Origin of the sequence: Mobiluncus porci (genome assembly GCF_009695935.1) — a bacterium.
GTDB classification, from domain to species: Bacteria; Actinomycetota; Actinomycetes; order Actinomycetales; family Actinomycetaceae; genus Mobiluncus; species Mobiluncus porci.
Genome location: NZ_VUMY01000005.1, coordinates 55,943 through 113,613 on the forward strand (window position 1 = coordinate 55,943; position 57,671 = coordinate 113,613).

At 57.8% G+C, this 57,671-nt stretch carries 52 protein-coding genes (2 of these 52 running past the window's edge); 15 read left to right on the forward strand and 37 right to left on the reverse strand.

Annotated features, from left to right (window positions below):
- The 6 genes from FYJ63_RS03670 to sucC all read right to left on the reverse strand — a co-directional run.
- Positions 1–1,386 carry the 5' portion of a bifunctional phosphoribosylaminoimidazolecarboxamide formyltransferase/inosine monophosphate cyclohydrolase gene (locus FYJ63_RS03670; RefSeq protein WP_338106811.1) on the reverse strand. 456 nt of this gene lie to the left of the window's left edge, so only the first 1,386 of its 1,842 coding nucleotides appear in the window; it begins with the start codon at positions 1,384–1,386; its stop codon lies off the left edge, out of view.
- 62 nt (positions 1,387–1,448) lie between these two features.
- The gene (gene purN, locus FYJ63_RS03675; RefSeq protein ID WP_154543879.1) at positions 1,449–2,084 is read right to left on the reverse strand and encodes a phosphoribosylglycinamide formyltransferase; all 636 of its coding nucleotides are present in this window, start codon (positions 2,082–2,084) and stop codon (positions 1,449–1,451) included.
- A gap of 57 nt (positions 2,085–2,141) precedes the next feature.
- The gene (locus FYJ63_RS03680; protein ID WP_154543881.1) at positions 2,142–3,536 is read right to left on the reverse strand and encodes a cell division protein PerM; all 1,395 of its coding nucleotides are present in this window, start codon (positions 3,534–3,536) and stop codon (positions 2,142–2,144) included.
- 134 nt (positions 3,537–3,670) lie between these two features.
- Positions 3,671–4,357, reverse strand: coding sequence for a CDGSH iron-sulfur domain-containing protein (locus FYJ63_RS03685; RefSeq protein WP_154543883.1), 687 nt, complete (start codon positions 4,355–4,357; stop codon positions 3,671–3,673).
- Between the two features lie 214 nt (positions 4,358–4,571).
- Entirely contained in the window at positions 4,572–5,495 is a 924-nt protein-coding gene (gene sucD / locus FYJ63_RS03690) for a succinate--CoA ligase subunit alpha (protein ID WP_154543885.1), read from the reverse strand.
- A gap of 12 nt (positions 5,496–5,507) precedes the next feature.
- Positions 5,508–6,668: an ADP-forming succinate--CoA ligase subunit beta gene (gene sucC, locus FYJ63_RS03695; RefSeq protein ID WP_277025946.1), complete on the reverse strand. Its 1,161-nt coding sequence runs from the start codon at positions 6,666–6,668 to the stop codon at positions 5,508–5,510.
- Between the two features lie 159 nt (positions 6,669–6,827).
- Here sucC and ppk2 point away from each other — a divergent pair, with 159 nt between their 5' ends.
- Complete coding sequence (gene ppk2, locus FYJ63_RS03700) at positions 6,828–7,892, forward strand: polyphosphate kinase 2 (RefSeq protein ID WP_229769929.1); 1,065 nt, start codon at positions 6,828–6,830, stop codon at positions 7,890–7,892.
- A gap of 25 nt (positions 7,893–7,917) precedes the next feature.
- On the opposite strand, the gene FYJ63_RS03705 is transcribed toward ppk2, so the two are convergent.
- Together FYJ63_RS03705 and FYJ63_RS11150 are read right to left on the reverse strand one after the other, a co-directional pair.
- A complete protein-coding gene (locus FYJ63_RS03705) occupies positions 7,918–8,319 on the reverse strand; it encodes a HepT-like ribonuclease domain-containing protein (protein ID WP_338106812.1) in 402 nt (133 codons plus the stop codon).
- 17 nt (positions 8,320–8,336) lie between these two features.
- The gene (locus FYJ63_RS11150) at positions 8,337–8,855 is read right to left on the reverse strand and encodes a helix-turn-helix domain-containing protein (RefSeq protein WP_229769930.1); all 519 of its coding nucleotides are present in this window, start codon (positions 8,853–8,855) and stop codon (positions 8,337–8,339) included.
- Positions 8,856–9,083: 228 nt separating this feature from the next.
- Between FYJ63_RS11150 and FYJ63_RS03715 the strand changes: the two genes are divergently transcribed.
- The 3 genes from FYJ63_RS03715 to FYJ63_RS03725 all read left to right on the forward strand — a co-directional run bounded on the left by FYJ63_RS03715 (position 9,084) and on the right by FYJ63_RS03725 (position 10,094).
- On the forward strand, positions 9,084–9,332 hold the full coding sequence (locus FYJ63_RS03715) for a hypothetical protein (RefSeq protein WP_154543889.1): 249 nt from the start codon (positions 9,084–9,086) through the stop codon (positions 9,330–9,332).
- Positions 9,329–9,721 carry a PIN domain-containing protein gene (locus tag FYJ63_RS03720; RefSeq protein ID WP_154543891.1) on the forward strand — a complete coding sequence of 131 codons (393 nt, stop codon included), beginning with the start codon at positions 9,329–9,331 and terminating at the stop codon, positions 9,719–9,721. The genes FYJ63_RS03715 and FYJ63_RS03720 overlap by 4 nt, the downstream gene beginning before the upstream one ends.
- A 118-nt stretch (positions 9,722–9,839) precedes the next feature.
- Positions 9,840–10,094 (forward strand): type II toxin-antitoxin system RelB/DinJ family antitoxin, encoded by a 255-nt coding sequence (locus FYJ63_RS03725; protein WP_154543893.1) that lies wholly within the window; start codon positions 9,840–9,842, stop codon positions 10,092–10,094.
- A gap of 144 nt (positions 10,095–10,238) precedes the next feature.
- Here the strand turns inward: FYJ63_RS03725 and FYJ63_RS03730 are convergent, their stop codons facing one another.
- From FYJ63_RS03730 to FYJ63_RS03745, 4 genes are all read right to left on the reverse strand, one after another.
- Positions 10,239–12,983 (reverse strand): ATP-dependent helicase, encoded by a 2,745-nt coding sequence (locus FYJ63_RS03730; protein WP_154543895.1) that lies wholly within the window; start codon positions 12,981–12,983, stop codon positions 10,239–10,241.
- Positions 12,980–14,131 carry a sialidase family protein gene (locus FYJ63_RS03735; protein ID WP_154543897.1) on the reverse strand — a complete coding sequence of 384 codons (1,152 nt, stop codon included), beginning with the start codon at positions 14,129–14,131 and terminating at the stop codon, positions 12,980–12,982. The genes FYJ63_RS03730 and FYJ63_RS03735 overlap by 4 nt, the downstream gene beginning before the upstream one ends.
- Positions 14,132–14,331: 200 nt before the next feature.
- Positions 14,332–15,033, reverse strand: a complete 702-nt coding sequence (locus tag FYJ63_RS03740) for a LuxR C-terminal-related transcriptional regulator (protein WP_154543899.1) — start codon at positions 15,031–15,033, stop codon at positions 14,332–14,334.
- On the reverse strand, positions 15,030–16,319 hold the full coding sequence (locus FYJ63_RS03745) for an ATP-binding protein (protein WP_154543901.1): 1,290 nt from the start codon (positions 16,317–16,319) through the stop codon (positions 15,030–15,032). The genes FYJ63_RS03740 and FYJ63_RS03745 overlap by 4 nt, the downstream gene beginning before the upstream one ends.
- Before the next feature lie 345 nt (positions 16,320–16,664).
- Here FYJ63_RS03745 and FYJ63_RS03750 point away from each other — a divergent pair, with 345 nt between their 5' ends.
- Complete coding sequence (locus FYJ63_RS03750; protein ID WP_154543903.1) at positions 16,665–19,079, forward strand: PspC domain-containing protein; 2,415 nt, start codon at positions 16,665–16,667, stop codon at positions 19,077–19,079.
- A 35-nt stretch (positions 19,080–19,114) separates the two neighbouring features.
- Positions 19,115–19,375 (forward strand): MFS transporter, encoded by a 261-nt coding sequence (locus tag FYJ63_RS03755; protein ID WP_154543905.1) that lies wholly within the window; start codon positions 19,115–19,117, stop codon positions 19,373–19,375.
- Here the strand turns inward: FYJ63_RS03755 and FYJ63_RS03760 are convergent.
- The 4 genes from FYJ63_RS03760 to FYJ63_RS03775 all read right to left on the reverse strand — a co-directional run bounded on the left by FYJ63_RS03760 (position 19,359) and on the right by FYJ63_RS03775 (position 25,114).
- Entirely contained in the window at positions 19,359–20,696 is a 1,338-nt protein-coding gene (locus FYJ63_RS03760; RefSeq protein ID WP_154543907.1) for a carboxylate--amine ligase, read from the reverse strand. The two genes, FYJ63_RS03755 and FYJ63_RS03760, sit on opposite strands and share 17 nt — an antisense overlap.
- A gap of 288 nt (positions 20,697–20,984) precedes the next feature.
- On the reverse strand, positions 20,985–23,384 hold the full coding sequence (locus tag FYJ63_RS03765; protein ID WP_154543909.1) for a polyribonucleotide nucleotidyltransferase: 2,400 nt from the start codon (positions 23,382–23,384) through the stop codon (positions 20,985–20,987).
- Between the two features lie 195 nt (positions 23,385–23,579).
- Positions 23,580–23,849 carry a 30S ribosomal protein S15 gene (gene rpsO, locus FYJ63_RS03770; RefSeq protein WP_277025968.1) on the reverse strand — a complete coding sequence of 90 codons (270 nt, stop codon included), beginning with the start codon at positions 23,847–23,849 and terminating at the stop codon, positions 23,580–23,582.
- 143 nt (positions 23,850–23,992) lie between these two features.
- Complete coding sequence (locus FYJ63_RS03775) at positions 23,993–25,114, reverse strand: zinc-binding dehydrogenase (protein WP_154543911.1); 1,122 nt, start codon at positions 25,112–25,114, stop codon at positions 23,993–23,995.
- Between the two features lie 94 nt (positions 25,115–25,208).
- Between FYJ63_RS03775 and FYJ63_RS03780 the strand changes: the two genes are divergently transcribed.
- Positions 25,209–26,204, forward strand: a complete 996-nt coding sequence (locus FYJ63_RS03780) for a bifunctional riboflavin kinase/FAD synthetase (protein ID WP_338106813.1) — start codon at positions 25,209–25,211, stop codon at positions 26,202–26,204.
- Between the two features lie 68 nt (positions 26,205–26,272).
- Here FYJ63_RS03780 and FYJ63_RS03785 read toward each other — a convergent pair whose 3' ends face one another.
- Together FYJ63_RS03785 and FYJ63_RS03790 are read right to left on the reverse strand one after the other, a co-directional pair.
- Positions 26,273–27,523: a CapA family protein gene (locus tag FYJ63_RS03785; RefSeq protein ID WP_338106814.1), complete on the reverse strand. Its 1,251-nt coding sequence runs from the start codon at positions 27,521–27,523 to the stop codon at positions 26,273–26,275.
- Between the two features lie 133 nt (positions 27,524–27,656).
- Positions 27,657–27,875, reverse strand: coding sequence for a GNAT family N-acetyltransferase (locus FYJ63_RS03790; protein WP_154543915.1), 219 nt, complete (start codon positions 27,873–27,875; stop codon positions 27,657–27,659).
- A gap of 173 nt (positions 27,876–28,048) precedes the next feature.
- On the opposite strand from FYJ63_RS03790, the gene FYJ63_RS03795 reads away from it, so the two are divergent.
- Positions 28,049–29,116, forward strand: coding sequence for a hypothetical protein (locus tag FYJ63_RS03795; protein WP_229769932.1), 1,068 nt, complete (start codon positions 28,049–28,051; stop codon positions 29,114–29,116).
- Between the two features lie 249 nt (positions 29,117–29,365).
- Here the strand turns inward: FYJ63_RS03795 and FYJ63_RS03800 are convergent, their stop codons facing one another.
- The 10 genes from FYJ63_RS03800 to FYJ63_RS03845 form a co-directional block, all read right to left on the reverse strand.
- Positions 29,366–29,791, reverse strand: a complete 426-nt coding sequence (locus tag FYJ63_RS03800) for a GNAT family N-acetyltransferase (protein ID WP_154543919.1) — start codon at positions 29,789–29,791, stop codon at positions 29,366–29,368.
- Positions 29,788–30,891 carry a pirin family protein gene (locus tag FYJ63_RS03805; RefSeq protein ID WP_154543921.1) on the reverse strand — a complete coding sequence of 368 codons (1,104 nt, stop codon included), beginning with the start codon at positions 30,889–30,891 and terminating at the stop codon, positions 29,788–29,790. The genes FYJ63_RS03800 and FYJ63_RS03805 overlap by 4 nt, the downstream gene beginning before the upstream one ends.
- A 79-nt stretch (positions 30,892–30,970) precedes the next feature.
- Positions 30,971–32,869: a cation:proton antiporter gene (locus tag FYJ63_RS03810; protein WP_154543923.1), complete on the reverse strand. Its 1,899-nt coding sequence runs from the start codon at positions 32,867–32,869 to the stop codon at positions 30,971–30,973.
- A gap of 49 nt (positions 32,870–32,918) precedes the next feature.
- Positions 32,919–34,784: a cell wall-binding repeat-containing protein gene (locus tag FYJ63_RS03815; protein ID WP_154543925.1), complete on the reverse strand. Its 1,866-nt coding sequence runs from the start codon at positions 34,782–34,784 to the stop codon at positions 32,919–32,921.
- Positions 34,785–34,840: 56 nt separating this feature from the next.
- Positions 34,841–35,950, reverse strand: coding sequence for a tRNA pseudouridine(55) synthase TruB (truB, locus tag FYJ63_RS03820; RefSeq protein ID WP_338106815.1), 1,110 nt, complete (start codon positions 35,948–35,950; stop codon positions 34,841–34,843).
- A gap of 24 nt (positions 35,951–35,974) precedes the next feature.
- Positions 35,975–36,400, reverse strand: a complete 426-nt coding sequence (rbfA, locus tag FYJ63_RS03825) for a 30S ribosome-binding factor RbfA (protein ID WP_154543927.1) — start codon at positions 36,398–36,400, stop codon at positions 35,975–35,977.
- 60 nt (positions 36,401–36,460) lie between these two features.
- A complete protein-coding gene (gene infB, locus FYJ63_RS03830) occupies positions 36,461–39,295 on the reverse strand; it encodes a translation initiation factor IF-2 (protein ID WP_154544017.1) in 2,835 nt (944 codons plus the stop codon).
- Positions 39,296–39,627: 332 nt separating this feature from the next.
- Positions 39,628–40,878 (reverse strand): cell wall-binding repeat-containing protein, encoded by a 1,251-nt coding sequence (locus tag FYJ63_RS03835; RefSeq protein ID WP_229769933.1) that lies wholly within the window; start codon positions 40,876–40,878, stop codon positions 39,628–39,630.
- A gap of 481 nt (positions 40,879–41,359) precedes the next feature.
- On the reverse strand, positions 41,360–42,343 hold the full coding sequence (nusA, locus tag FYJ63_RS03840; RefSeq protein ID WP_154543931.1) for a transcription termination factor NusA: 984 nt from the start codon (positions 42,341–42,343) through the stop codon (positions 41,360–41,362).
- 30 nt (positions 42,344–42,373) lie between these two features.
- Complete coding sequence (locus FYJ63_RS03845; protein WP_154543933.1) at positions 42,374–42,871, reverse strand: ribosome maturation factor RimP; 498 nt, start codon at positions 42,869–42,871, stop codon at positions 42,374–42,376.
- 160 nt (positions 42,872–43,031) lie between these two features.
- On the opposite strand from FYJ63_RS03845, the gene FYJ63_RS03850 reads away from it, so the two are divergent.
- The 3 genes from FYJ63_RS03850 to FYJ63_RS03860 all read left to right on the forward strand — a co-directional run bounded on the left by FYJ63_RS03850 (position 43,032) and on the right by FYJ63_RS03860 (position 45,871).
- Positions 43,032–44,000: a hypothetical protein gene (locus FYJ63_RS03850; RefSeq protein WP_338106816.1), complete on the forward strand. Its 969-nt coding sequence runs from the start codon at positions 43,032–43,034 to the stop codon at positions 43,998–44,000.
- A gap of 87 nt (positions 44,001–44,087) precedes the next feature.
- Entirely contained in the window at positions 44,088–45,200 is a 1,113-nt protein-coding gene (locus FYJ63_RS03855) for a CE1758 family FMN-dependent luciferase-like monooxygenase (protein WP_154543935.1), read from the forward strand.
- Between the two features lie 8 nt (positions 45,201–45,208).
- Entirely contained in the window at positions 45,209–45,871 is a 663-nt protein-coding gene (locus tag FYJ63_RS03860) for a CE1759 family FMN reductase (protein WP_154543937.1), read from the forward strand.
- A 154-nt stretch (positions 45,872–46,025) separates the two neighbouring features.
- Here FYJ63_RS03860 and FYJ63_RS03865 read toward each other — a convergent pair whose 3' ends face one another.
- On the reverse strand, positions 46,026–46,526 hold the full coding sequence (locus tag FYJ63_RS03865) for a ferric reductase-like transmembrane domain-containing protein (protein ID WP_229769934.1): 501 nt from the start codon (positions 46,524–46,526) through the stop codon (positions 46,026–46,028).
- A 162-nt stretch (positions 46,527–46,688) separates the two neighbouring features.
- Here FYJ63_RS03865 and FYJ63_RS03870 point away from each other — a divergent pair, with 162 nt between their 5' ends.
- Both FYJ63_RS03870 and FYJ63_RS03875 read left to right on the forward strand, forming a co-directional pair.
- Entirely contained in the window at positions 46,689–47,408 is a 720-nt protein-coding gene (locus tag FYJ63_RS03870) for an ABC transporter ATP-binding protein (protein WP_154543941.1), read from the forward strand.
- 11 nt (positions 47,409–47,419) lie between these two features.
- Positions 47,420–50,002: an ABC transporter permease gene (locus tag FYJ63_RS03875; protein WP_229769935.1), complete on the forward strand. Its 2,583-nt coding sequence runs from the start codon at positions 47,420–47,422 to the stop codon at positions 50,000–50,002.
- Between the two features lie 80 nt (positions 50,003–50,082).
- On the opposite strand, the gene FYJ63_RS03880 is transcribed toward FYJ63_RS03875, so the two are convergent.
- From FYJ63_RS03880 to FYJ63_RS03915, 8 genes are all read right to left on the reverse strand, one after another.
- Positions 50,083–50,709: an NUDIX hydrolase gene (locus FYJ63_RS03880; RefSeq protein ID WP_277026008.1), complete on the reverse strand. Its 627-nt coding sequence runs from the start codon at positions 50,707–50,709 to the stop codon at positions 50,083–50,085.
- A 107-nt stretch (positions 50,710–50,816) separates the two neighbouring features.
- A complete protein-coding gene (locus FYJ63_RS03885) occupies positions 50,817–51,290 on the reverse strand; it encodes a pilus assembly protein TadG-related protein (protein ID WP_277026011.1) in 474 nt (157 codons plus the stop codon).
- Complete coding sequence (locus FYJ63_RS03890; RefSeq protein WP_154543945.1) at positions 51,283–51,699, reverse strand: pilus assembly protein TadE; 417 nt, start codon at positions 51,697–51,699, stop codon at positions 51,283–51,285. The genes FYJ63_RS03885 and FYJ63_RS03890 overlap by 8 nt, the downstream gene beginning before the upstream one ends.
- Positions 51,700–51,866: 167 nt before the next feature.
- Positions 51,867–52,292 carry a TadE family protein gene (locus FYJ63_RS03895; protein WP_277026014.1) on the reverse strand — a complete coding sequence of 142 codons (426 nt, stop codon included), beginning with the start codon at positions 52,290–52,292 and terminating at the stop codon, positions 51,867–51,869.
- Complete coding sequence (locus FYJ63_RS03900) at positions 52,264–52,461, reverse strand: hypothetical protein (RefSeq protein WP_154543947.1); 198 nt, start codon at positions 52,459–52,461, stop codon at positions 52,264–52,266. Before FYJ63_RS03900 ends, FYJ63_RS03895 begins: the two co-directional genes overlap by 29 nt.
- Before the next feature lie 54 nt (positions 52,462–52,515).
- Positions 52,516–53,403 carry a type II secretion system F family protein gene (locus FYJ63_RS03905; RefSeq protein WP_154543949.1) on the reverse strand — a complete coding sequence of 296 codons (888 nt, stop codon included), beginning with the start codon at positions 53,401–53,403 and terminating at the stop codon, positions 52,516–52,518.
- A gap of 8 nt (positions 53,404–53,411) precedes the next feature.
- On the reverse strand, positions 53,412–54,308 hold the full coding sequence (locus tag FYJ63_RS03910) for a type II secretion system F family protein (RefSeq protein ID WP_229769936.1): 897 nt from the start codon (positions 54,306–54,308) through the stop codon (positions 53,412–53,414).
- Positions 54,301–55,362, reverse strand: coding sequence for a TadA family conjugal transfer-associated ATPase (locus tag FYJ63_RS03915; RefSeq protein ID WP_154543951.1), 1,062 nt, complete (start codon positions 55,360–55,362; stop codon positions 54,301–54,303). Before FYJ63_RS03915 ends, FYJ63_RS03910 begins: the two co-directional genes overlap by 8 nt.
- Before the next feature lie 293 nt (positions 55,363–55,655).
- Here FYJ63_RS03915 and FYJ63_RS03920 point away from each other — a divergent pair, with 293 nt between their 5' ends.
- Positions 55,656–56,780, forward strand: a complete 1,125-nt coding sequence (locus tag FYJ63_RS03920) for a phosphotransferase (RefSeq protein ID WP_154543953.1) — start codon at positions 55,656–55,658, stop codon at positions 56,778–56,780.
- Positions 56,781–56,872: 92 nt separating this feature from the next.
- Positions 56,873–57,671 carry the 5' portion of a TrpB-like pyridoxal phosphate-dependent enzyme gene (locus FYJ63_RS03925; protein WP_154543955.1) on the forward strand. The gene runs 509 nt beyond the window's last position, so only the first 799 of its 1,308 coding nucleotides appear in the window; its start codon is at positions 56,873–56,875; the stop codon falls past the right edge of the window.

Genomic DNA, 57,671 nt, shown 5'->3' on the forward strand with positions numbered 1-57,671 from the left:
GTCCGGACCGCAAACCTTGGTCCAACCCTCACGAGTGTCGCCTTTTTCGGCAACGTCATCGCGCTGTTGCGCCAAGTAGCCACCGGAAATTTGGCGAACCTCCAGGGCGCCGCGGTCTGGCGGGGTGACGCGCAAAACGCGCACATTCTTCTTGGCGGCAAGCGCTTTTACTGCGCCCGGCTCATAGGCGGGAGCCAAGACCACCTCGGTAAAGATGGGTGCGATTTGCTCAGCCAACTCGACTGTTACCGGACGGTTTACCGCAATCACACCACCAAACGCGGAGACCGGATCACAGGCGTGGGCTTTCCGGTGCGCCTCCGCTACATCGTCCGCCACCGCGATACCGCAAGGATTCGCGTGCTTGATAATCGCCACGCACGGCTCCTGGTGGTCATAGGCTGCGCGAATCGCTGCGTCGCCGTCGGTGTAGTTGTTGTAAGACATTTCCTTGCCGTGGAGCTGAATCGCGTTGGCGATGCCAGGGGCCGGAGCCGCTTCCGGATCGGAGCCGGCCGCGTCACAGGCCTCCAAGTCGTCCAGATCCGGATGCGGGGCACACTCGGGACAGAAACAGTCCTCGCCCTCATCGGCTCGAGCTACGAGGTCATCCATGTCAACATAAAGCGCCGCAGCTTGGTGAGGATTCTCCCCGTAGCGCAGGCTCATAACGCGGTCTCCGGAGAGCTCCACCCACTCTGGCAGCGGGGAATCCTCGGATTCGGCCAGTTCAGAGGGGTCCACACCCATAGACTCCATGGCGAACCGAGTCAATTGGTCATCAAACCAGGTGGCGACCGCCGCATCGTATTCAGCAGTATGCGCAAATGCCGCCGCGGCGAGAATCCGGCGTTCACGAAGATCGAAACCGCCGTCTTGGACGGCTTCGAGGACGTGTGAATACAGCTCCGGAGAGGTGACTACCGCCACGGAAGGGTGGTTTTTCGCTGCGGCGCGAACCATGGAGGGGCCGCCGATGTCAATCTGTTCGACGCAGTCATCAAAGTCCGCTCCGGAAGCCACGGTTTCTTCAAAAGGATAGAGATTGCAAACCACGAGGTCAATCGGCTCAATCTCGAGTTCTTTCATCTGAGCCACGTGTTCGGGCTTCCGCCGATCGGCCAGAATCCCCCCGTGAATGCGCGGATGCAGGGTCTTCACACGCCCCTCGAAGCACTCGGGAAAACCGGTCACGTCCTCAACCGGAGTTACGGGAAGTCCTGCAGCGGCGATTTTCTTGGCGGTGGAACCGGTCGAGACAATCATCACTCCCGCGTCTACCAGTCCTTTCGCGAAATCTTCCAGTCCGGTTTTATCCCAAACGCTGACTAGGGCGCGCCGAATCGGAATCTGGGTTGTCTTGTCGCGTGCAATCTCATCGCTCACTATTGTTGCCTTCTTTCTTTTGCTGTTTTAGTGGGATACGTCTCAATAGTTACATTCTATGGCTAGAAGCCGGCGTGGACTCCGTCAATCCACCAGCCGTTCGCAATCATCTTTCCGACCGATTCCACCAGTTGGGCGCGTTCGGCGGTTTTTATGCGTTCAGTAAGGGTCTCTACCGTGTCGTCGTCCTCGACTGGAACCGCGGTTTGGGCCAAAATCGGGCCGGTGTCCATTCCCGGATCCACCACAAACAGCGTCGCCCCCGCGAGCTTCACTCCGGCGCGGAGCGCGTCGCGCGGGCCGTGAATTCCGACGAAGCTCGGGAGGAGGGAATTGTGGGTATTGACAATATGGTTGGGGAAGGCCGCGAGGAACCGTGGTCCGAGAATCTTCAAGAATCCGGCGGAAACCACGAGGTCGGGCTGCCATTTGTTGACAGTTTCAGTCATTGCCGCGTCCCAGCTTTCTCGATCCGAGAAATCCCCGAGGGAAACGACTGCAGTGTCAAGGCCTTCATTCTGGGACCAAGTGATACCTTCGGCTGTGTCTCGGTCCGAGAGCACCCCCACGATTTCACCGCGAAAATCCGAGTTTCTGGTGGCTTGGGCGAGTGCTTGGAGATTGGAACCGGTTCCGGAGATGAGAACCACGATGCGAGTGGGTCGATTGGACGGAAGTGTGAAGGTTTGCTTCGTCATGTTCTGAGTCTACCAGTTGGGACGATGGGGGCGTGCTTTGTCGTCCCATCGAAACAATTAGAGATCCAGTTTGGCTGTCGGAAGGGCGTCGATGTCCTTGCCGGCAATCCGCGCTGCGAAACGGGCGGCTTCTTGACCCACTCGCTGATGACCTAATACGAGCGTGACCGCGAACGGCACTCCACAGGCAATCACTCCGGCATAGACTACCGCCGGCAAGGGTCCAACCTCGCCAAGCCGTCCCGGTCCGAGATCGCCGCTGGCCCCGAGGGTGAGAATGAATCCTCCCCCCAACATGACTGCCAAGAGAAAAGCAAGAGACAAGAGCGTGTCCGGTAGGGTCAGGTCGTGTTTTCGGCTCAGCAAAATGCCCGTCAAAATCGCGGACACCACCGGAATCGCGAGCGGCCACCAACCGGTTGGCGCCTCCGGCAGCCACGCCAGGAACGGAATCGGCGGAAGATCGCCACTCACAACTTGTCCCGGAGTAAACACGGTTCCAGAACCCACCGTTATCCCCGGCCCCACGAGCCACGACAGAGCCCATACGAGGATAGTCGGAAGGTACGCAAGCAGGCCAAGAACCAAAATGATTCCGCCTAAGATCCCGGGATGGAGTCCATTCCAGATATTCAACATGTCTGTCCATCCCAGTACGGCTCCCCCGAGGAGCGTCAGCACACCCATTCCCAGAGCCGAAAGGGTGAGGATTTTCAAAAGCCGTCCCGAAAGACTGAGCCATTCCCACGGCTCACCGCCGGGAAAAATCACGGCAAAGTTACTCCAGGGAAGTCTCCTGCCGACAAGGTCAAAGACCGTTACCGCCAAGATGAGACTCACGAGAACAGCCGGCCAGACTGTGAGGCGAAGCGCCGCGAAACCAAGACACACCCAAGTCGGGAGGAGGAAAGCAAGCAAGCCCCAAGCCAGCGCCCAGGGTGATTGCGGCCTCGCCACTTTGAGGGACAGTCCGAGAAGAAAACCGATGAAGAGAGTGATTCCCCACGGGGTCAACGAGAAATGCATGGTGGCATTTGAAAGCGATGCTCCGAGGGCCGCGGCATAGATTCCGTTGCCGATTTCGAGGGCATTTTGCCAGGTAGTGTGGCTCATCGCCGGCAAACTGGAGTATTGGGTCCACGTGGCAACGGCGAGTAGCACTATGGCTGCCCAGGAGACGAGCCAGGTTTGAAATCCGAGCCAGATGGCGCGAACAGTTCCCGGCGGGAGGAGGGTTTCACGGGTCGGGCGAGGTAGGCTGAGACGCCACAAGGCGCGCCTCAGCTCAGGCTTTGAGCCTTGCGGGCTCGAAGAGTCGCCGGTTCCAGGATTCTCCGCGGCTCCCGTAGCCGAGGGACGACCGAATCCGCGAGGCCGTTTGGGAGCCGCGGCAGGGTACGTCGGAAAATCGCGGGTGTCTTTCCCGCGCCGGTTTCCCCCGTTGATGCTCATCTTTTCTAGTATATGAGGACTCTTGGTTCATCTCCGTAAGGCGCGCGCGACGGCTGGCGCGAAGCCGCTGGGTCAGACCCTGTTGGCTACATTTCGTTATGCCAACGAGGTCTGACCCACCCGGCGTAGTCGCACTACCCGTCTATGTGGCCGTCGTCGAAACCGAGGTTGACGTGCATGGCGTTGCAGAAAGGCTGGTTTCGGGTCGCCCCACACCGGCACAAATCGTAGCGATCGCGCAGTTCATAGAGGGTTCCATCGGAAGATTCCAGCGGGATACTGCCGTGGACGTAGATTCCGCCGGAGCAACCCTTTTCGGGATCCTCAATGAGGGTAATCCCGACCTCGGTTTCGTTGGAGAGAATCTCGGTTCGCTCGGGGTTGGTTCGCGACAGACGTCCCGAAGGGCAGTGGTCAATAACTTGCGCCGCGGATTTGGCCTCGTCATCCGTCTTGGCGTACATGGCTTGGCTCCAGGCGTCGCCGCCTTCTCCGTGGCAGAACCTTGCAAATGCACAGCGATCGTCATCCGCTAGGGTGACTTTTTCGCCACTGTAGTACTGGGAGCGTTCCAAATAGGGCTTGCGGTCAGCGTTTTCTTCACCTTTGAAGCCCGCAGCAACGTGGGAGCCGTCGCAAAACGGTTTGTTTTGAGACTTTCCGCAACGGCACAAAGCGTAGGTTTCCTCATGCGGAATATCCTGGGCATTATCCCATTTGTAGCCGTGACCTTCGGGAGTGATTTGGGCCCGACGCAGCGGCACATTACCGGTAACGACTGCCGGTCCTCCGGCGTGGATGCTGACTTTTTGTTCGCTCATATTTTTCCCTTCGAGTTGTGTTTGAATAAAGAATATCGTGAAGCGGAGCAATTTGACGTAGCAATCGGGGACGGTTTCGTCTCTGCGTAAACGAAGTTGGAGCAGAGTGGAACCGTCCCCGATTTTGCTTAACTGCTACGCGGCCATAGGGACGGTTCTTCTTCACTCCGTCTTTGACTAAGCAAAGTAAAAACCGTCCCGTACCGCTCCGCTACTACTTGCCCTGCATGAGTTCGCGGGCGATGCGCGCGGTTTCCGAAGGGGTCTTGCCGACGCGAACGCCGACCGCCTCAAGGGCTTCCTTCTTGGCCTGGGCGGTGCCGGACGAACCGGAGACGATAGCGCCAGCGTGGCCCATGGTCTTTCCTTCCGGCGCGGTGAAGCCCGCGACATAGCCAACAACCGGCTTGGTGATGTTCTCTTTGATGTAGGCCGCGGCGCGTTCTTCCGCGTCGCCACCAATCTCACCAATCATGACAATGAGCTCAGTCTCGGGGTCCTTTTCGAAGGCCTCCAAAGCATCAATGTGGGTCGTCCCGATAATTGGGTCGCCGCCGATGCCGATGCAGGTCGTGAACCCAAGATCGCGCAGCTCATACATCATCTGGTAGGTGAGCGTGCCTGACTTCGAGACGAGCCCGAGCTTGCCGCGCGGGGTGATGTCGCCCGGGGTGATGCCCACATTGGATTTTCCGGGGCTGATGATGCCCGGGCAGTTCGGGCCAATCATGCGCACGCCGTGTTCTTTGGCGTAAGCGAAGGCGGCGTTGGTGTCTTGAACCGGGATGTGTTCGGTTATGACGACCACGAGGTCCATTCCCGCATCGACGGCTTCAATAATCGCGCCCTTGGCTCCGGCCGGCGGCACAAAGATGACGGAGGTGTTGGCACCGGTGGCAGCCTTAGCCTCGGCAACCGTGCCGTAAACCGGCACGCTCACGGTTCCCCCTGGCACAGAATCAGCCAGCGGCCCGTAAGGGGTCACGTCGAATTCGACCGTGGTGCCGGCCTTCTTCGGGTTGGTTCCAGCGACAATCTGGGTACCGTAAGCGAGCATCCGTGTCGTGTGTTTGCGGCCCTCGGAACCAGTCATTCCCTGGACAACGATTTTGGAATTCTCATCTAGAAAAATCGACATGTTTGTTCTCCCTTACTTCGCGGCCAGCTCAGCAGCCTTATCGGCGGCTTCGTCCATTGTTTCCATCATTGTCACCAGCGGGTGGTTCGCGGCCTTCAGAATTGCGCGCCCCTCTTCGACCTTGTTGCCGTCCAGACGCACCACCAAAGGCTTTGTTGCCTGGTCACCGAGGATTTCCAACGCTCCAATGATGCCGTTCGCAACCTCGTCACAGGCGGTGATGCCTCCGAAGACATTGACGAAGCAGGACTTCACCTGGGGGTCGGTGAGAATCACATCGAGACCTTTGGCCATCACCTCAGCCGAGGCGCCGCCGCCGATATCGAGGAAGTTCGCGGGCTTAGTGCCGTATTTCTCGCCGGCGTAGGCCACCACATCAAGGGTGGACATTACGAGCCCCGCGCCGTTGCCGATGATGCCTACCTGACCTTCGAGTCGCACGTAGTTCAAACCGGCCTCTTGTGCCTTCAACTCGCGCTCATCAGCGGCCTTGTGGTCTACCAACTCGTTGTGTTCGGGATGGCGGTAGCGGGCGTTGTCATCAAGTGTGATCTTGCCATCGAGGGCGATAATGTCACCAGAGGCGGTCTGGACCAGCGGGTTTACCTCCACCAGGGTCGCGTCTTCGCCGGTATATACCTCCCAGAGCTTCAACATCACCGGGACTACCTTCGCGGCGGTTTCGGCATCGAAGCCAGCCTTCTCGGCAATGTCTTTCGCTACAGCTTCATCCATGCCGGAGGCGGGAATCGGCACTTTCGCTAGAGCTTCGGGCTTTTCCTTGGCAAGCTGCTCAATCTCCATTCCGCCCTCAACCGAGCACATCGCGAGGTTTTGACGGTTAGCGCGATCAAGCAAGATAGAGAAGTAGAACTCGCGGGCAATGTCCGCCCCCGCGGCGACCATCACGCGATAAACCGTGTGGCCTTTAATGTCCATCCCCAAAATCGCCTGGGCATTAGCCTCGGCTTCTTCGGCGCTCTTGGCGAGCTTCACGCCGCCAGCCTTACCGCGTCCACCGGTTTTCACCTGGGCTTTCACCACGGCGACCGCGCCGCCGAGCGTATTGTATGCGTCCTTCGCCTCCTGGGGTGTGGTCGCGACTATTCCCTTCAAAACGGGGACTCCGTGTTTTTCAAACAGATCCCTGGCCTGGTACTCGTAGAGGTCCACGCTGTTCCTTCCGTTAGCAAAATTTATCTCGACATCGAGAGATTACTTCAAGTCTAACCTATGTCTGGCATTTTTCAACCCCAAAAATTGACGTTTTTTCGAGCATTTTCGCTCTATCCTGGTATTAGGCTAGAAATCTAGTACGCAAAGGAGCGTCTGATGAGCGAAATTAATGCCAATCCGGAAACAGATCCGGAAGCCATTGTCACGAAAGTGCCGTTGAAAATTTATGAAACCGAGATATACCGGCTCCAAACCGAGCTGGCGAAACTGCAGCGCTGGGTGAAATCGACCGGCGCCCGTATCGTGGTGATTTTTGAGGGTCGTGATGCGGCCGGAAAAGGCGGGACGATTAAGCGGCTGACTGAATACCTCTCCCCTCGCGTCGCCCGCGTCGTCGCGCTTCCGACCCCGACCGAGCGCGAGAAAACCCAGTGGTATTTCCAGCGCTATATTGCGCATTTGCCGGCTGCCGGAGAGATCGTTATTTTCGACCGGTCTTGGTATAACCGCGCCGGAGTCGAGAAAGTCATGGGCTTCGCTACCGCCAAACAGGTCCAAAAATTCATGCAACAATGCCCCACTTTCGAGCGGATGCTTGTTGAAGACGGAATTATGCTGCGCAAATACTGGTTCAGCGTCTCCGACCAGGTGCAATACGAACGGTTCGCGCGCCGCCTCCACGACCCGCTGCGCCAGTGGAAACTCTCCCCGATGGATTTGGAGTCGATTTCCCGCTGGGAGGATTACTCGCGGGCGAAAGACGAGATGCTCGTCCATACGGACACGACGGAATGCCCGTGGTACCAGGTGCCGTCGGACTCGAAGAAGGCAGCTCGCTTGAACATGATTTCGCACTTCTTGTCGACCATCCCCTACACGGATGTTGATGACGGAGCGGCGCCGATTGTCCTACCGGTGCGTCCTCCCTCCAAGGGTTATATCCGCCCGCCGATGGACACGGTGCGCTACGTTCCTAATCACGCCGCCGAGGTCGTGGCTCGCGCCAAAGCTGGCCAGATTCCCTTCGTGGCGCCGGTCGGGTATTCCGGGGCATATTCAGGGTCGGGGGCTTCAGGGAGCCCTAACCCCGCAGAGCCCCGCGGAGAAGACGGCTCCGCAGCCTCCAATGATGAGAATTCCCACCATGTGCGCCCCGCAGGTAATGGCGACTCCAATGCCAAGAAACCCAAGAAAGACAAGAAAAAGAAACACAAAGACTAGCGGAGGGGAGCTCCGGACTGCCAGGCTAATAGTCCTCTGGGTGAATCGCCTCGGGAATCGACACCTCACGCAAGAATGCGGCTAACTCCGGAAAATCCAGAGTCACTGTCTCCCACAGTTCCTTCACGTCGATATCACCGTATTCGTGACTGATGGCGTTACGCATGGCATAAATGTCCCGCCAAGCAATCTCGGGATGAAGCCGCTTGAAACCGGAGTGAAAATGTCCGGTCGCTTCGGCTGTAATCTCAACCATGCGCTCCGCTTCCCGGCGCAGCCTTCGCCCCTCTCCAGTATCGGCGCAAAAATCCGCAAAACTCTCGAACCTTTCGGCGGCATCATCAGTCTCCCTCAACACGTCATTGACGAGTTTGCGCAGCACCTCCTGCCGGTATGGGTTTACGCTCTTAGGAAACCTGTGTTGCACCCGATATTCTTCCCTATTCACGCAATCCTTCCGAGTTCCACAGCCTCGGAGCGTGCTTGATCAAGCGCCCCTGCAGTAAAAGGCGTGTCGGAAACCACATCAACCGGCACCCCCAAAATGTCCTCGAGCCCTTCACGGATCCGGTTTTTTCCCATCAACCCAATCCCTTCGGGCAGCACTACCAGGAAATCTATGTCAGAATCGACGCGGTCCTCACCTTGCGCCACCGAGCCAAACACCCGCGGATGCGTCACGTGGGCACAGTCCAAGAATGCCCGCACTTTATCAAGATTTCGTTTCAGGGTTTCCCGTGGTTTTTCCTGCAACGGTCTCAGAAGCCTCTCTTGCATCGTTGGCGAGGCGTGTCGCTTCCCACTTTCAAGAGCGGCGATATTGGATTGAGAAACCCCCGTAAGGGAGGCCAGTTCTCGCTGGCTAAAACCCCGCGCTTGGCGTTTTACCTTGAGTTCCCACGCGAAGTCCGCCCCATCCAGACCCCTGGTCTGGGGGACATCAAGGTCAACGCGAATCCCCATATCTAAATGATATCAAATTTATGCAATCATACGGCGCACTCCGCCAGGTAAACGCGTCGGAGTTGGGTTTGTCCCGTCCCGAAAACCATCAAGTTGTATGACAAGAACTTTGCGAGACCCTTAAAAGTTAACGGGTTGATTCAAACCAGAAAGAAGGGTTGGAAAGGAAACACGCAATGCATCCGGAAAACTGTTGAAAAAACGCGAGATAGCGGGGATAATTGAGACATGGCCCTCACGATTGATCTTCCGCCCGAAGTCGCCAGGCGTGTCAGCGAGCTTGCCAAAGCCCGCGGCGTCGACGACGCGACTGTTGTCACCGACTTCATGTCCCGCAGTTTCACTGAAAACGCATCTCCCGATGCCAACACCAGCGAGCCTCACATCGTGTTTCATCCCGTGTCCGGGCTACCGGCACTTACCGGCGGGGTCGTGCACACTCGCGAGGAAATTCAACAGTTTTTGGATGAAGAATGACACGCTATCTTCTTGATGCCAATGTTCTCATTGCTCTTTCGAGTTCCACTCATCCCGATTATGAGAAGGCAAATCTTTGGGTGAAGAAGAACCATGAATTGCTAATCTGCCCCATAACCCAGGGAGCACTACTTCGCTATTTGATGTGGAGCAAACAAAATCTCACGGATGCCCGCGGTCTGATATTGCAGATGCGAGACACTCACCGATACCTTTGGATTCCCGCGGACTTAAATTACGACGATGCTGATTTCGCCAGAATAACCGGCCACAAGCAGGTCACAGACCTTTATCTTGCGGAGCTCGCGCGTCATCACGGCGCCCTGCTGGCGACATTTGACACCGGAATCGCGGGACTCCGACCGGAAGCGGTTTCCCTGATTCAATAGTTACTGCTTTGCGCGGTATGGACACGATTCCTGCCTCTTACCTCTCTAGGGTGTAGCCACTACCGCCGTGACCCCGCCGAGCGACCCTGAATGAACTGCACCTGAGAAGGAGGATTCCATGAGCGAAGCCGAAACTGTGCTCGGGGAACTCGGCATCCCCATGTCCAACGCCATCGGGATGTTTTTGAAACAGGTTGCGCTGCAACGCGGCATCCCTTTCGAGGTGAAACTCCCCTCGCCCGCCCCGCTCGCGCTTGCAAGCCTCACCAAGGCTCAACTCGATAGCGCAATCCAAGAGGGTCTCGATGACATTGCAGCCGGTCGCACCGCACCCCCCGTCGAAGTCGAAAAACGCTTGCGCACCAAACCTTAACTGCACCGACCGGCGCGTTGATATTGCCCGCATCATCTATCAGGGACGCGACATTTCCCAGCAACTTACCGAACCATTTGACTGACTGCTTGAATAAAGCGAGCCTGAGATGAGTTTATCTCGGGCTCACGTTTTGAATGAAAATTAGTCCGCCGGATTCAAGGGAGCGAACTTCAGGAGCAGGCGCTTGGTTGAACCGGAGGTGAATTTCACGGTGGCAATCGTATTCGGGCCTTCGCCTTCGAGGCCGAGAACTTTGCCGTTGCCGTAAATGTCGTGGCGGACTTTCTGGCCGACGTGTAAAACCGGGATGTCGCCCGCGGCCTTGGCCTTTGCTGCTTTCTTCGGCTTGGCACTCCCAGCGCCGGAAGCCTCCGATTCATCAAGGGCCCGCGCGGTCGTGAGCCTCTCAAGGCGAGAATTCCCGAAAGTGCCTGCGCCGGTGTCGTGCGGGTCTTGGTTCCGTGCCGTTGAATAGCCTCGCTCCCCGAAACTCGAAGAACCGTAGCCTCTGGACCTGTACCCGCCAGACCCAAAACCACCCGAGGCCGAGCCACCCGAACCGGAGCGCGCGCGCCCTCCCCAGCCGCCACTCCCGCCGCCGCGAGAGCGCCCTCCCGAGCCATAACTCGGCGAAAACCCCTCATCGAGGTCATCGTCATACCCTCGGGAAGCGAGCCCGGCATAGAAATCCATCGTGGTTGCCTCGCGGCGGTTATCCACAAGGTCCTCAGGAATATCATTCAAAAACCTTGAGGCCGGCATATACATGGTCTCCCCGAAAACCGTCCGCGCCGCGGACCTGGTCAGATACAAGCGCTTGCGGGCGCGAGTGACCGCGACATAGGCCAGGCGTCGCTCCTCGGCAAGCTGGTCTGGGTCATCCAGCGAGCGGTTGTGCGGGAACAGGCCGTCTTCCATGCCGGTGACGAACACGGTATTGAATTCGAGCCCCTTAGCGGTGTGGACGGTCATCAAAGTGACTTCCGGTTTTGAGGTTTCAACTTGGGACGCGGGCTGGTTTTCAGGAGCCTGATCTGGCAACTGGTCAGAATCAGCCACCAGCGAGATTCGTTCCAAAAAGTCCGCCAGCCTCGAATCCGGCTCCGACAGGGAGAAATCCTCCGCCACGGAGTGAAGTTCCGACAGGTTCTCGACCCTGGCATCATCCTGGGGATTATTCGAGGCCCGCAGCTTCGGGAGATACCCCGAATCCTCCAGGGCCGTATCCAAAATCTCATCCAGGGGCGAGCCGGCCGAGTCCATTTCCCGCAGGTTATCGAGCAAGGTCACCAAAGCTCCGAGTGCCGCGCTGGCCTTTGCTGACAACTCACCGCTGTTCGCCCCACCCGGAACGAACTCGCGCATCGCCTCCCCAAAAGCCACCCCGCGGGAACTTGCCACCTCGCGGATTTTCGCCTGAGCCACGTCCCCGAGCCCCCGTTTGGGTTCATTAAAGATCCGCAAGAGATTCCCGTCATCGGCCGGGTTCGCCGCGGCCGTGAGATAGGCAATCGCGTCTTTTACCTCTTTGCGGTCATAGAACTTCGTCCCACCCACGACCCGATACGGAATCCCCTCCATGGTGAGCATTTCTTCCAAAGAGCGCGACTGGGAATTCGTGCGGTAAAACACCGCGAACTCATCCCAGCCCGTTCCCGCAGCGTGAAGGTCGCGCATCTCGCGGACAATGAACGCGGCCTCGTCGCGGTCGCTATCGGCCGCGAACAGGACCGCTTTCGCCCCGTCTCCCGCCTCAGTCCACAGGTTCTTCTTGTGTCGCCCCGGGTTCTCGGAAATAATCGCGTTCGCGAGTGAAAGAATCGTGCCGGTAGAGCGATAGTTCTGCTCGAGGTAAACGGTCGTGGCGCCGGGAAAATCCGACTCGAATTCTTCGATATTGCGGATTGTTGCCCCGCGGAAAGCGTAAATCGACTGGTCAGAGTCCCCGACAACCGTGAGTTCCGCTCCCGGGAACGCGTCCAAGGCCTCGTCGAGGCGCGGGTCCCCGAAACGCGGCAAAGCCAGCAACCGCACGAGCTCGTATTGGGCGGGGTTCGTGTCTTGGTATTCATCGACCAAAACGTGACGGAATTTCTCGCGATACTTCGCGAGAATCTCCGGGCGCCGCCGCCACAGATACACGACTTCCGCAATGAGGTCGTCGAAGTCAAAGGCGTTGGCGCGGCGCAGCATTTGCTGGTATTCCGCATATATCTCGGCGGTCAACTGGCTCATCTTGTCCGGCGCTGCCGTCTCAGCAAAGGCTGCTGGGCCAATGAGTTCGTTCTTCGCATTCGAGATCCGGGCGGCGAAACCTTTGGGAGTGAAACGCTTCGGGTCAAGCCCGCGGCCCTTGATGATCCGCGTCAACAGCGCCTTGGAGTCGGCCGTGTCGTAAATCGAAAACGACCGTGTAATCCCCAAAGCCTCCGCTTCGGCGCGCAAAATCCGGACGCAGGAGCTGTGGAAAGTCGACACCCACATATATTTCGCGGCGTTCCCGACGAGCCGCTCCACGCGTTCGCGCATCTCCCCGGCCGCCTTATTGGTGAAAGTAATCGCCAAAACCTCCCAGGGACGCACCCGGTCGGTCGCCAGCAACCACGCAATGCGACGCGTCAAAACGCGGGTTTTCCCCGACCCCGCCCCTGCCATCACCAACAGCGGACCTTCCGGGTGGGTGACGGCATCGAACTGGTCGGGATTCAAGCCGCGGGTGATTGCGGCGATTTTTTCTTCCCGCCAAGCCTCACGGGATCCCTCCGAGCCAGGTGCGTAGTCGCTCGTTGGCACGGCATCAACCGAGGCTCCAGGCAAAGCGGCACTCACCGGCACGCCCTTGCTGCCCCCACCGGCAAGTGACAGTGAAGAAAACAAATCATTCATGCTTGACCAACCCACTCCTTAGCGAGGCTAGCAATTGGCAACTTAGAAAACGGCAGGGTCTCGTACATAATCCCCTGCGGGCCTTCATAGGCGATCGCGAATTGTCCGAGATCCGGCATCGAAACCACATCCACCGCCCCGTAGGTTTTCGCATCGAACCAGACGGCAGGGGCGAAACTCTCGGCATCGTTTGTGGAGAGCATCAAAACCGTGCATTCCCCCGAGCAGTGCCTCCGCTCCCCCACGTAGGTAATCACTTCGGCATGGGGGCTTCCGGGAACTGCGCCGTAAAAGACGTGTTCCAAAGGGCTCAAGACGTTTACGAGCTTGGAGTCGATATCTCCAGTCGGTTCCGAAAATGTCCGTCCCCCGTCCCCGGATTTCGCCCAGACTCGCGTGGCCTCTCGGCAGGTTTTGATCATCAAAATGACTTCCGTACCGTCGCTGTTTTGGACCACGGAGCAATAGTCCACATCCGAGCCGACCGGCTGGGAAGACCACCAGGTCACACCCTGGTCGTCGGAGCCAATAAACACGGCGCGCCGGTTCCCGTCCGGTTCCACCACGACCCCGCCGTGACAGAGTCTTTGGGCCCACTTACCAGCCGTGAGTTGGGTGCCACGACCGCGTGGAACAAAGGCCATCTTGAGGTCGCGTCCGCCGATAATCATCGAGGTGATGTCTTCGTGTTTCCAGGTCTCGCCGTTATCGTCGGTCCGCGCCACAAAGAAGGCGGCCCGACTGGTGTCGGCTCTCCCAGGCTCAGCTTCGGTGCGGGTATAGAAACAGAACAGTCTCCCTGTCACGCGGTCAAGCAGGAAGGACGGCTCGTGGAATCCGAGATGCGTTTCCGGGTTTCCGGCCATGAGAGGCCGGGGTTCTTCCCAGGTCTCGCCGTTATCGAAAGAGCGGGACATGAGCAGGGACGAGGGGCAATACGGGGTGAAGGTCTTTTCACGGTCAGAGGAGTTTTCGCGTTCCAGGCTCCGGGGCGGACGGCCATTGGTAATCATGCCCTCTTCGCAGACCCCTTCGGGAAGGGATTCCCATACCATTAAGAGGATTCGACTCGCGGTGCGGGCAATCGCGGGGAATCTTGCCTGTTGGAATTCCCCGTATTTGTGAGGTACCACCTCGACTCGTTGCATCTGCATCCTTTCCGCAGTTAAACCTATCATCTCCCCCGCCCAGCTCCACGTTTCGGGGTAACCCTCAACTGCGGCTGCAAAGATAACTCCGCTTCGCTGCGATATCTTGGGTGCGCGGCGGCGTGAGCGGAGTGAACACATTCGCCGCGAAACAGTGCGGAGGCGTTAAAAAACGCGTGAACGTTTTAGCCGGAACGCCGCTAGACAATCTTCCTCGCACTAGCCCATCTAGAGAGCTCATACCGGTTGGAAAGTTGGAGTTTTCGGAGGACTGCGGAGACGTGGCTCTCCACGGTTTTCACGGAAATATAGAGTTCAGAGGCGATTTCCTTATAGGCGTACCCGCGAGCAATCAGCCGCATCACCTCGAATTCGCGGGAAGTCAAAGAATCGAGTTCATTATCGGTTTCAACAATCTCCGAGCGCGCCGCCCCGAAAGCATCCAAAACGAATCCAGCCAGTCGCGGAGAAAACGCCGCATCTCCCCCGGCCACGCGCCGAATCGCATCCACCAATTCCGCAGTTCCGATTGTTTTTGTGACATATCCGCGAGCCCCGGCGCGAATCACCGCCACAACGTCTTCGGCTGCGTCGGAAACAGACAAAGCCAGGAATTTCGTTTCTCCCCCCGCCGCGGCCGCAGCCACTTCCGCGCCGCCGCCGCCGTGGCCTCCGGGGAGGTGCACATCCAACAGGGCTACCTGGGGTTTCGCGGCGCTAACTGCCGCAACTGCGCCCTCCACGTCACTCGCTTCTCCGATAACTCGGACATCCTCTGGGTATTTCCCCAGCTCAGAAATGACTCCGGCTCGGAACAGCCCGTGGTCATCAATGACCAGCACGGTTACCGGAACGCTTTCCTCCGAGCCTGCTTCCATAGTGGTTTTTACGCCGTCACTCATTGTCGTTTCACTTCCATCTGAACTTCGGTTCCGGTTTCCCCGGTCTTGATTTTCACATTTCCGCCGTGTCTCTCGAGACGCTCCACGATGGAGCCTTTCACCCCGTGATGACCCTGTGGAATCGAGTCTAGGTCGAAACCCTTGCCGTGGTCACGCACGAAACACTGAGCGGAATCCGCGGTGATTTCGAGATACACCGAGTAGGCCGGCGCACCGTGCTTGACCGCGTTAGTGAGAGCTTCTCGGGTGGCGTTCACCAAGGGCTCCGACCAGGGACCCGGGGGCGCGTCGCCCACACTCACAGTTTCAAACACCACCCCGTAACGGTCTTCAACCTCCCCTACCACGTCTTTCAGAACCTGCACCAGCGATTGGTTCGCTGACGCCCGATCCTCATAGAGCCAAGCCCGCAACTGGCGTTCCTCCGCGCGGGCGAGTTTCGCTACCTCGGTCGGATTCTCGGCGCGGGCGCGGATTAGAGCCAGGGTTTGTAACACGGAATCGTGCAGGTGAGCGGCCATATCCGCGCGAACAGTTTGGCGGGTTTGTTCGGAAAGACTCGCCTTGAAATCATTCCAAAACCGCACCCACAAGGGCAGTGCGGCTAGAGACAGCAGCGCCAAAACTAGCAAGGCGATAACCCCACCTTGAGCCGCATCCCTCCACGAAATTGTTCCGGAAAAAGCCAGAACTACCCCAAAAATCACTACCAGGGCACCGGGAATTCCTAGAAGAAGAAAACGTCTCGTGTCGAGCTGGGCCACGGTTTGACGGGTGGCTCCGGCCCAAATCATGCCGAATCCGCCGAGAATAATTCCCCCGATTACTGCAGGCCGAGCCACTGCCAAAGCCCGCGGCCCCTCCACTCCTAGAAAGATTGCCGCCGCAAGGAGGAACAGCGCGAGGAGAATCGCCGGAGTCAGGGCGAGAGTGTGGGAGCGGCGTTTAGTCTTCGCGTCCGTGGCAGGTACTGCGCTCGCGTTCGGGGTTGACAGCCGCGAAGAAGCCACGTCGGCAGGGGCGTTTTCCCAAGGGTTTCCTCGCGGAACAAAAGTCCAAAACCACAGGTAGAGCAGCACCCCCATCCCAATTGGAGTTCCCAAGAGAAACAGGAATCGCAATAGCCAGGGGCTAATCCCGAGGTGTGCCCCGAGGCCAGCAGCGACTCCGGCAATAATCGGTTTAAACCCGTGCGGGGTCTCGCCCCCCTTTGGTCTTACCAAAGGCAGGCGATTGTTGACGGCTCCGTCCCCGTCGGCTACAGCGAGCCTTTCCAATCCGCTCATATATTTAGTTTGCCACGCCCCTTCTTCCAAAAGTTTCCCTTTCGGGGTTAATCAGGGTAAAACTAGGGGAATCCCTAATTCCGCTGGTGGTTTCCACCCGCCACAATGGAATCATGGACGAAAACACAAACCCAGAGAATGCCTCCGGCGTCGTTAACCAACCGGTTAGCGACCCCCAACCCGACCAGGCCAGCCAGTCAAACCAAACCGGCCAGGCCGACCAATCCAGCCGGCACCACCAGCCAGAACAGGGTGACCAACCGTCTCAGCCTGCCTCCGCCGGCACTTGGACCCCTCCGAGAATGACCACCCCCACCGCCCCCTCGAGTCGGTTTTTTCGACAGTCTGCGCGCCTCGGGGTGGTTCCGTTCCCCCGATCACGTCGCGGGAGGGGTTTGTGGCGGCTTGGCCCAAAAGTGGCGGGTTGACCCGATTGTGATTCGCGGGATAGCCATCGTTCTAATCTTTTTCTTCGGAGTGGGCGCCTTGCTTTACGGCCTGCTGTGGATGTTCCTTCCGGAGTCGGGAACCGGAGAAATCCTTGTTGAACAGGCAAAAAACGGCAACGCTAAACCGATTCTTGCCCTCCCCATCATCATTGCGATCATCGGCTTGATTAGAGTCCCTTCCGAACTCTCAATCACCCTCGTGTCCGCGAGCTCAGCCGGATTGCTGGACGACGGCTTCCCCGGGTGGCGCTTCACGGACATGTACCAGGGCAGCCCATTCGAGCGTCTCGCCAACATTCCGGCCGGAGCGCTGTTTATCGGAGCCATCGCCTGGGTGAGTTTCCTCATCTACCGTCACGAATACAACAAGGCCGGAGCCTGGTTCCTCGGCATCGGCGGGATTGGGCTCGTAGCGGGATTCGCGGAGATGTTCCTTTACGGTATAACCGATTCTCCCTGGCAGTTCCCTGTTTTCTCCATGTTCATGATGGATCTTTTTGGGGGATTCCCGCTGGCAGCCATCGTGTTCCTCATCGTGTGGCTGGTTTCGCGGCACAAGACCTCCAAAGTGGTGACCCCTGGTTCTTTCCCGTCAGGGGCCTACCCGTCAGGGACATATCCCGCGGCTCCCGCCTCGGCCTCCTACCCCGCAAACGCGGTTGTCTCCGCTGGTGAGGCAGGAAATAGCCCCACGGACTCGTCATCCCCTGCCGACTTTTTCGGTTCAGGAACCAATCCGCCCGAGGGATTCGTTCCTCTAGCAGCCCAGTCGCCCTCAACTACTCAGTCTCCCGCGACTCCCCTGTCTCCCCTAGCTCCTCAGATTCCGCTAGTGCCACCGAAACCACACCTCGCCGGACCGAGCTTGCCGTTTAACCTCGCCGTGGGCGGTCTAATCCTCCTCGCCAACGTGGCCGGAATGAGCGCCCAGTTCAGCGGGCTTCACGCCGCGTCTGCCTTCTTGTTGACTCTCGGGCTAATCACTGTCATTTTGGGCGGAGCGATGCTGGTCCTCGCAGCGAGACGCCACCGCACCTCCTGGCTAGCCTGGGTGACGCCCCTGTTCGTCGTGTTGCTAACCATTCCCGCAACCGGCGTGGCCGTGGCAATCCCGAAGCTAAACGACCTCAACCCCGGTTTCTGGCAAGACATGCTCAGCTCCCAGTATTACAACTTAGAGCCGGGCAGCGACCTCAACGCGGTCAACGGTCAGGTCGAAATCGACCTGAGGGATCAAAAGAATCTTTCTGAGCCCATCACCGTCAACAATTTCGGCGGTCAAACCCGTATTTTCCTACACCCCGACCAGCCGGTGCGCCTCGAGCTCAACCTCACTGGCGTGGAGTTTAAGTTGTCTTCTATGAGCGAATGGTCCGGTGACGAGGTGAGGAGTTCGGGTGGAGCAGGCGTATTGCGAAACGGGAAAATCGATTCAGACCGCCCGCAATATTTCAACGCCGCTGGTGAAAAGGTCACCTTTACTGATTCCACTCTCAACACCGGCTTCGGCGATGGCGGCAGTGTCATGAAACGGGGTCAACAGTCCGTGGCCAGCGTCGTGATTGAGAACGCGGCCGCCAAGGACGCCAAGGACGCCACAGAGGCCAAGGAAGGCAAGAAATCCGATTCCAAGGGCACCGCGGTTATTGAACTGAACCAGGTCTATGGCGGGGTCACTGTCTATGAGCGCCCGCGTGAGGAGGTGTGGAATGGAACTATTCTCCCTGATGGACACTATTTGGTGACCTATTGGTTGGATAAGAATTCCAATACCCAAGTTCCCGATTCGAGTGCCATACCTCCCGCCATCAAAATGAGAATGGTCGAATCCGACGCTATTCTCGGCGGAAAAATGGCCTACGAATACGAATCAGCCACGCAGAGTGCCTCCCTTACAGATATCAAAGCCGGAAGGTTGGGCCCGTGGGCGGATGCTAACAACAACGGATATAACGATCACTACGAGCCGGGTGGCGATAAGTGGCGCGAGGGCGACACGGTGAGTTTCGAACCGGTGGGCAATATCCAAAGCGGAACGGTTCCCTCCGATGAGCCCTCGGTGGCGGTTACTCCACCGCAGAATGGTGCTCAACAAGGAGGTGACGGGAAACCTGGCTCACAGCCCGAGGGGACTCCCGGTTCGCAAAGTCAGGCCCCGAAGCCTTCTTCGACTCCCGCCCCCGAAGGCTCCCCGACTGATATCCCCGACTGGCTCAATTCTTTCCCCAAGGATTCTCTGTCTGATGTTCCTCCGGAGCTTCGCCAGCGAATCCAAGAATTGCGCCGCCAGTTGCAAGATCAGTCAGCTTAATGAACTGAAACTGAAAAGATTGTTTAGGAGGAATAATGGAAGACACTACTGAAAACTTGACCTTTCAAGAGTCCGAAACACTGCCCCCGCCGGATTTTCCTGAGAGAAAACCGGTACTGCGTGAGGAAATGAGCCTCGCCGCGTTGACCTTCGGGATTATTTTCGTCCTGGTGGGAGCCGCGGCAATCGCGGTCGCTCTCGGCGCGCCCGTGACCCTGTGGGGCCTCACAGTAGGCTTTCTCGGCGCGGCCGGTCTGGCATTGCTGATTGGAGCGGTGGCTAGCGCGCGTCGGTGAGCGGCGTCGTCTCAAAGGACTCGCGGCCAATCGCCGCGAGGGCCTTTGGCGGGAAGTTTTGGAGGAATTTCCGCCAGTGGTTCCAAGTCGACACCCACACATAGAACCGCCGTTTCACATAGCGTAGGCTCCACTCTCGCTCACCCGGCGCTAACAGCGGATGAAAATGCTTGCCACGCCAGAGCTCTTTAACCTGGGCTCGAACCCGCCCGGTCGTGTACGCCAGCAGGAGCGAGCGCGGCAACACCGTGTAAAGCACCGTATCCGGGTTATCGTTAATCGGAGTCGACTCGCCTTTCAAGAGGTCGTTTACAAGCGCAAACATCGGATTGTTGCCGGCGGCAGTATTGTAGTAAAGATTGCGACCGATGCGCGGGTTTACCTCAAAGAAGAACGCCTCGCCAGTCCCGCGGTTCACCTTTACATCGAAATTCGCAAAACCACGCCAGTTCTCCCCCACCAAAAACGCCTCGGCCTGGCGGAACAATTCGGGGTAGGTCTCGGTGATCATCGCGGCAGGATTCCCCAAGGCTGTCGGGTGGTGATCCTCGAGTAGGACATGCGCGGCCCCGAGGAAGCTCACTTCCCCCCGTCCGTCAACATAAGCGGTCAAAGAGAGGTTGAAGGTATCATTGCCTTCGATGCGCGGCTGAACGACGAAGTGGCGCGCCTGAGGATGCCCGGCAGTGTGCTCCTCAAGCGTCTGCAGGATTTCCGCGGCCTCGCTCGTGTCTCCGGCTGTATATACTTTCGCCTTACCAGGCCAGTGCAACTGTTCATAGCCATAGCTACGAGAGGCTTTAATAATCAATGGATATTGAGAAAAAGCCTCCCCGACTTGCTTCTTTACAGCATCGAGGCCATCATCAAGGTTGATTTCCAAAGTTCGCGGCACATTCATGCCATGCTTCTCGGCGAGCTTGGCGAACCCCGCCTTGTCGTTGGTTTCGGCAATGGTTTCGAGGCTCGGGAAAGAGAATAAATAAAACTCCCGAAGCTGATCGGCATGGTTTTGAATGTTGACCACATTCGTGTCCGAGTTCGCCATCAACACCAGCGGAGTGTCGGGCCATTTCTTTTTGAGCAAGGGACCGATTTCGAGGAGCTTACCGATAAAATCCTCGTGGCTGTCGTCATCGCCCTCGACGATAACCGGCTTCAACAAGCGCGAGTTTTGAATCGGACCCAAAACCATAGAGGTAACAACCAGAGATTTCACGCCCCAGCCCTCAAAAAAAGAGCGCACCAAGCCGTAAGTTCCAATGTCGCCACCAAGAATGATTGGTTGGAACGGTGGCGGGGTTTTGGTCGATTTTTCCATTGTTATACCTCTGGGGTTTTCTCTACGTACGGGGCTGGAATTCTACGCTGGTTGGGGGTGGCTGGGGACGGAATCTAATCTCTATGCCTCCGAAGTTTTTACGTAACTCAGGAGATTCTGGCCATCACTGCCATTATTGCCACTCATCGCCAATTTTTCCTGAGTTACGTCACTCACCTAGATTACAGAAGCGATAAAAGCCTCAAGTCCATTCCAGGGTCTTAGGTTTAAGGGAGCCTGGCCAGTGTTCCGACCAGGCTCCCTTTCGCTTTTTGAACGTCTCAGCGACTATTCGCCGATGTTCATGTCATCGCGATCATCTTGGGGATGCGCGCGGTGGGTCCGACGACGAGCCCGGTCGCGGTGGTGAGAGCCCCCCTCGTGGGAGTCACGGGAATCTCGGTCGCGTGGATCGCGGCGTTGGCGGCGTTCCCGCGGTTCACGGGTTTCGCCCTCGCCGTGGTCCTTCGCGTCTTCGCCTGTCCCGCCGTCTTCTTCGCCCTCAACCACAGCGTGCAAGGAGAGCTTGCCCCGCGGGTCAATCTCGGCGACCTCGACCTGGACTTGCTGACCGACCTGCAAAACGTCTTCCACGTTCTCCACGCGCTTGCCACCGACGAGGCGGCGAATCTGGGAGATGTGGAGCAGGCCGTCCTTGCCCGGAGTCAGGGAAATAAACGCCCCGAAGGTGGTGGTCTTGACAACCGTCCCGACGAAACGCTCGCCGACCTCCGGCATCTGGGGGTTCGCAATCGCGTTGACCGCATCGCGAGCCGCCTCGGCATCCGGACCGTTGTCCGCGCCGATATACACAGTGCCGTCGTCTTCAATCGTCAGCTCCGCGCCGGTGTCTTCTTGAATCTGGTTGATCATCTTGCCCTTCGGGCCGATAACCTCGCCAATCTTGTCAACCGGAATGTTCACGGTCAAAATCCGCGGCGCGGTCGGCGCGAGTTCGTCGGGACCGTCGATTGCGGCTTGCATGACATCAAGAATCTTCAAGCGCGCATCGCGAGCCTGGGTCAAGGCCCCGACAAGGACCTCTGAGGGAATCCCGTCGAGTTTCGTGTCGAGCTGGAGAGCCGTGATGAAGTCCTTGGTGCCGGTGACCTTGAAGTCCATGTCACCAAAGGCATCCTCAGCGCCCAAAATATCTGTGAGCGTCGCGAAGTGTGTCTCGCCGTTTTCTCCCGGCTCGCTCATGAGTCCCATGGCGATACCAGCAATCGGGGCGCGCAAGGGCACGCCCGCGTTCAGAAGCGACAAGGTAGAGGCGCAAACGGAAGCCATTGAAGAGGAACCGTTCGAGCCCATCACCTCGGAGACCTGGCGAATCGCGTAGGGGAACTCTTCGCGCGGCGGAATCACCGGCTCTAGTGCCATCTCAGCCAGGTGTCCATGTCCAATTTCGCGGCGCTTCGGGGATCCCACGCGCCCGGTTTCGCCCGTGCAGTAGGGCGGGAAATTGTATTGGTGAATGTAGCGCTTGTGGGTAATCGGCGAAAGGTTATCGAGCTGCTGCTCCATGCGCAACATGTTCAAGGTGGTGACGCCCAAAACCTGGGTTTCTCCGCGTTGGAACAAGGCAGAGCCGTGGACGCGAGGCAAGACCTCGACCTCGGCGGACAGCGAGCGGATATCTTTCAAACCGCGACCGTCGATACGCCTGCCTTCGTGCAAGACGCGGGCGCGCACGAGCTTCTTTTCGAGAGCCTTGAATGCGGCCTTGAGTTCCTTTTCCTGTTCCTCAAACTCGCCGCCCTCGACCGCGAGTTTTTCTATCGCCGCGTCGCGAATCTCGGTTTCGCGGTTTTCGCGCTCGAGTTTGTCGGCAATCTGAATCGCCGCGGTCAAGTCCGTCTCGACCTCGGCCTTCATCGCCTCAAAGTGGTTGTCTTCATAATCGGGGAACAGCGGGTATTCCGCGGTTTCCTTCGAGGCTTTCGCTGCCACTTCGGATTGGGCGCGGCAGAGTTCCCGGATAACCGGCTTCGCGGCCTCCAGGGCGCCCGCGACCACCTCTTCGGTTGGCGCTTGTTGACCTTCTTGAATGAGATCCCAGGCGTTTTCCCCGCCACCGGCCTCAACCATCATGATGGCGACGTCTTCGCCCACGATGCGACCGGCCACGACCATGTTGAAGGTGGCTTTCTCCATCTGGGGGTAGGTCGGGAAGGCGACCCAATCGCCATCGATGAGGCTCAGGCGGGTGCCGCCGATAGGGCCGGAGAACGGCAAGCCAGCAATCTGGGTCGCCATTGAGGACGCGTTAATCGCCACCACGTCGTAGGCATCATCGGGGTGAATCGCCAAGACGGTGTCAACAACTTGCACCTCGTTACGAAGTCCCTTGACGAAAGCTGGACGAAGTGGGCGGTCAATCAGGCGCGCCGCCAAGATGGCCTCGGTGCCGGGGCGTCCTTCGCGGCGGAAGAACGAGCCGGGGATGCGACCCGCAGCGTATTGTTTCTCCTCGACGTCTACTGTCAAGGGGAAGAAATCAAACTGGTCTTTCGGTTGTTTCCCAACGGTTGTCGCGGCAAACACGACGGTTTCCCCGTCCAGGGTCGCCATCGCGGCTCCAGCCGCCTGGCGGGCCAACAAACCGGTTTCGAAGCGCAGGACGCGCTTGCCATATTTTCCATTGTCGATGACTGCTTCGGCAGCCGTAATTTCAGGACCCTCCAATGGATCCTCCTCTTCTCTTCGAAGCGCCGGCGGTCATCGATCGAGGCCCACGGGATTTGCTTTCAGCAAGGGCAACCCCGGAAGCCACTACCGAGGACCGATTGCGCTTATCTTTCACTTACCAAGATGCGCGCCGGGCGCGTTACCCGAGGCGCAAAAGAAGGCTGACTGGGGAAAACCCAGCCAGCCCGATTGCTAGCGACGCAAACCGAGGCGTTCTTTCAAGCTACGGTAGCGCTCAATGTCGACATCCTGGAGGTAGCCGAGCAAACGCTTGCGCTGACCAACCAGGAGCATCAATCCGCGACGGGAGTGATGGTCGTGCTGATGTGTTTTGAAGTGCTCGGTCAAGTCCTTGATGCGCTTTGAAAGCAACGCAATCTGCACTTCCGGCGAACCCGTGTCACCCGGGTGAGTTGCATATTCATTGATGATGGCTTGCTTTTCTTCCGTAGTCAGTGCCACAGATTCTCCTTCTACTCGTTGCACGCAGCGCCGAGGCTTCTCCTCGAGCAGACACAGCGTGGCCGATACACGGCCAGATAAGTCTAGCAAAATCCCCATAGATATACGAAATGAGTCATAGGGACGTGCTTTTTGACTCATTTTTAATCAACTACCAAAACAATTTTCCCAAAAGGTCGCCCGGTCTTCGCTGCCAGCGCCTCGTGCACCCCCGCCACCTTGGCAAACGAGTATGTTTCAGCAACCACAGGCCGAATCTTTTCCGCCTCGACCAGTGGCCAGACATACTCCCCCACGTCTTTCACCAAGTCGGCTTTTTCCGCCGAACCGAGCGCGCGAATCGTCGAGCCCTGGATACTCGCCGATTTGGAGAGAAGATTCCCGAGATTAATCTCCGCCCGCGTCCCTTTTTGGAGTCCAATAATGGCAAGCCGCCCACCTTGCGCCAGCAAATCGAGGTTGGTGGCCAGTCCGCCGGCCCCGGACACATCCAAGATGAGGTCAAATCCGCAGCCGTCCGTGAGCTCTTGCTTAGCGGACTCGAATGATTTCGGGTCATGGTAATCCGCGATCGCGTCAACGCCGAGCAGACTGAGTTTCGCGCATCGCTCGTCATCCCCCGCGCTCGCCGCGACTTTCGCGCCAAGCGCCTTGGCAAGTTGGACGGCAACTGTCCCCACGCCTCCGGATCCTCCCTGGACAAAAACCTTGAAACTCTTTGGGTATCCCCATGAATCCCCATATGGCTCAGCACTTGGCACGAAACCATTTCTTCCTGTATCGTCCCACAGCACTCGCGGTTCTAAGTTGACGAGATTATGCCAGGCGGTGGCGCTGGCCTCCATTAGAGCCGCCCCGACCACGAAACCATCGAGGCGTCCTGAAACCGGCAGGGGGAGACAACACTCCGCACGCGCCACCGCAAACTCGGCTTGTCCCCCGCCTTCCAGCAAGGCGACCACCGAGCGCCCGAACCACTCATCACGTGAAAGGCCGACACCCAGCATGTCAGAATAAGCAATCTGCGGCTCACCGCTTGCTGAAGAACCAACGCCCTCACCGACCTCAACAACTACCCCGGCGGCTTCAAGCCCCAAGGTGTCTGGAGCCCCGGGCGGGGAAGGATAATGCCCCGCTACCTGCAGCAAGTCCGCGCGGTTCACTCCCGCAGCGCGTACCTCAATCAGCACTTCGCCAGGCCCTGGCTTCGGCCTTTCGACTTCCACTACCCGCGGCTCGCCTTCAATTCCCTTAATCGCCCACATGTCTTCCACCCTATAACTGCGAGGGTTTCACCGGCCACTGTGAAACTATCGCTTTCTTCGCGCTTACCTGACCCATTTTGCTAAGGTTGAATCCGTGCAAATCTTTCATGAAGCCCCACAAGGCTTTGGCCCGAGCGTCGTCACTATCGGAACTTTCGACGGCGTCCACATGGGTCATCAACAAATCATCAAACAGGTTGTGGAACTCGCTCGCGAAAACGAGCTGAAATCGGTGGCGCTGACTTTTGACCCGCTTCCTCGCCAAGTCCACCATCCCTCCCCAAACAATAAGCTCATCTGCACCGTTGATGACCGTCTCCTTTTCCTTGCCGGACTCGGCCTGGATGCCACCTGGGTTCAACAATACGACCTCGATTTCGCCGCGCTCTCTCCCGAGGACTTCGTCCTCCAGTATCTGGTGGAGCCCCTGCAACCGCGAGTGATTGTTGTCGGGAAAGATACCCGTTTCGGCACAGGCAATTCCGGAAGCGTCATCACTTTGACGAAACTTGGCGCCAAATACGGTTTCGCCGTCCAAGTCGTCCCGAACATAGTTGATCCGGTTTATGGTCGGCGCTGGTCGTCCTCCTGGGTCCGCGAGCTCTTGGCCGAAGGCAATGTTGACCAGGCTGGATACGTGCTTGGCCGTCCGCATCAGGTTCGGGGCACGGTCGTTCACGGGAAACGCCGCGGCCGCGAACTCGGGTTCCCCACCGCAAATTTGGACGCTGAGTTTGTGGAGGCGATTCCGGCTGACGGCGTTTATGCGGGCTGGTTGCGCCGCCCCTACCCGCACGGCTCCGCTACCCCGACCTCTCTAGAGGTTCTTCCCGCCGCGATTTCGGTCGGGTCATCCCCGCACTTCGCCGACGTCGGGCGGACAGTCGAGGCTCACGTCATGGGTCGGAGTGACCTCGACCTTTACGGGGATGAAATCGTGGTCCAGTTTGTCCACCATATCCGCGACAACCTGGCTTTCGATTCACTCGAAGCGCTCCTCGAACGCATGGACGAGGATCTTGTCGAAAGCGCTGCCGTCCTCGGCGTTCCCCAAGCCCGCCGCGTCTCCCCCAACGACGTCACGGCTTAATTACTGTTGATTATCCGACTCACACTTTGGCAAGTAATCAACCCAACAAAGCGTAAGTAAATGCCGAATTACTTAGCGAGTGCCTTTACAACTGCCGAGTCATCCTTCACTGGCGGTTTGGTGATCTCTGGAATCTCTGGATTATCAACGCCAATCAAATCCCGCATAAAAGCGCGATATTTCGCGGCTTTCGCCGAAGTCATGGCGCTTCCTTCCGGCACCCTGCCCGCCTCAGCGTCAGCAAGAGGCACCACCATGTGAGACTCCGGCTCAAGACCAACCGCAACCCAACCGGCATTCAAAACCTCCGCGTTGCCCTCCACCGGCACGCGAATCGTCGCAAGCGCTATCTCTTCAGAATCCGTGTGCATGGTAGTCAAGGGCCGCATGTCGGAAATGATGTTGCCGACACTCCAATAAACCCACATGCCTTTGCCATCAACCCCGCCGGGAAGCTTCTCGATGGGTTGGGGAACGTGCGGGTGGTGACCGATATAGAGGTCAATCACGCCGGACTCCGCCGCGCGAGAAGCCCAGTTGCGCGCCGCCGCACTCGCCGAAAGCTCATATTCCAAGCCGTTGTGACCCGAAAGAATAACCACATTCGCGCCCTCAGCGCGGGCCTCCTTGGCCCACTCGATAATCTCGCTCATATTGTCGACGTTCACGAGCCAGGGCCGCTCACCGATGAACGGCATCCCGCCGAGCTTGCCCCACGCCAGGGAAAGCTGAGCGATTTTGATGGTGCGCCCGTTCTTAGTTAGTTCATACATCTGGTAGGGTTTTTCGGTTTCGCTTCGCCGCGAGCCGGTAGCGCCGAGACCCGCGCGCTCCAACACGTTCAGGGTCTGGAAAACCCCTTCAAGCCCCTGGTCAGTCGTGTGATTAGATGCCGTGGAGCAGCCGTCATAGCCGAGCTCCTTCATGTCGCTCGCCCAACCGGTCGGCATCGCGAAGTTCGGGAAGCCTTGGTAGGGAGCACCGTCTTTGGCGAAAGCAATCTCTTGGTGACAAATCGTGAGGTCAGCCCCGTCAAGATAAGGCTTAATCGGTTCCATCAGGTTCGTAAAATGCGTGTCCCCGTTTTCGTCGCGCGCCACGTCGGGCATGAGCGCCGTGTGCGTGAGCGCATCCCCGGTTGCCGCGAGGGTGAAAGTCACTTCCGGGGTCGGTTTCGGGGTGGGGGTTTCAACAAGCGATTCCCTGGGATTTCCCCCTGCATTTGTCGTTCCGGAAGCGCTAGATTCCGCGGTGGCACTTAATGAACCCGCGCAACCTACCAGCCCGCAAGTGCCCACGGAAAACAACGCCGCAACCACAAACGGAAAGCCCTTTGAAAAGCGCGAGGAAAACACGTTTTCTTTATATCAAAAACCCTCGCCCCAAAACAATGTCCCACGAAAATGAGCCATGAGGGCTCGGCGGCAGCGAGCGAAGCGGCTGATTCTTCAATCAAATCCCCGAGCCGAGTTGGGCGCGCAACCAATCGATGTCGGCTTGGGTGGGGTGGCGCCAAGTTCCTTCGTAGTCGTGTTTGTCGAGCCAGCCACGCACGACTGGACAGACGGGGACGACGGTTTTACCGGTTCTTGCGGATTCAACCAGGGCTTGTTCAACCAGCACCCCGGCCAAATCCACCTCCCGCCCTATCTCAGATTTCCTCTTGTACATCACCACATAAAAGAGTAAGATTGTCAGCAACAGGCGATAAAACGTTTGTTTTTTATTATTGAAACTAGGGATTCAATAATTTTTACATTTCCCAATCGAGTCAAAGGAGACAAAGATGAGATTTAGACCAGATTTCGTTTTAATACCCGTCTTTATCCATTTTAATACTTACTTTGCATTTACATGAAGCTCCCAACGCACACTCTGAGGAATTCAAGAATATAAATAATACAGATCATGTTTACGCAGAGAACTATCAGCAGAAATCGGCTTCGTCATGGTGGCAGATTGGCTGGTATTTCGTAAAGGAAGCCGGACGATTCGTAGAGCGGCAGATCAATCTAGATGGACAATCAAGCGTGGGAAGGGATAGTATGTACTTAGTCTCACCAACCATAGATTACAACAACGGATCTGTAGGATCCGAATTTTATTTTCGGCCAAATATAACCAGAGGGATGTCTACCATAGATATGCACGGACATCGTCTTTTTGCCCTTGATATTTTTTCTAGAATGTCTCTTATCCTCTCAAATCCTTCTGGGACTACAATCGCATCACTAAACGCAGGAACCAACCAATACCTATTCTACAATCTTAAGAAAAATGACCCAATAAGCTCCTGGAAGGCTCAATACATCACAAATAGCTCAACTACCTGGCAAAATTATTTACGAGTTACTAGTGGGACAAGGAGCTATACTCTTCAAGAAAACAGCGATACACCTAAAACTATTTACTACACTAGTAACAACAGAATTCTTCTTTCATCAAAAAATACTAGGGAAAAAATCAATAATCGGCAATTATTAAATCAGCAACAAGGATATACAAAAATAATCAGCCTTAGCGACTTAGAAAAAGAATTTAGAGATGACAATAATACAGTCATCGATCAACTTCGGAATTATAAGGTTGGCGATAAGATTTTAGTTTCATCACCGATTGACCAAATTTCTTACAATAAACAACGCAAGGCAACAGCTTTTACTTTCTCTCTTTACGATGGATTTAATTCCGTAGCAAAACGCAATATAACCTGGTATTTCGCAGGGGATCTAACTAAAATATTTAAACCCGGCGATTCTCCTGTTTTTGTCTTCACTGTAGAAGAAATAGGCAATAATAATGGAACAATTTTTGAAAGCCTAGACTTTTTTGAGCAAACTTTTACATTACAGAATCAAGATAAATATCCACATATAGAGCCTTTTATTTACCAATCTAAGGTAGGAAGTTAATTAATGCAAAAGTCTTTAGCCATTTTTTACATACTACTACTTGGATATTCCTTTTATAGTTTATTCGTGGCAGGTGGAGGAGTTCTTTTACCCTTCGCAGTATTATTTCTCTATTCCTTAAATAGGGATCTGAAGAAAAATGATAGCGACGGAAAGGGATATAAGCCTTTTTTCAGAGCTAATTAGAGAAGGATATAAACGGAAAGATTTCTCTCAGTACATATCAGTATCGTTGGTAATTCTTCGTGATTATTGCCCGCCGAGTGCCGCTCGCAGCCACGCAATGTCCTTGTCGGTGGGGTGGCGCCAAGTTCCTTCGTAGTCGTGTTTGTCGAGCCAGCCACGCACGACTGGACAGACGGGGACGACGGTTTTACCGGTTCTTGCGGATTCAACCAGGGCTTGTTCAACCAGCACCCCGGCCAAACCGCGTCCGGAATAATCCGGCAAGACCTCCGTGTGGAAAAATATCCGCTCCGACTCGCCCTCGCCGCCAGACGTTCCGGCGCCTTGTCCGTGGTGCGGTTCGCCACCCGACTCGCGGTCAAGAAAATACGTCACCCCCACCGGTTCCTCGGGACGGTCCGCATAGGCCACCGCAAAAGCTCGGCCTTTGGCTCCAAGACCGACCACCAAGGGCACGCCGGTTTTATCTCTAAGTTCGGTTTCGTTCATTGCTCAATCCTCATTTCAGGCCGTGCCACCGGAGCAGGGTTAATCCGTGGCTTCAGTTTCACAATCGGCATCACCGGCGCAGGAATCCGCGAAAACCCGCGCGGATCATGGGAAACATAGCCATGTACCCGCCCGAAACGCGACGCCGCTCCAGCCAAATCCGCCTCCCGTTCGGTCATGTAAGCGGCATCTGGCCCATCACCGAAAGCGTCGGTTGGCACTCCCGCCTCCCAGTCAGCGCGGAACTTCTCGATCTCTTCAGGCGTCCGCCCAATAAAGTTCCACCACATGACGATGTGTTCTTCGAAGGGTTCCCCGCCCAACACGAGGAACCGCGCGGGCTCGGAGCCGGTGTTGACAACAGTCAAGCGGGTTTCCCCGATGCCGGTGTAAGCCAGATTCGTCCGGCCCACTTCGATGCCCTCGAGCGCCACCGCGCCGCGATCCAACACCAAGCCGTGCTCAAAGGATGGGTTCACCTCGTAAGTCAAACTCGCCCCCACCTCGAGGTTTATCTCCGCACCGACCAAGGGCGTGAAGGTTTTAATCGGCGAGGTCACCCCCAAGAGAGAGCCGATAAATACGCTTACGGTTCCGCCGTCGAAAGCCACCCGCGGCACGGGGTAGTTTTCAAACATCGGCGCGTGAAACCGGTCGCTATCGGGGAGCGCGGCCCACAGCTGCACGCCCTGCAGGACGGTCGTGTCCTGGGTGGAGACCTCCGAGTGGCAAATCCCATTCCCGGCAGTCATCAGGTTCACTTCCCCGGGTCGCACTACCGCGTGGTTGCCCGCCGAATCGTGGTGGGTAATCTCGCCTTCGAAAAGCCACGACACGGTCTGGAGGCCGGTGTGCGGGTGTGGGGCCACGTCCATTCCACCCGTTGCCGCAACATCATCGGGTCCGTAATGGTCCACAAAACACCAAGCTCCGACGAATGAGCGTTGGCGCTGGGGCAAGGTGCGATGCACTGTCATCGCCCGCAATCCGCCCAGCGGCACATTGCGGGAAGTCACGATTTCCACCTTCGCCCCGCCAGCGCAGCGCGGCTCAACCGGTTCCAGGGCCAAAGCCTCGGGATTTTCGCTCAGATTCGACATGTTCCTAATTTAGCCGCGAACGTCCAAACTTTCCCGCCGAATCCGGAAAATAGGTCAAAAGACCTGCCCGACCGACTTATCAACCGACCGAGAGCATCCGCAAATCGATTTTCCGCAACACCACGTCCACCAAATGCGGATCCCACTCTCGTTCCTCGCGAGCCACGAGAAGCTCAGCGCGCGCCGCGTTCCCAGCCACGGTAATCATCTGGGTCAAGTTCCCTACCGAAGGGTAGGTGTGGGGTTGCGGCGGCATATTTGCCGGATGCGCTGTCGTGCGAGGATCGCGGGGTTTCACAAGGACACCGCCCAAGGCCTCCGCTTCTGATTCCAGGGCCTGCTCGGTGGACAATACTTCCCGTTTGGCCTCGCCCAAGGTAGTTACTTCGGCTCGCAATAAGGTTTCTTCTTCAGCGATAACACTACTGTCGGCGGGCATCTCGCTGGTTTTTCCGTCAGGGCGTTTAGAGGAAGTTGTGAAAGATTCACCAAGGGTCCCTTGGGGAATCTTCCCGCGCCTCTGGGCTTGTTCCGTCTTCCAAAAACCGGTCGAATCCGCCTCACGTTCGAAACCGAGAGTCAAGGAGTCGCGAAGCTCCGCGGGAACTTCGATGCCGAGTTCCTCGCGAATCGTGATGAACCGCGAACGCAGAATCTCGCGCATGGCCGGCGTAAACCGCTTGCCCGGAAAAGATTCCCGCACTTGCTGCCAAATCGCCTGCTGCATCCGCGTCACCAAATCACCGAGCTGTGCATGGATTTCCTCGGGATTTTGGCGCGTTCCCAAAAACCTTGTGAGCCACGGGAGCGTAAGCCCGGTAGGAACCAGGGTCACGAGAAGAACTGCGGTCGCTACAACCATGATGGTAGAGCGCATCGGGAGGGGCACCCCACTCGAGGTCATCAAGGGCAGGCTCAAAGCCAGAGCCAGCGTGGCGACTCCGCGCATCCCACACCAGGTCAGAAGGATTGCCTCGCGGAAACGCGAGCCGTGACGGCTCGGTTCAATGAACATTGTCATAAGCCAGGACACTACGAAACGCACCGCCACCACGGCGACACAGGCCACCACCGCCGGAAAAACGAATTGCCCGAGGTTGTCTCCTGATTCCGCGATTATTCGCCGCAGGGAGATCCCCATCAATCCGAAAGCAATTCCGGTGACCATCAAGTTCGCGACTTCCCAAAATGCCATTTGCGCCACCCGAATTTCCCCGTCTTGCGCAGAGCGGCGCCGGTTTGTTTCCAGAGCGGTCACGACGACAGCGATGACTCCGGAAACCCCGAGAGCCTCGGCGATAATATAAGCCGCAAACGGGGCCACAACGCTGATGGCGACACTCGCGCCTAGTGAATCCGTCAGCCGCACCCCGAGACGATACAGCGCTCCGATAGCGAAACCGATAGCGATGGCTAGAGCCGCTCCCAGAAGGAATTTCAACGCTATCATGGCACCGAGCTCATCTCCTTGGGTGGCGGCGAGCATCGCTGCCTGGAACAGCACAATCGCGACCGCGTCGTTGAAAAGGCCCTCGGTTTGGAGAATCGAGAGAATCCGGCGCGGTATCTTGGCCGGTTTCGCGACCGCATCAACTGCCACCGGATCCGGCGGCGCACACATCGCCCCCACCATCAGGGCAAGCGGAAAAGTGAAACCCGGCACCAGCGCCCACATGAGTCCGGCTACCAGGAAAGCACTCATCGCAGTCAAGCCGAGCGCCATCACGAGGAGGGTTCGCCACCGGTTTCGAAACACGCTCCAACTCGTGGTTTGCGCGGTCACGAAGAGCAGCGGCGGGAGAAACAGCGGCAGGATGAGATGAGAGTCAATCTGGATTTGGGGGAATCCCGGAACGAAAGTGATTGCCAATGCGCTCAACAGCATAAGAATCGGATACGGCAGGTGCAGCCGATTGCCGATTACCATGCACATGACGGTCAATACGAGCAGTCCCACCAAAACCACCAAGGTTGTCATGTGATTATCTTAGCGCTGACTTCTTGGTTCTTGAGTGCCGGTGGGAAAATCATCGCGCCAAGAGCGCGCCGATACTGTTGGCGACGAAACGCGACACAGCTCCGTCACCTCCCGCGATGGTGTAGGTGGCGCTCGGGTGTGCCTTCACAAAGGCCTCAAGGCTGGCGTTGAGCTGGTTGGGTGCGGTCAGCAAGATGGCCTTCTTCGAGGCGTGGGCGTAGCCTGCCCCCGCCAGCCCGTCAGCAAACACCGTCCCGGAAGCGACGAGATAGGAGCCAGCGTTGGGGAAGAAATCATCCGCGAGTTTCGTAGCCGTCTCATAGCGATCCGCCCCGACGATATTAACTCCCAGCTGGACGCCCCCGATTAAAGCGCCCGGCACAGCCGTGGCTGCGCGCCCGCCGACTCCCCAGATTCGCAAGGTTCCACCGATTTGGGAGGCGATAGTGGAAAGAGTCGAGATGGCATCAATGGTTGTTTCAGGAAGAGAAGTCCCGTTGGTGAACAAGATGACCCCGCGGCGTTCCGCCACCGCCGGACCGGCAGCAATCGCGTCGGGAATGTTCGGGTCGCTGGTGGCGTCAACCAGGAACACGTCGAGGATATTTTCTGGGGTCGCAGCCGAGTTCGCAGCGTTGAGCCCTTGAGCCAGCAGAGCCACTTTGGCGGCCGTATCGAAACGGTCCGAGCCTACCAAGTCCTCAACCGCAATCCCCGCAGCCCCGAGCTCCGTGCGCTGCGCAGGGCTGAGTTTTACTCCCCCGCCCACGACATAGACTTGTTTACGCCCGGAGGCTTTAATCGCGCTCACAACGGAAGACTCCACGGGGCTGGTTGTTGACAAGAGAATTGTGGCACCCCGCGCGCCCACGAGCGCCGCCGAGCTCAAAGCATCTGGCGCCAAGTTGCCGGTTGTCAACACGATCGCATCCCCGCTCGCTCCACTCGCCCCGTGAAGCGCCAAAGCGGTCGCGACCCGATTCTGGCCAGCGATTCTCTCCAGGCGAGACTCAAACGGGTACTCGACGACGTTCATAGAAGACCCGCCGAGCGACACTTTCGCAATGTCTTGGAGCCAGCCCGCCAAAGGCAGGACTGAACCGAAGTAGGATGCCTCGTCGTTACCACCAATCAAAGTGCCAACCACCTGGCCATTCGCTACCAAAGGCCCGCCTGAATCGCCGTGTTCTGTTTTCACTCCGGACCATTGCACCTTGTAGCTCAACTGGCCAGGCGCTTGGGAACCGGAGCAATTTGCGGTGAATTTCGAGGGATCGTCCTTGCCGACGACGGCAAAACAGGTCGCGACAATGCGCTGTTGGGCATTTTGGAGAACCGTGCCGGTGCCGCCCCAACCGTATTCGATTCCTACATCTCCGATGTTTGCGGGGGTTTTCGCCAAACGAGCGGGAGCAATTCCCGCTACCGGCGTTTTCAGGTGCAGCAAGGCTGCGTCAAAATCGAGATTCGTCTTGTAGTCGTCCACCGGATAGGAACCCAGCCGATTCGCCCCGAAAGAAACGTTGATGTAATGAGGGGAGTTGGCTAGGCAGTGTTTCGCGGTCAAAACCCAAGACGGGTCAACCAGGACTCCGGTGCAGATAGAGCCGGAATTGTCATAGTTTGTAATCGGAATGTAGGCCACCCATTCGGTTCCGGAAGCCTGGGCAGCGGAGGCTCCTCCAATCATGAGTTCGCCGTTTTCGAGTGACCATCCCGGACTGTTCGTTGGCGGGACCGAGGGGTCGCTCGCGTCGGGAGGCGTCGGTTCTGCGGCGGCGGTCGTAGAGATTTGGGGCAAGGTAGCGGGTGGGGTGGTTCGGTCAGCAAGAGCAGCTGGACTGAGAACAAGTCCCCCGAAGCTCAGCAAACTGGCGGCCAGGAGCCACCCGATTCGATCCAGTTTCGCACTCATAGTTCTTCCTTCCTGCCCTTAACTCTTATATGTAACTAACCGCCTCGAATTGACAGCTATTCGTGATTTTGGCTCCCGTGCGGATGTAAAACCCACACCGGTTTGGCGGTTTTAGCCTCCTGGTTTGCCGGTTTGCTCTTGGGGGTTGTGTCCTCTTCGCCTAAGTCATCAACCGAATTCGTAGCCATCTCCACGAGCGCCACCACCGACCCTAGCGGAGCGTGGGCGGCGAATCGCTGGCCTCTCTCATTATCCGTTATCTGCGGAGGATTCGAGATGCGAATCGACTGGCCAAAAGACAGCGCCCGCGCCTGGGTTTCGTCCACCTCGAGGGGTGGGAAGGTTGAGAGGAGCGCTTCATCAAGTGTTTTCACCTGGATTTTCCCGTTTTTCTCGACTTCCGCAGCAAGGTCATCAAGGGTTTTCGCCGAGTCTAGCGCGTAGTCTCCGACCCGAATCCGGCGCAGCGCAGTCAAGTGTGCCCCGCAGCCCAGGTCTCGCCCCAAATCCCGTGCCAGCGCGCGGACATAGGTTCCTGCCGAGCATTCCACCAACAAGTCCACGTCTAGCGTCACTTGCGAATCCGTTGAGCGTTGAGCTACAGATCCCTCGTTTTTACCATTTTGGCCCGTCCCCGTTGGTAAATTTTTACCATTGGGGACGGGCCAAAATGGTAAAAGTTCGAGTTTCGAGATTGTCACTGTTCGGGCTTTCAGATCAACTTCTTCCCCGCGACGAGCCAAGTCATAGGCGCGCTTTCCGTCAACCTTGATGGCTGAATAAGTCGAGGGCACTTGTTGAATTTCGCCGCGGTAGGCCGCGAGCGCCGACTCGACGCGCTCAATCGTGAGCCCCTCCGCGCCGAGAGCTGAAGTCACGGCTCCTTCCGCATCGTCAGTGTCGGTTGCCATCCCAAAGCGAACCCGTGCCAAGTAAGCCTTGTCGTGAGCGGTCAGATATTGGAGGAGTTTCGTGGCCTTCCCGACAGCAAAAATCAGCAGTCCGGTCGCCATCGGGTCGAGTGTCCCGGCATAGCCGACTCTCTTTTGCCCCGCCAGACGCCGCACCCGAGACAAGACCTGGTTTGAAGTGAGCCCTCGCGGCTTATCAATCACGATAATCCCAGGCTCACAGGCCTCCCCTCGCGGCAACTCAAATTCCTTCACTGTTCCAGACCTTCCGGTGGGACATTACTCTTCTTCGCGGGGCTTCTTGTAGGGGTCAGCCTCGCCGGCAAACTCGGTGCCCTTACGAGCAGCTAAAGCTTCATCAGCAGCGCGAGCCTCCGCGAGAGCGCTTTCCACTGCTGCGGCCTGATCCGGTACCGGATCGGCGACAAAATCCAGCGTTGGAGTAAGCCTGGTGCCGAGATTCTTTCCGACCCGCGAGCGAATCAAGCCCCGCGCGGAAGCCAAAGCCGCGGCGGTTCCGGTCTTTTCCGACTCCGACCCGTAAGCCGTGTAATAGACTTTTGCGTGCTGGAGGTCACCCGTGACCTCGACCGAGGTCACGGTGACAAAGCCGAGCCGTGGATCCTTGATGGAACCGTTGTTGAGCATGCTTGCGACGGTGGTCATGATGTTCGCGGCGACTTTTTCGCGCCTGGTTTCATCCATTTTTTAAGCCTTTCTCACTACGCCGTTTGGGTCAGACCCGCCGGTGACGCTCAAAGCGAGTTAGTCGCGGGGGATTTCGCGCATCTCCCAGGTCTCGATCATGTCGCCGACCTGGATATCCTTGAACTCCAGACCGATACCGCATTCGAAGCCCTCGCGAACCTCGGTGACGTCGTCTTTCTCGCGGCGAAGCGAATGAATCTCCAGCTCGCCATTGATGACAACTCCCTCGCGAACCAAGCGAGCCTTGGTGCCGCGCTTGATGGTGCCCTTCTTGACGATACAGCCCGCGATGTTGCCGAACTTGGAGGACTTGAAGACCTGCAGAATCTCCGCAGAACCCAAATCGTGTTCCTCGTAGATTGGCTTCAACATGCCCTTCATCGCGTTTTCGACGTCTTCGATGACCTGGTAAATCACCGAGTAGAACTTCATGTCCACACCCTCGGCATCGGCGTATTCCGCGACACGCTCGGCCGGTCGGACGTTGAAGCCGATGATTACCGCGTTGTCCACGGTCGCGAGGTTGACATCGTTTTGCGTAATCGCACCGACGCCGCGGTGAATAATCCGCAAACCGACTTCCTCGCCGACATCGATCTTCAACAAGGAGTCCTCCAAGGCTTCGACCGAGCCGGACACGTCGCCCTTGATGATCAAGTTCAACATGTCGACCTTGCCGGCCTTCAAAGCCTCGTCGAAGGACTCCAAGGTGACGCGCTTGCGGCGCTTCGCCAAGAGCGCCGCCCGCTCGACTGCCGCGCGCTTGTCAGCAATCTGGCGAGCCGTGCGGTCATCCTCAGCCACAAGGAAGTTGTCACCGGCTCGCGGCACCGAGGTCAAGCCCAGAACCTGGACTGGTGTCGAAGGACCGGCTTCTTCCACGTTTTGCCCGCGCTCGTTGAACATGGCACGCACGCGCCCATAAGCGGTTCCCGCCACGATGGCGTCGCCCACGCGCAAAGTCCCGCGCTGAACCAGAACCGTTGCGACCGCGCCACGGCCCTTATCAAGATTTGCCTCGATGGTGGCACCGCGCGCCGGAGCGTGCGGGTTCGCCTTAAGTTCGAGCACAGCATCGGCCGTCAGAAGCACCGCGTCAAGCAGGTCAGCGATACCGAGACGCTGCTTGGCAGAAATCGGGACGAACATGGTATCGCCACCGTATTCCTCAGGTAAGACTCCATATTCGGACATCTGGGCTTTCACCTTGTCAGGGTTCGCCTCTGGCTTATCAATCTTGTTGACCGCCACCACAATCGGCACATTCGCGGCCTTCGCATGGTTGATGGCCTCGACAGTCTGGGGCATCACCCCGTCATCGGCGGCGACCACGATAATCGCGATGTCCGTAATCTCCGCGCCGCGCGCCCGCATGGCGGTGAAGGCCTCGTGACCAGGAGTATCAATAAAGGTAATCTTGCGACCCTTGTCGGCTTTCTTCAAAGTGACCTGGTAGGCACCAATATGCTGGGTGATACCGCCGTATTCGGCATCAACCACGTCCGTATTCCGAATCGCATCCAAGAGCTTCGTCTTGCCGTGGTCAACGTGACCCATAACGGTAACGACCGGCGGACGCGGTTCCATCTGGTCGATGTCATCAAGCTCTTCGGCTTCCAAATCGATATCGAAGGACTCCAGAATGTCGCGGTCTTCATCCTCAGGGGACACAATCTTAATGTCGTAGCCAAGTTCGGCTCCGAGCAGGGCAAAGGTGTCTTCATCAAGGGACTGGTTCGCGGTCGCCATCTCTCCCATATGGAACAACACCGTCACCAAGGCGGCGGGGTTCACATTGATCTTTTCCGCGAAATCGGCCAGGGAGGCACCGGAACGAATCCGGATTTCTTGGCCGTTGCCCTTGGGGATGGAAACCCCGCCAATCACGGGTGCGCTTTGTTCCTCGATCTCCTGACGCTTCGCGCGACGTGCCTTGGATTTCTTGGATTTACCGTGCCCGAAAGCACCCTGGGTGGAGCCGCGCCCCCCGCGACCGCGGTTGGCTGGTGGGGCCCCAAAAGTATTCTGGTTCTCCGTAGGTGAACCGCCGCGGCCCCCACGACCGCCACGTCCGGGGCGTCCTCCGCCGGTGGAGCCACTGTTATTGAAGCCGCCACCGCGGCCCGCGTGGTCTCCGGGCTTGGGACGTGCCCCGCCGCCCGGGGCGGGCCGCACGCCTTGGCTCATGCCCTGGGCGGAAGCAAACGGATTATTACCCGGTCGCCCGCGCCTGGGCCCTGGTTTAGCCCCACCGGTCCCTCCGGGACGAGGCATTCCTTGGGAGGAAGCAAACGGATTATTACCGGGGCGAGCGTGACTGCCCGGCTTCGGGATTTTCGCCCCCGGCTTCGGCATATTGTGAACTGCCGCAGGAGTGGGAACCCCCGGAATATGCTCCGGCTTAGCGGGGGCAGGAGGCTCTTCCTTCTTGGCACCATGAGACGCCCCCGGTTTGCGCGCACCCGGTTTCGGGGCGAGGTCTGGTTCGGGACTGGGTTTAGCGTCCTCCGACTGTGAGGCGGGCTCCGGTTGAGTGGTCTCTGGGACAGATCCGGTTTTCGCTGCAGCGGTTGCGGGAGCCGCCGCAGTCCCCGCAGCCTCCGTAGAATCCGGAGAGTCACTTGCCGCAGACTCTTGGGCGGCCTGCTTCTCCTGCTCAGCTTTCTTGGCTTGTTCAGCCTTCTTCTTCGCCGCTGCCTTTTCGGCCTTCTTGGCAGCCTCGGGACTGAACTTCCCGAGTTTGTTATCTTCGAAATGCTTGGTCATCTTTTTGACGACCGGACTTTCCACCACGGAAGATGCCGATTTAACGAACTCTCCGGCGTCTTTCAAGGCGTCAAGCATTGTCTTGGAATCAGTTCCGAGCTCTTTAGCGAGCTCGTGCACGCGCATTCGTGCCACGTTTCTCCTTGTCCTTCACCGGTCCGCCCAGCAAAGGACAGACCTCTTTAATCGTTGGTACTCATCGGGTACTCATCGGGTGCCCAACATTTCCAACCCGCTTCCTAGGTCATTGTGAATGCCCTTATTCAAACTGAAATACCTTGGCATTCTCATCGGATAACTCTTCTGGCCTTCCCCCATTCCCGCCAGAATCGCGAGCTTGTCGGAAAAGCGCCGTCTGCCAGTATACCTGAAAACCCCGCGAGACCTCTAACTCGATTGCGGGACGACCCCGAAGAGTCGCCCCGCAATCGTTTTGGGAGTGTCTTTTGGCTAGAAGATCAATACCAGCCGCGACGTTGGAAGTTCGCCCAAGCGCCAGCCGGGCTTCCGTAGCGCCCCTTGATGTAGCTCAAGCCCCAAGCAATTTGAGTAGCCGGATTGGTCGCCCAGTCCGCTCCGAAAGAGGCCATCTTGGTTCCGGGATTGGCCTGCGGGATTCCGTAGGGGCCTCCGGTTCGTCCCGCGCGGTGATTCCATCCGGATTCCCGCATCCACAACGCTTCGAGGGGAGCCATCTGGTCGTGTCCCCACCCGTATTGGCCCAACATGTCGTAGGCGATACCGCGCGGGGTGCCAGCCCCGTAAGGGTTAGCCGCCGCTGCCGCTGCTGCGGCCGCGGCAGCCGCCTCTTGAGCAGCTTTTTCCGCCGCGATTCGAGCGGCTTCTGCCTTCTCCGCGCCCTCTTGCTCGCAGGTCTTGGCGGCGTAGTTATCGCTAACTGCACTTGCCCCACCGATGATGGTGACCGGTTTGTTCGCGATGAAATTCAAAACACTTTGCGGGGCGCAGGTTTGGCCAACCAGAATCACAGCGGACTGAGACTGCTTAACCAGCGGTGCCAAAGTGAAAGCATCCACGGGATTGTTGCCGTTGACCAAGAGGTAGGAGCCGACTCCCGCGGCTTGGGCTGTAGCCATAGCGGTATCGAAGCGGTTCGCTCCGGCGACGCGGTTGGCAGTCAGCCCGGTCAGCGCCTCGGCTTGCGTTTTCACGCTCTCGCTCAACACACCGGCACCTCCCACCAAGGTCAAACCGGAAGGCTCTAGATTTTCCAAGGCAGCAGTGGCGTGTTCATCAAGTTCCGCTGCGGGGGAAAGGATGAGATTGGATCCGGTCAAAGCCGCGTAGGAAGTTGCGGCAAGAATATCGACAGTGGAATTGCCATTAGCGATTACGACCGGCGCTTCCTTTTCTCCCTCCAAGGCGACATTAGCGGCAGACTCGTAGCGATTTACCCCGCCGAGGGTTGGTGCATCGGGGGAAAGAACGGCAGCCTTGTTGCCGTGGGCGGCATCAAGAGAGCCAACCAAAGCGTCTGGGGAAGAAGCTGGCACTTCGACAGTTTTGAGACCGGTAAGCTGGGCTACTTTTTCTGAAGTTTGGTAGCGATTCATACCGGCAATACGTTCAAAAGAACCGACAGCGGTAGTATCCGCGGCCAGTGCCTCGGGCATGGTGCCAATTTGCGGGACACCAGCAGCGATTCCGAGCGCCGCGGCAGTAAGGGACGATGTCATCATAAGTGGCATAAGTCGCATGATTTCGTGTATTTGTCCGGTTCATTTGAACCGAGCAAATGTCCTCCTTGAAAGGTAGTAGACAATAAATGTTTTCAAATGTTGTTGCTTAATCGTTACACAACTTGTCTATTATAACAACTTGATAACATTTCTGGCCAATCAAAGGCTTTCCACTCAATCAACTAATGGTTCTCCGCTTGAAAATACTGAAGGGCGCGCTGCTGGAGGGGAGTTTCGAAGGAGCCTGTGGGTATTCGCAATCTCTTCGAGATTGCATACCCTCGGTCGCTCGGTTCGAGCTCAAGAAAGCTTGGCTCGACCTCACTCCCTTCGGGTGCTCGTAGTCTCGGGACCCCACCGCGACGCAGACCGAACGCAATGCCGAGCTTGCTCGAGCATTGCTGAGGCCAAGGAAGCGGCGCGCAATGCGAAGCATTGCAGGCACCTGCGCGACTGAGAAACGTAACAACAGCAGCGCGAAAATTAAGCTTCAAGCAAGCGGAGAACCATTTTCGTTGTCCGAGTGGATGTCAATCCCCCAACCGGTCAACCGCGAAGCTAAGCGGGCGTTCTGCCCTTCCTTACCGATAGCGAGGGACTGCTGGAAATCGGGAACCACCACGCGAGCGAGACGTCGTTCCTCGTCCAAAACCCGCACCGAAACCACCTTCGCCGGACTCAAAGCGTTAGCGATAAATTCCACCGGATTTTCAGACCAATCGATGATGTCGATTTTCTCGCCATTCAACTCGTTCATCACCGCGCGAACTCGCGACCCGTTCGGTCCGATGCACGCACCCTTCGCGTTCACGCCGTTCTCCAAAGCCCTCACTGCGATCTTTGTCCGGTGCCCCGGCTCGCGCGCCACCGATTCGATAGCAACCAAATCTTTTTCAATCTCGGGAACCTCGCGCTTGAACAACCCTTGCACCAGTCCCGGATGGGTCCGAGACAGTTCAATGTGGGGGCCCTTCAAACCGCGATTGGCGGTCAAAACATAGACCCGAATCCGCTCGCCGTTCTTGTAGTGTTCGCCAGGAACCTGTTCCGCGGGCGGAATAATCCCCTCGATGTCTCCCAAATCCACGGCCACGAGTTTCGGGTCGCGCGCCGCCGTCACGACTCCGGAAACAACCTGTCCCACGCGATCCTTGAAATCCCCGAGAACCTGTTTGTCCTCTTCTTCTTGGAAACGCTGGATAATAACGGATTTCACGGTCGCTGCGGCGGTTCGCCCGAAATCATCGGGAGTAACTTCCTCTTCCCCTACCGGATTTTCGTCTTCATCAAGTTCGGTAACAAAAACTTTCACATCCCCAGTTTTGCGTTCAACCTCTACGCGAGCCGGCCCCTTCACCCCAGACTGGTTCCGGAACGCCTTCAACAAGGCCTCCTCCACCGTCTTGACGAGCGACTCAAAATCCATGCCTTTTTCCGCTTCCACCAGGCGCAAGGTGGACATGTCGATTTGCATTGTTCTCCTCCGTATTAACTTGTTCGATTGTTATTTCTTCTTGGACTTGCCGGTTTTTTTATTCGTTCCAAACAAAATCACCGTCCGAGCCGATTCTAGTTCACCAAAGCCGATGGTTTCTTGTTTTCCGTCTATTTCCAAAGTAAAACCCTCCCCACCAGCATCTTTAATGACCCCCTGCCGAATCTCTCCCTTGGCTTTCACTTCCGCGTCTTTCCCGACCGCGCGGGCGAAAAGTCGCGGATTGTCAAGCTCGTGTTCGGCTCCCAGAGTAGACACCTCCAAGTTGTATGCCCCCTCGATGGGGTCTTGAGCGTCCAGGAGCGCGGAAATCTCTCGACTGGCTTCTTCCAGCCTTTCACTTCCCAGCGAGTCTGTTCCGTCTGGAAGATCCAGATAGACCTCCACAATGCGGGTGTTTTTGGAGCCCTTGATGAGAAGCTTCTCCAGGTACAGTCCCAGTTCTCTGACCTTTGGCTCAATGAGTTCACCGACCTTAGCTGTAAGCAGCTCATTTTCTGTTGTCATGAAAAGTTTCCCCCTTCTCGTGGCGGGCTTGTGGCGGGAGTTTCCCCGCAGTAGCGCTTCTCACCCCTGATTGACCACTCGGTTGTGGAACAATGGAGACATGTTTGCCCGCCGCGAAACCCGCCGTTGTCATTTTCTTCCTAAACCTAGTCTATGGGTTGTGGCGCTACTTGCGGGAACGCTCGGCCTTGCGGGTTGCGGGCTGCGACTTGATACTCCCCCGGATGCACTGCCGTCTTTAGACCCCGGGCAGGCGGGAATTTCGGTAGTTACTCGCGCCCAGGAGGCCATCAGTACCGGAGCTGACGCGCTGGCCAATGATGGCTCCCAATCCGCAGCGCTTAGAGATGCGGCAGGAATCGTGCGAGACCAGGCGGCGCAGCGGCTTTCTGTGATGGGTGGGGTGTGGAATCCGTGGCCGAGCGGGGTCCCGAGCGGCGCCGAAACCGGCCCGACTCCCTCGGCGGTTCCGGGGACTGTCGCGGATTTGCTGCAGCTCCTGGTTGATTCCGGAGCCACCGCTTGCCGCTCCGCCAGCGCCGCCCCGAACCGCACCGATGCCACTTTGCTCGCGGGGACTTGCGCGGCGAGCGCATTGGACGCAAACCGTCTGTCGGTCGCCTCGGGGGTGGCGGTTCCCTCTCTGTCAGCAAAGGATTCCGCGGCGCCCCCGACGAATCCCGATGAGCCGGGCGTGAAAATCGAAGACCTGGCGCTTCTGGATAAACTTCGCGAAGCCGAGTCGGCCCTGGATTTTGCGCGGTATCGCGCGGAGACCGCCGCAGCGTTCCTCTCCGGCGATGACCGAGCTTGGGCTTTGGGGCGCGCCGAGGCTTTGAGCTGGGAAGTGCAGCGGCTCGTGGAGCTCGGCGTAGAAGATGTACGCGCCGGACAGTACGCTTTGGATTTCGAGACTTTAGCGGACAAGTCAGCGGCTATCCACTTGCTGAACTCGGCCGATGCGGACGCTTTCGCCGCCGAGCTCGAGGTTCTCGCCGCCCTTCCGCCCGCGGGTAAAGACCACCCGGAACGCCGCGATCCCTGGATTGGCGCCGCGCGCGACTCTGCCTTCTCCCAAGCCCGTTTCGGGGTTCCTCCCGCGACCATCTTCTCCCAGCTCTGGCCGTGAGTCGGTTTTAGGCGCGGGAATAATCCGAGCCGCGGATTTGTTAGCCCAATTGAAAGGTTTACAGAACCACTAATCACAAGGAGAAACATGGAAATCGGTGTTTTTTCAATCGGGGACATGACGGAAGACCCCTTGACGGGTCACACTCCCGATGAGCACGAAAAAATCCAGATGCAACTCGCTATCGCGAAGCACGCCGAAGAGGTCGGCTTTGATGTTTTCGCAGTGGGTCAGCACCACAACCCGCCTTTCGCGGCCCCCGGAAACCCGCCGGTCTTGTTGGCCTATCTCGCGGCTGTGACCAAGAAGATTAAGCTTTCCACCGCGGTCACTCTGATTACCACGATGGATCCGGTGCGGCTCGCCGAGGATTACGCCTACCTCCAGCACCTGACTGAGGGACGCATGGACTTGGCGCTGGGACGCGGAAACACGGGTCCGGTTTATCCCTGGTTTGGTCGCGACATCCGTAAAGGCATCGAGTTGGCAATCGAGAACTACGACCTGCTCTACCGGCTGTGGCATAACGAAAACCTGAACTGGCACGGGGAGTTTCGCACGCCCCTAAACCACTTCACTTCGATGCCCCGGCCGCTCGACGGCGTCGCGCCCTTCGTCTGGCACGCCTCGATTCGTTCCCCCGAGACCGCCGAACAGGCCGCTTATTACGGTGACGGCTTCTTCCACAACAATATTTTTTGGAACAAGGAGCACGTCATCAACATGGTGAATCTCTATCGTCAGCGCTATGAATTCTACGGTCACGGCAAGGCAAAACAGGCTTATGTGGCTCTGGGCGCTCAGGCTTATGTGGCGAAGAATTCTCAAGATGCGGTTCGCGAGTTTCGGCCGTACTTCGACAACGCGCCGGTTTATGGCCACGGACCTTCCTTGGAGGATTTCTCCGAGATTACGCCATTGACGGTCGGTTCCCCGCAAGAGATTATCGATCGGACGCTCACCTTCCGCGACTGGGTCGGCGACTATCAGCGGACACTGTTCCTGATTGACCACGCGGGTTTGCCCCTAAAGACAGTCTTGAACCAGATGGACATTTTCGGGGCCGACATTTTGCCGACTCTACGCAAAGAGTTCGAGTCGCGCCGTGACCCTGAGGTTCCCGCCACCGCTCCGAGCCACGCCGCAATGGTAGAACTCGCCCAGGCCGGCCACGCCCCCATCCCCGGCGGAAATAAGTAGGAGAAAAAATGCAAGCACTGGAACAAACTGACCCATTTCAGCCCCGCGAACGCCACCTCGTGGTGGTGAGCGGCGGCACCTCCGAGGGCTCTACCTCGACGATGCTCGCCCAGGATCTCGCCGCGGCCACAACCGACGGACTCTCCGCCCTGGGCATCGTCCCGCGGGTGAACGTTATCGAACTACGCAGCCTCGCTAGCGACGCCGCCGCGGCCGCCACGACGCTGGCGCGAACTCCAGAACTCGATGAGGCCGTGAAATCCGTGGAATCCGCTGACGGGATTATTGCCGTCTCGCCGACCTATCAGGCTTCATACTCGGGGATTTTCAAAATGTTTTGGGATCTGGTGGACCCCGATCTCATCAAGGGCGTGCCGTTCCTGCTCGGCGCGACCGGTGGCACCGCGAGGCATTCCTTGGTGATTGACCAAGCCATGGGGCCCCTGTTTTCCTATTTGAAGGCTTTGGTGGCTCCAACCTCGGTTTTTGCTGCGACCGAAGATTGGGGAGATGGGGACACGAACGGCCTCAACGACCGTATCGGTCGCGCCGGACGCGAGTTTGCTGACTTGCTCGCCGCGAACGAGCCGCGCCGCCAAGAGAACACTGCGGGTGACTCCGAGCCCTTGACCGTGACGCCGTTTGCCCAGCTTCTGGGTAACCACGACTAGGGCGGAAGCCATCAGCCCCAGTTGAAGTATTCGAAATGGATATTGGAGGCCGCGACCCCTGCGGCGAGGAATCCCTCCACAGCGGGAAAGGAATGAATCCACTGGCTTCCCGAGCGGGCTTGCGGCGAGTTTCTCCAGGGGCGAGTGGGTGAATCTAGGTAGAAAGTTCCGCCACCGCGGTAGCATCGCCCACACCACGAGCCCGAAGATACCGATTGCCCCCCAAGGTTGCGAGGGGTTTCCCGAGAGTGGTTTCTTTACCGATTTCAGTAAACAGGGCGTGGAGGGCGAGGGACACTGTTCCGAGAATCGCCACCCCACGGTGCCAGATAGCGGCGCGGTCCAATCCCGCGAAGAGAGCCTCAATCCAGCGGGTAGAACTCATGATGACGAGAGTCCACATGAAGAACCATACGGCTAGAGACCTGAAGGCTTCCCCCAAGGCGGAGGAAGTGGTGGCCATGGTTTTCAAAACGCCCCCAAGGTTTCTATCGAGGCTCACTCCGTCGGCCAAATTGGTGAGGTCCTGACCGGTGAGGAATTGCCACGCCCAGATGCCTAAGTAGATTACGGTTGAAATCAGGAATATCCACGGCCCCATGCCTCGGAATCGAAACCGGATCCAAGTGGTGCGCCTTGCTGATGCCCTACCCATTGCACTATTTTTCACGCCTCAAATTATATAGAGCCGTCCGGTTGGTCACCATAGCAAAGACCCTCACTCCCAGGGTTGCTCAGGGATAAATCAGGGGATTCCCTGATGGAAAACCCCTTTGACCTCCAGTATCGTCGAGGATACAACGAGAGGAGACCACTCATGGATTCAAACGCACCTATTGCCGCGCTACGAGGTGTCACCAAGGTTTACGGCACCGGCGACGCGTCCGTCCACGCCTTGAACGGCATCAACCTCGACATCCGCGCCCACGAGTTCACTGCCATTATGGGACCGTCCGGATCCGGAAAATCGACTCTGCTGCATCTGCTGGCTGGTCTGGACGCGGTGACAAGCGGGGAGATCACGGTCGGAAATGTGGACATCACCCGACTGAACGACAAGGCTCTGACCCTGTGGCGACGTGACCAGGTCGGATTCGTTTTCCAGTCTTTCAACCTCATCCCCACTGTCGATGCGCGGGCGAACATTGAGCTACCCCTGCGACTCGCGGGAAAACGCATCGATCCCGAGTGGTTTAATCGGGTCGTTTCCGCCCTGGGCCTCGAGGACCGTCTCACGCATAAGCCCTGGGAGCTCTCCGGTGGCCAGGTCCAGCGCGTCGCCGTGGCTCGCGCTTTGCTCGCGCGGCCACAAATTTTGGTCGCCGACGAGCCGACCGGAAACCTCGACTCCGCCTCGAGTGCGGAGGTGTTGTCGCTTCTGCGGCAAGCCGTTGATACATTTCAACAAACTGTGGTCATGGTCACCCACGACCGTCACGCCGCGGCCACAGCCGACCGGGTTCTGATTGTGCGCGACGGCCAAATCGTGAACGACCTCTCCCACCCCTCTGCTGCCGAGATTGCCGAGGTGGCGTAATGAAAGGCCTCTTGAGCGCTAATTTGCGTGCCTCAAAATCCTCATACGTCGCTACCGTGCTAGCGATTGCGCTAGCGGTGGCGTTTCTCCTCACCTGTCTCGGCTTGGCCGGTGGGATGCGCGTGTCTATGGAACACAATCTCGCCTGGAATTTGAACGGGGCTGACGTGGTGGTGGTTCCGAAGGAGGGAGAGGCTCAAAGCATACCCTCCGAGACAGTCAACAGTATCGCCTCGGGCCTGGGGTCAAATCGACCGGATTGGGACCTGCTCCCCCGCAAAGATCTCGCCATGAACTTCAAGAAAGGTAAAACTGCCTCGTTTCTCATGGTGACGGAACTCGGGGAACCCCGCTTTGATCCTTCCGCGCTGGTGAAAGGAAAACGGCCCCAGGCCGGAGAAATCGGGATTGAACAATCTACGGCCAGCGCGCTCGGGGTGGGTCTCGGGGACACCTTGACTGCGGAACTGTTTGACCCCAAGACCCAAGGCGTTCGCGAAGAGCCGCTCCAGGTTTCCGGCATTTTCGCTTCCCGACCGGCTAGTTTTCCGAGCGTCTATGCCTCGGCAGAGGATTTTGGTAAGTGGTCGAAAGACATTGAACCGTCCCTGATTCTTCTGGGCGCGCCGCGCGCTTTAAGCCCTCAAGAGCGCGCGACGGAAGCCCGAGCTCTCGCGGAGATTATGTCTTCTGTTCCCGGCGCCGCCACCCTCGAATTCAAGACTTTTGATGAACAAGTGGCCTACATCGTAGACCACACCATTGGCGGGAAGAATGTTCTCCTTGTGTTGGCGCTCCTGTTTCCGGTGATTGCCGCGGTGGTCGCGATTATCGTCGTGAGCGTGACCTACAGTGTTTTGCTCGCAAGGCGCCGACGCCAGCTCGCCTTGTTGCGGGCGGTTGGGGCGACTAAGGGACAACTGCGTCGCCTAGTGGCAGAAGAAACCCTGCTCGTCGGGGCGATTGCCTCCGCCATCGGAGTCCTTGCCGGGGTCTTGTTCGCGGGGATGGCGAATCTTGTCTCGGGGCTGGTCAAGGATCCGGTAGGGGCATTTACCGCAGTTTCTTGGCCAATGATTCTGGGATCCTTCCTTGCGGGCGTGGCGATTTCCTTCCTCGCCGGTTTCGCTCCGGCCCGCGTAGTGGCAAAAGTCACCCCGATTGAGGCGCTGGCAGATGAGAACACGGGAGGGAAGGCCACTAAGCGCCGCGTGGTGAGGACAGTCATGGCGTCCTTGCTTTTCGTGGGCGGTACCGCGCTGATGATTGCGGCGGTGTGGCTTTCCCGCAGCGCCGCCATGGAAGGCGCCGGAGATTCCGCGAATCCGGAGATTTTGTTCTACCTGTTCCTCCTGGCGATGTTCTCCGGCGTGGTTTCCTTTATCGGCCTGCTGCTCCTGGTGTCGGTGTTTTTGCCTTATCTCACTGCCGGATTGGGGAAGCTGTCGGCAAAGTCTGCGGTGGTGTGGCGTCTTGCGGTCTCGAACACTCGCCGCAACCCCCGCCGAACCGGAGCTACCGGCGCCGCGCTGACCCTCGGGGTGACTTTAGTGGTGCTCTTGTTGACCGGAGCAGCTTCAACAAAGGCAACCGCGGTGGAGGCAGTCAACAACGCCAGCCCGATAGATTTCTATATCAGCGCCACAACCGAGCCGTTGATGTCGGACGGGATTAAGGAAATAGCGCGGGTGGAAAACGTGGCACGGACGCGGGTCGCGAATGGGGTGTTGGGGAGTTACACCTTGACTGAGTTGGAAATCTCCAATCCCCAGACTGAGCCCGATGCCGAAGATTTTTCCGTCGATACCATGCTTCTGGTGGAGCAAACCGACCTCCGCGCGGTGGCGCGGGCTCCGATTGCGCAGGTGAAGGCCGGCGAAGTCGGCATCCCCATGTTGAGTAAGGACTACGTCGGGAAGAACGTCGAAATCCGCTCCCACGGGGTGACTTTGCAGCTCAAGGCAGCGTTGACGCCCTTGAGTGATGTGCAACTCAACCCCAGAGATTTCGCGAGGCTACTCTCCCCGGGCAATCCGGCTACCCAGCGGGTGCTGTACCTGCGGGTGAATGACGGAATCTCTCAGGAGAAGTTGCAACAAGTCGCCTCTCGAATCCAGGTTCTCGCCGGAGACGGCAGTGTCGTGGGCGGGGAAGCGCCTGACCGCCCCATGTTTGAAGGCATCATTGAGGCGATGATGTGGGGTGCTTTGGCGATGCTCGGGGTTTCGATTCTCGTGGCTCTGGTCGGGGTCGCCAACACGCTGGCGCTGTCCGTCTTGGAGCGGCGCCGCGAGCACGGGCTCCTCAGAGCAGTGGGGATGACCCGCGGTCGGCTTGGGTCGATGCTTTCCGTGGAGGCGCTTCTTATCGGGGCGGCATCAGTGGCCATCGGCATGTTGGCCGGAATCGGTTATGCCATTGCCGGGGTGATGGTCTTACCGTTTAGCGAGATCGCCACGCATTTGCACTTTGTGGTTCCCTCGCAGGCTTGGGGGGCGGCCCTCGCGACTGTCGCGGTGGCGCTGCTGGCTTCGCTGCTGCCGGCCCGCGCCGCCGGTCGCGTCACTCCGGTCGAAGCGCTGGCCCACGACTAGCGGAGAAGCAAACTTTACCGGTGGGGACGGGCTAAAGTGGTAAAAAATTTACCACTTTAGCCCGTCCCCACCGGTAAAAATCAATCAAAAAGCGGGCGCCAGTCGGGATCCGCGTGAGCCTCGAAGCACAGCGCGAGCTGCGCCGCATTATTTTTCCCCGCGGCGAGTTCCGGAAGTTCGTCGGCCCCGAACCAGCCGCATTCGGTCGTCTCGAGATTGTCCTCAAACTCCCCGCCGAGATAATCGCATTCCACAAAGAAAGTAAACACTGAAAACGGCCCGCGAGTCTGTCTCCGACCTTTCTTATCAACCACCGCGATGAGCCGTCGCGGTTCCACGATGGCACCGGCTTCTTCTCGCGCTTCTTTGGCCGTGTTGGACTTTACTGACTCCCCCACGTCAACCCAACCGCCAGGCAGCGCCCACAACCCGCTCGTCTCATGAACCAAAAGCACTTTGTCTTCGTCGTTAAAAACCACCGCGCGAGTGTCCATCTTCGGAGTCTGATAACCGTTATCGGCGAGGAAAACTTTTTCCACGTTCTCAAGCGGGTCCTCGGTCACCACCGCCGCAATCTCCGCCGCAATCTCACGAACCCGCTGGTAGCGGTCCTTGTCGTAATCATCGTGGCCGTAATGAAGCCCGGACTGGCCCAGAGCCTGCAGTTTCTCAATGAGATCAAAAACCCGACGTTGCTTTTCGTTCACTGTTCCTCCGTTGCTGAAGCTGTCAGTTCCATGCTAACCCCCTGGAACCGACCGGCCCTCCGTAGCTACTCCTCACGGTCCCGGTTTAACCCCGAATTGACAAGGAATTAACCGAAAGATGTTTTCAGGCTGGCGATTCCGCGCGCCTTTAGGGAAACTTCACTCACCTCCGAAATCAACGGCAGGAGAATCGGAACCGTCCCCTTGGCAACCAGTATCACCTCGACACGGGTCGGTTGAGTCTCTACTTCCGCCAAAGCAATGTGCTTGAGACCCGGAGTTAAAGCCGGGTCTGCTCCCGCCAAATATTCTTGCGCGCGAGAAGCCGCGTCAACCTGGTCGATCCTTAGCGCCCCAGACTCGCCGATTCCTGTTTGGTAATATCCCGCGTCCTCTACCTGGGAGGCTGCCATCGAAGCTGTCTGGTCGGCCAAGCGCTGGAGGCGACGCTGTTCGAGATAGATTCCGGAGACGCTCATGCTCATCAAAATCAAGGTTGAAAGGAGAACGCAAGCCCCGAGACCGAGCAATATTACCCGCCCGTCTTCTTCGCGTATGACTCGCCATAATGTCCTAGGCACCGTGCTCACCCCACTGAATCGGATGGGTCGAGCTGAGGCTAATTTCGGCGGGAATGAGCCCGTCCAGTAGTGTCCCCACTACTGGCAGGGGCACCTGGACGTTGACGCTCACTTCTCCCCGCGAGCCTGCTGCCGGACAGTCTCCGGTCTCGCACACTAGGCTGAAGGCGGTTCCGCCCACCGGTAGTCCCTGGTCTGAGGCTGCAAGTTGTACCGCCAATTCGGCAGCGGTCGTTCCGGTTTGGGGATGTTCTGTCAAAATCCGGGCACTGGCCGCGGCTCCCGCTTCTGCCGCATACAAGCCGGCCTGGATCTGGAAAAAGACCAGGATGAGATACACGAGCGGAACCAGGAGTCCCAGAACAACTCCCACGAATTCAATCGTGGCCTCCCCTGATTCCTCGGCCATTCGCTCCCAAAATCGCGCTGACAATCTCGACTGACGGGCTTCGTCTACTCGGGCATCCCTCCGTAACTCGGGAGATTTTGCCCTCTGGTGCCATATATGGCAGTGATGGCCAAAATCTCCCGAGTTACGTAAGACACCTCCACTATTCACGGCTCGATCTCCACTATTCACGGCCCGACCTCCACCATGGCGTGCCCCACAGAGCTCAGACTTCCCGCCCCGAAAAGCCCCAAAATCGGGATCGGCGCCTCGATTTTGACCTCTACGACCTCAACTTCCGAGCTGGAGAACTTATTGGAAACGCTAGCGACCGGGATTCGGGAGACGCTCACTCCCGTCACGTAGCGCTCTCCGATAGTGGAGGCCAGAGCCCCGCGAACAGTAGTTTCCGCCGCGCTCTCGGGCGCACCGACAACCGCGACCGCATGGGCCCCGGCTCCGGCGGCATCTATCAGGGTCGTCTTCACCCACAGCACTAGGGAAAACTGCAAAATCCCCAGCACGAGAAACATCACGAGCGGGGCGATGAGTGCGAAACTGACCGGCTCCGAACCGCGGGAGTCGTTAAATTCCGGAAACCGAGGCGATTGCACTGTTGAACAGGTTGGTCAGTGCGGGCAGGGCGACGGCGGACAGGGCCACGACAAGCCCCGCGGTCATCAAGGTAACCATGACCCAGCCGGGGACGTCTCCGGTTTCGGAGGCGAGTCTCTGTCGGACGGTATCGAGCCGAGATACCTGGCTGATTGTGGGGTATTCCATATATTTCTCCTTCTAGTAGTTGGTTTTTTCCACAAAGTTTCTTCCGAGATTCCCTTAGTGAATGGTGGTTAACTGCAGCGCCACCAACCCGGGATAGAGCGCGAACACGACCGTGAGGGGCAAAATCAGGAACACCACCGGAACCATCATCCACACATCCTTCTTGCCACCTTGGGCAAGGAGCTGGTTTCGCGCCGCGGCACGGGAGTCAGCAACCTGTTCGCGTAGGACTTCCGCTAGGGGCGAGCCGCGTTCCAGGGCGGAGACGACCGCGTCGACCAGGTGTGAGAGGATTTCCGATTCGCTGCGAGTCCGCCAGGAGGTCAGGCTGGGAGCTAGGGATTCTCCGCGATTAATCTCCCCCATGAGACGAATCAGCTCTTCGCCGGTGACTTGGGTGCAGCGGTCTGCCACCCTTCCCAAGGCCACGTAGAGGGACTCCCCCGCCCCGACGGCCAGAGCCAGCAATTCGATAGCATCGGGTAGTTCCTGGTTCAATTGCAGTTGCCGTTTTTTCGCCGCCTGGTTCAAGAGGTAATCCGGAAGCATCAGGCCGGAAAGCGGAAAAATCAGGAGCATCGCCGCTGCCCCGAAGGGGTTTAATGTTCCTGCCGCCGCGCCCAAAACAGTGAGAGTCACTGCCGCTAGGCTGAGCCCCAGCGTCCACCGGCGTTGATTCCGCCGGAAAGCCGCGAGACTGGTTTTAGAACCGGCTAGAACGATTCGCCGCTTCACGCTCTCATTCGTGGAGGCTACGGCAGACACCAAGCGCAGCGGGACCGGACTTGGACTCGACACCACTTCCTCGCTGTGCAGATACGGTTTCACCCGCCAAGTCGGGAAAACATTTAGGGCATCCCTGGTGAAGAGCAGGCTCGTAGCACTGCCCAGGAGAATGGCAGCTCCTCCTCCCAGCAAAGCGGTAACGGTATTTGCGTCCATGTTCTGCCCTACTCGCTCATGGTTCTAGGAACCGCATCAAGTCGCCCAAGGCGAAGCATTAATAGGTATGCCACCACGGAGATGCCGGCGCCCGTGAGTAAGATGGCCGAACCGGTCGGAGTGGAATAGATTTCGAAGGTTTGCCCTTTGAAAAGCAACATTGCCAAAATAATCCAGGGCGCGGCGGTGGCGAGCCTAGCTCCGGTCACAGTCCAGGATTGTCGCGCCAAGATTTCGGCGCGGGTGCGTTCCTCGGCGCGAAGCATGGCCCCGAGGTCTTCCAGTAGGGCCACCAGGTCGTTTCCTCCCACCTGGGCCGCCAAACGCAGGGCTTCGATAATGCGATCCCCGATAGGGTCAGCAAGTTCTCTTTTCAAAAGTGCGAGAGAACTGTCCAAATTCCCGATGGCTCGGTAATCCGACACGAATCTTTGGAACGGGGCTCGCATGGAGGGAGGTACTTTCGCCGCCACTTCGAGGAGGGTTTCTCCGAGACTCAATCCGGCTCGCACTCCGGAAACGAGATCATCGACCAGGTGGGGCCAGTGTTTGCCGCGACTAGCGCGGAGTTTAGCCTGTTTTGAGTTGAGGCTGAGATAGGGAAGATAGGACGCGAAGATCCCGCCGAGAATCGCCACCACGCCGAGTTTGGTGACTAGAAAGAGAGCTATTCCCGCGGCGAGGCCACCGGCCGCTGAAATGGATAAAAACCGTGTCAAGGTGAGTTTGGTCTCGGAAGCCGCGGCCCAACGCAGGAATTTCTGTTGCTGATTTCTCCAATATTTTTCCCAGCCGTCGCGGCTTCTCGCGCGGCGGGGCGCGGTCCAGACCAGCAAATATGCCCCGATTACTGCGATAAGTGTCGGGATAAGTTCCGCCATGAGTTCCCAAACGCGCTCAATCATGGGACTTCTCCAAGAGTTTTGCGAGGTGGCGCGCCCGAGACCCGAAGGCAGCCTCGAAATCGAAACCGGGAAGCTCGGCGGGGGTCTGCGGACGAGGCTCTCCGTCAGGGGCTTCTGGCGGAGCGTCCTGGAGCCGGTAGAGTGGAGTGCCTTTGACCCGACCATTCTCAATTTGCCCATCCAGAGCCAGAATCTCGCTGACCGCACGGGTTCCCTGCCAGGTGCCACGCAACTGGATAATCAGGTCGATGGCGTTGGCAACTGTGGGGATAACAAAAGCATCGGTAACGTTTTCACCTGCCAGAAGCGGCAAAGTCGTGAGTTTCATAATCGCTGCCCGCGCGGTATTGGCGTGGATAGTGGACATCCCGGGAATTCCACAGTTCAAGGCGATGAGCATGTCGAGGCTTTCCGCCCCTCTCACCTCCCCGATGATGAGCCGGTCAGGTCGCATCCGCAGGCTCTCTTTCACGAGGTCGCGCAGGGTGATTTCACCGTGTCCCTCCAGGGAGGCATGGCGGGTTTGCATCGCCACGCAATCCGCGGATTTGAGATTTAGTTCCAAGACCTCCTCACAGGTCACGACTCTTTGCTCGGTAGGAATCTCGCCGCAAAGCGCCCGAATCGTCGTCGTCTTCCCCGCCTGAGTCGGGCCGGAAACCACAATGTTGAGCCCAATGCGGACTGACTCGGAGAGAAACTCTGCCAGCCCCGGCGGCATCAAGTTGAGTTTCACCAGGTCGGATACTTTCCTGGCTTTGGCGTGATGTTTGCGGATATTGATGGACCAAGAGGAGGTCACTGGTGGAATCACCACATGGAGCCGTTCGCCCGTTTCCAAAGTGGCGTCCACGCAGGGGTTGGCGTAATCAAGGTGTCTTCCGCTTGGTCGCAGCATCCGCTCTACCAGCGCTCCCACTTCCTTGTCAGCCAGAAGGAGATTCGTGAGTTCCGCCCTGCCGTTTCGAGAACAAAAGACCTGAGAGGGACTGTTGAGCCAGATTTCTTCCACTTCCGGGTCATCCAGCAAGGACTGCAAGGCTCCGTAGGTCATGGTTCCTTCCCTCTCTTCTCGCTGCGACTCTCCAGAAAAATGCTCGTTTGATTAGCCTAGGTCATCTTTAGCATGTTTATAAAACCGCTCCCACCCCTTTTTACCAGCATATTCACAGTTTACATTCATGTAATATCCAGTTAACCTGCAGGGTTGCCTCTGTTGCCAAAATTGATTTTGGCCTTCACCGACGCGGTTCCAAGTGTGGGACGCAACCCTTTACGCGATGGCAAAATAGGCACTCTCCTGCTTGGCAACGGCTTAAATGCTTTAGAAAACAGTAGGGTTAACCCATGAGTGAGAATCTATTCTTGACCTTGGCTGCTCTCGCCACAGTGGCGAATCCTGACTTGGAGGTCGAGGCCCTGTGCCCGCCCAGTGGCGAGGATCAGGATTTCGTTTGGACCGGAGTTCTAGATCGGGAATCGAATCGCTGGATGGTTTTGGCTTCAAAAAATTCCTCGGCCGCGACTTCGCTGGAGAAGCAGGAAAAGATTCTTTCCATGTTGGCCAACTACCACGACGCCCATCGCATCCCCTTTGAAGTGCCACGCCTCATTGGACGAGCCTCTAAAAAAGATGAGAATCTTACCGCCGTGGTTTATCGTCAGCTTCCCGGTAATCCCCTGGATTTCAACGATATTGGAGAAAAGTCTGAACTCGCGCGGAGCCTTGGTAAAGCCATTGCCGCTCTCCATGAAGTGCCGACCAACCTCGTGGAACACGTGGGGCTTCCCACTTCGAGCGTCGCCGAGATCCGCGAGAGTCTGAGAGACAATCTGTCGCGGGCGGTTTCGACCGGCCTGATTCCCCCCACCTTGCAGGCTCGTTGGGAGCAAGCCCTTGATGAAGACGCCTGGTGGCATTTCCATCCGACTTTCATTCACGGCGCCTTGGATCCCCAAAACGTTTTAGTCGCCGACTCGCGAGTTTTGGGCGTTTCAGGATTCGGGGAGGTCTCGGTCGGGGATCCGGCTCGCGATTTGGCTTGGCTGGTTTCGGAACTCACCGCCGAGACGGTTGATTCCATCTTTGATGCCTACCATCTCGGGAGAGCTGAGGGAGCAGACTCTTTCCTTCGCCAGCGCACGGATCTCTACACCGAGCTCTCCTTGGTGGATTGGCTGAACTGGGGGGTAGACCAGGAAAATCCGGCCATTATTGCGGACGCGAAAGATCTCTTGGAAGAACAACTGGAGCGCCTGGATGGTGATTTTTCGCTCACCGGCAAGCCACTGTTTGAAGATGACACCGAGACGATGGACTTGGCGACAGATTCGGAAAGTCTCGAAGTTGAGGGCGGGGATGCCGGGGAAGTCGCGGGTGATCTCGAAAGGGAAAAACCTGGTTTCAATCCGGAAACCTCTTCCGGAGCCGACTTTAGTTCAGATATTGAGACAGATTCGTCCGCATCTTGAGATTTCTTTTGGTTTCTTTCCCTGGAGGCTGGTAGCGTGAGGGCACCGCGCCGCACGGCGTGGGTGGGTCACTAATCAGCAAGGAGTAAACGATGGCCGAATCCAATCTCGAAGTTCAGGGTTATATCGTCCCCAGCGAGGTGCCGACCCACTGGTACAACATCATGGCGGACTTTCCCGAGCCGATGGCGCCGCTTTTGAATCCGGCAACTAAAGAACCGGCCACCAAAGAGGACATGGCTCCGATTTTCGCCTCTCACCTTATTGACCAGGAGCTTTCCACCGAACGCTATCTGGAGATTCCCGAGCCGGTTCGCGAGATTTATTCCCAATGGAGGCCTTCTCCCCTGATTCGTGCGGCAAGGCTCGAGAAGATGCTCGGCACGAAGGCCCGCGTGTACTACAAGTATGAGGGGGTTTCCCCAACCGGCTCGCACAAGCCGAACTCGTCTGTCGCCCAAGCGTATTACAACAAGTTGGAAGGTATGGATAAGGTCACGACCGAGACCGGCGCGGGTCAGTGGGGCGCGTCGCTGGCGATGGCTTGTGCCATGTTTGACCTCGGCTGTGAGGTTTACCAGGTGCGCGCGTCTTTCGAATCGAAGCCGTACCGCCGGATGCAGATGCACACCTACGGCGCAGATTGTTACGCCTCGCCAAGTGACCGCACCGAGTCGGGCCGCGCCATGCGCGAGCAGTTCCCAGACACTTCCGGCTCGCTCGGCATGGCGATTTCCGAGGCCGTCGAAGTCGCGGTGAAGAACCCGAAGGCGCATTACGCCTTGGGTTCAGTGTTGAATCAGGTTCTGATTCACCAATCGGTAATCGGCTTGGAAGCCATGGCTCAGCTCGAGGCGGCCGGAGAGGGGACGGCCGATGTGGTCTTTGGAT

Excerpts from the sequence above, each read along its gene's own strand:
- FYJ63_RS03760 (WP_154543907.1), bottom strand. The coding sequence starts at position 20,696 with ATGGAAAAATCGACCAAAACCCCGCCACCGTTCCAACCAATCATTCTT.
- FYJ63_RS11150 (WP_229769930.1), bottom strand. The coding sequence starts at position 8,855 with ATGGGGATTCGCGTTGACCTTGATGTCCCCCAGACCAGGGGTCTGGAT.
- FYJ63_RS03775 (WP_154543911.1), bottom strand. The coding sequence starts at position 25,114 with ATGTGGGCGATTAAGGGAATTGAAGGCGAGCCGCGGGTAGTGGAAGTC.
- FYJ63_RS03905 (WP_154543949.1), bottom strand. The coding sequence starts at position 53,403 with ATGGACGCAAATACCGTTACCGCTTTGCTGGGAGGAGGAGCTGCCATT.
- purN (WP_154543879.1), bottom strand. The coding sequence starts at position 2,084 with ATGACGAAGCAAACCTTCACACTTCCGTCCAATCGACCCACTCGCATC.
- FYJ63_RS03720 (WP_154543891.1), top strand. The coding sequence starts at position 9,329 with ATGACACGCTATCTTCTTGATGCCAATGTTCTCATTGCTCTTTCGAGT.
- FYJ63_RS03725 (WP_154543893.1), top strand. The coding sequence starts at position 9,840 with ATGAGCGAAGCCGAAACTGTGCTCGGGGAACTCGGCATCCCCATGTCC.
- FYJ63_RS03685 (WP_154543883.1), bottom strand. The coding sequence starts at position 4,357 with ATGAGCGAACAAAAAGTCAGCATCCACGCCGGAGGACCGGCAGTCGTT.
- FYJ63_RS03755 (WP_154543905.1), top strand. The coding sequence starts at position 19,115 with ATGGAAGACACTACTGAAAACTTGACCTTTCAAGAGTCCGAAACACTG.
- FYJ63_RS03890 (WP_154543945.1), bottom strand. The coding sequence starts at position 51,699 with ATGGCCGAGGAATCAGGGGAGGCCACGATTGAATTCGTGGGAGTTGTT.
- FYJ63_RS03740 (WP_154543899.1), bottom strand. The coding sequence starts at position 15,033 with ATGAGTGACGGCGTAAAAACCACTATGGAAGCAGGCTCGGAGGAAAGC.
- FYJ63_RS03860 (WP_154543937.1), top strand. The coding sequence starts at position 45,209 with ATGCAAGCACTGGAACAAACTGACCCATTTCAGCCCCGCGAACGCCAC.
- nusA (WP_154543931.1), bottom strand. The coding sequence starts at position 42,343 with ATGCAAATCGACATGTCCACCTTGCGCCTGGTGGAAGCGGAAAAAGGC.
- FYJ63_RS03810 (WP_154543923.1), bottom strand. The coding sequence starts at position 32,869 with ATGACAACCTTGGTGGTTTTGGTGGGACTGCTCGTATTGACCGTCATG.
- FYJ63_RS03900 (WP_154543947.1), bottom strand. The coding sequence starts at position 52,461 with ATGGAATACCCCACAATCAGCCAGGTATCTCGGCTCGATACCGTCCGA.
- FYJ63_RS03855 (WP_154543935.1), top strand. The coding sequence starts at position 44,088 with ATGGAAATCGGTGTTTTTTCAATCGGGGACATGACGGAAGACCCCTTG.
- infB (WP_154544017.1), bottom strand. The coding sequence starts at position 39,295 with ATGCGCGTGCACGAGCTCGCTAAAGAGCTCGGAACTGATTCCAAGACA.
- FYJ63_RS03835 (WP_229769933.1), bottom strand. The coding sequence starts at position 40,878 with ATGCCACTTATGATGACATCGTCCCTTACTGCCGCGGCGCTCGGAATC.
- FYJ63_RS03790 (WP_154543915.1), bottom strand. The coding sequence starts at position 27,875 with ATGTACAAGAGGAAATCTGAGATAGGGCGGGAGGTGGATTTGGCCGGG.
- FYJ63_RS03910 (WP_229769936.1), bottom strand. The coding sequence starts at position 54,308 with ATGATTGAGCGCGTTTGGGAACTCATGGCGGAACTTATCCCGACACTT.
- FYJ63_RS03805 (WP_154543921.1), bottom strand. The coding sequence starts at position 30,891 with ATGTCGAATCTGAGCGAAAATCCCGAGGCTTTGGCCCTGGAACCGGTT.
- rbfA (WP_154543927.1), bottom strand. The coding sequence starts at position 36,400 with ATGGATGAAACCAGGCGCGAAAAAGTCGCCGCGAACATCATGACCACC.
- FYJ63_RS03865 (WP_229769934.1), bottom strand. The coding sequence starts at position 46,526 with ATGGGTAGGGCATCAGCAAGGCGCACCACTTGGATCCGGTTTCGATTC.
- FYJ63_RS03715 (WP_154543889.1), top strand. The coding sequence starts at position 9,084 with ATGGCCCTCACGATTGATCTTCCGCCCGAAGTCGCCAGGCGTGTCAGC.
- FYJ63_RS03920 (WP_154543953.1), top strand. The coding sequence starts at position 55,656 with ATGAGTGAGAATCTATTCTTGACCTTGGCTGCTCTCGCCACAGTGGCG.
- FYJ63_RS03845 (WP_154543933.1), bottom strand. The coding sequence starts at position 42,871 with ATGACAACAGAAAATGAGCTGCTTACAGCTAAGGTCGGTGAACTCATT.
- FYJ63_RS03745 (WP_154543901.1), bottom strand. The coding sequence starts at position 16,319 with ATGAGCGGATTGGAAAGGCTCGCTGTAGCCGACGGGGACGGAGCCGTC.
- FYJ63_RS03730 (WP_154543895.1), bottom strand. The coding sequence starts at position 12,983 with ATGAATGATTTGTTTTCTTCACTGTCACTTGCCGGTGGGGGCAGCAAG.
- FYJ63_RS03870 (WP_154543941.1), top strand. The coding sequence starts at position 46,689 with ATGGATTCAAACGCACCTATTGCCGCGCTACGAGGTGTCACCAAGGTT.
- FYJ63_RS03735 (WP_154543897.1), bottom strand. The coding sequence starts at position 14,131 with ATGCAACGAGTCGAGGTGGTACCTCACAAATACGGGGAATTCCAACAG.
- FYJ63_RS03800 (WP_154543919.1), bottom strand. The coding sequence starts at position 29,791 with ATGAACGAAACCGAACTTAGAGATAAAACCGGCGTGCCCTTGGTGGTC.
- FYJ63_RS03815 (WP_154543925.1), bottom strand. The coding sequence starts at position 34,784 with ATGAGTGCGAAACTGGATCGAATCGGGTGGCTCCTGGCCGCCAGTTTG.
- sucD (WP_154543885.1), bottom strand. The coding sequence starts at position 5,495 with ATGTCGATTTTTCTAGATGAGAATTCCAAAATCGTTGTCCAGGGAATG.
- ppk2 (WP_229769929.1), top strand. The coding sequence starts at position 6,828 with ATGAGCGAAATTAATGCCAATCCGGAAACAGATCCGGAAGCCATTGTC.
- FYJ63_RS03680 (WP_154543881.1), bottom strand. The coding sequence starts at position 3,536 with ATGAGCATCAACGGGGGAAACCGGCGCGGGAAAGACACCCGCGATTTT.
- FYJ63_RS03915 (WP_154543951.1), bottom strand. The coding sequence starts at position 55,362 with ATGACCTACGGAGCCTTGCAGTCCTTGCTGGATGACCCGGAAGTGGAA.